Genomic DNA, 57,671 nt, shown 5'->3' with positions numbered 1-57,671 from the left:
AAGAAGTGTTACGCAGCGGGCCATTTTGACCTCGGATTCCCGGCTCATGGGTGTTCTGCGAAAGGGTTTCACCATGTCGTTACTGAAGCAGATGGCAGCGGCATTGAGAAAAGAGTCCGCTGAAGACATTATAATGGCAATAACAGCTGCAATTACAATGCCTTGCAGCAAAGGCGGCAGTGCCTGCTGCACCACGTAAGGCATGGCCAGATTGGGGTTAAGTTCGGGATTCAGCACCAAGGCCACCATCCCTATCAGCCCGGTGACAGCAAAAAAAGGAATGGAAAAAAGTCCGCTGTAAAGGGTGCCTCTGACAACCTGGCTCGCATTGCGGCCGATGAGCAGTCTTTGAAGGTATGGCGGAACAAGGGTCTCTCCGACTACAAAAGCCAGAAAAAGGGAAAAAAGGGCGATAACTGCTGCAGGTTCAAGGGAAATGCTTAAATGTCCCTGCGGTACAGTGCTGATAATGTGCTCCACTCCACCTGCACTTTGAATTCCCATGAAAAGAGTCATTGGCAGGCCCACTGCCAGGATTATGAACTGTACAATATCAGTCCAGACCACAGCCTTCATGCCTCCTGCAGTGGCGTAAGCGATGACAATACTACACCCTAGCAGTATACCCCAAAAACGTTCAAACCCGAGAAATACATTGGTAATGTATCCGATGGCACCGATTTGCGCGCCCAGGATTCCGGCACAAAGAATGAATCCGAACAGACCTGAAAATACCTTGGCGGTCTTGCCGTAATGAACCTCCATTATATCGCCCACTGAGATGGCGTCCCGGTATCTGTCCATCCTGGGGGCTATATATCCTGCCACAAGGATTTCCTTGAGGCTGAAGCCCCACAGGGCAACTATATTGACAATGCCGAACAGAAAAACCTTTTCAGCATTGCCCATGGAAAAACCGCCTCCAATAAAGGATGCGGACAGGGTGGCAAAAATTACCATCGAGCCGTAGGCTTTGCCTGCCACAGCGAACTGGGAAAGATTTTTGATGCCCCGGCCGGCCAGTATGCCGATAATGAGTACGCCGGCCAGGTAAACCAGAATAATAAAGTTGGTCATGAAAAAGTCCCTTACAGGCTGCAGGTTTAAAGGCAAGGAAAAAAGCTTCTGGGTCCAGAGAAAAGCCACTTTTTAGACCGGATGACTGGTTTTCCGGGTTTGCATTCGTCCACCACTGTCGGCCTGGGGGAGTTTGCGCCATGCTTGAATTAAATCCCCCCTGTCTACTTCAAAACATGGGCCTGCTGCGCCTTTCTGTTGGTGGCGCTGCCGGCCCGGATTTCTTTTTTATCCAGCCTGAGTTTCACATAATCGCTCAAAAGGTAGATGATGCGCTCCACCTTGTGCGTGGACTGCAATACAGCCTTGAGATGGGCATCATCATGCTCCTTTTGCCTGCCCCGGTATTTGTCCCGAAGATGGTCGAAGCGCTGCCGGTATTGCGATGTAAGTCCTTCCAGCATGGTAAAATCCATTACATCCCCGGTCTCAACAGCCATGGCTGTGGTATCGATCATGGTCCTCAGGCTTTCATGCATGAGCTGCTGCAGTTCTGATCCATCCACTGAAGGCTGCATACCCTTGCCGGGTTTTTGCTCCAGAAAGGCGTAGAGGTTGTTTTCCAGTGAAATGGCTATTTCCAGGCGGGCATTGCACTGGCGGTAGTTGTTTATGGTTTTTTCGTTCAATGGTTCTGCAGCTACCTGGTCCAGAGATTCTTTGAGCTCCCCGGTGAGGTAGAGAAACCTGTTGTGCATTTCTTCCAGCCTGGACCGGTGGACAGGGGCCGCCCTGGACTCGTCGTCTTCGGTATAATAGCCGGAGACAACCTTCCACAGATGGGGTTCTTTTTCCCTGAACTGCTGCAGGCGGGTATCGGGATGTGTGTAAATATCCCCGAACTGGAAGGGATTCATATAACCTTTCCAGAGGATAAAAAAACGCAAAGCGAAAAGAAGAAGCACCATGAACATGGTCAAGTAGAAAATAAGCCCCAGGCTTATTTCATAGGGGGTGTACATCAGGGCGCAGGTGTAAATGATGCCGCCCAGAATGGAAATTTCTGCATAGGTGTCCTGCTTGAGCATTTCGATGTTGAAGTCCGCCCTGACAATGTCCCGCAGGATCACGCCTCCGGAAGAAGTAAGAACCGCCATGGCCGGACCCCAGAGCCAAAGCGGTTCGGCCCTCATCTCCAGGGCCACGCCCACTCCGATGACGGTGAAACTGGCTACGGCCCAGGCATCGAAAAACTTGAACAGGCGGTCAAAAACGCTGCCAAGCCTATTTTCAATAAAAGCGTCTATTTTTTTGGCCAGGGTGCCGGAACGGTCGTGAATAAAATCGTAATACCTGATGATTGCGAATCCGGCCAGGACTATAGCAATGGCCACCAGGAAATAAGCCGGGGTTTCCAGGACAAAGACCTGGTCCACCCCGAGAAAAAGATCGCGCAGAACCCCGCCGCCGATGGCCGGCAGTGTAGCCAGAACCAGTGCCCCGAATAAATTGTAGCGCTCTTTGCGGGCCAGAAGCACCCCCGAGGTACAAAATGCCGCTATGCCCAGGAGATTTAGCACGGCGAACCAGGTCTGGCCGGTGGTGATGGACAGGTAAGCCGGAAGGACAAAGTCGCGGTGCAGGGTGCTTATACGTCCCTGCTCCTGCATGTCCTGCAGGATGGAGTTGAATTCTTCCAGCTGACCCCTTGATATGCTTTTTTTGCTAAAGAGAATATGAACCGGGATTTCCTGGCTTTTGATACCCAGTTTCTGCACCAGGCCGGATGCCTGAGACCTGGCAGTGAGGCGGTCCATGATTATGGGGTTGGCCACAAAAAGGTCCACCCTGCCCTCAACTACCAGGTGCAGGTTTTCCTCATAACCCTGGGAGGTGATGAGTTCCAGGTTAGGCGGAGGATCCTGCATAAGCTTCCTGAACTCTTCTGAACCGTAGGCATGGCCTTCAATCACGGCAATCCTCAGTTCCTCGCTTTGCAGGAACTGGAGTAACTCCTGCACCGAGTTCAAAGAGCTCAGCTTATCAATGCTTTTGTGGTAGTAGATTTCGTTTCTTTCTGTGCGGTAAGGCTTTGAAAAGTAAGCGAACTCCTCGCGGGCTTCTTCATAATAGGCCCCCATGAGAAAGTCTGTTTCACCGGTTTTGAGGCCTTCCAGGATTTCAGCCCAGGACATGGGCTCGAAAGTTACCCTGTGCCCGGTCTGCTCAAAGAGCTCCCTGGCTATCTGTATATCCAGTCCGGTGACTTCGGCCGCTGTTCCTGTGCCTGCCTGCATTTGATATGGTTCATCCGGGTACCAGCCGCTTCGCAGTTCATGGGCCTGGTTTTGGGCAAAGGCAGGATACAAAATGCCTGACAAAACCACAAAAAGACAGATGAGAAAGCACAGCCTGCAGGATTGCAGAGCCCTGTATGCAGAATTTATGGTCAAAGCAGGCATGGCTTGAAACATTGTCTTTTTATCTTGCTGGTAAACAGGAAATTATCCAAAGGCCGGGTTTGTATAGTTGATGTTTTGTCCAGGAACTTATTCTTTTCAGATATCCTGCCTTTTTATTTTTCCACAGTTACCGGCTTGTCGGATGTGCCGGCGTAAAATACAATTATCTCTGCCGGTTCGTCCGCCTCGTTTACCCCGTAATGCCATTTATCCACCACCTCCACTATGGCTTCTCCAGACTGAAGGATGAGGGTCTCGTCTTCTTCCGTGACCACCTTCAACTCTCCCTTTAGCAGAACACCGACGTTGATTACAGGGTGCTTGTGCAGGGGCAGTGTTGTCCCCGGAGGCACAGTTATTCTAAGCACCTTTATTTCAGGAGTACCCTCTGGATAATCGGGAAGCATTTCCCCGTCCCAGCTCTTGCTGGTCTGAATGAGTACCTGCGATTCAACCCCGGTCTCTTCACCAGCCCATGCGTTTGTCCACAAGAGCAGGGTCAGCAGCATAAATGAAGCGATACATTTTTTCGTATTCAAGATGTTCTCCTTAAAGATGTGACTGAAGGAAAATATTGCAGATTTATTGATCATGACCGGTTCTGAGGATCTTGAACTGGAAGTATCTGTTTAGCGCTTTTAAGGAAAGCAGGGGACAGGCACTCCGGGACCCACTTGAGCATCATTTTGTGCTTAAAATATCTCATTTTTTGGGACAAGTGGGTCCCGGAAGAGCCAGTCCCCATGCCACATGCAAAGCGCTAAACAGATACAACTGGAAATACCCAGGATTGAAGATCTACCTCAAACAGCTGATTTCAAATAATGTTCCTGCTGGATGCCAATGTTGTCTCCGAGTTGAGAAAAATCCGCCGAGGCAAGGCTGATCCGGGTGTTATGCCATGGGCCGAAGGAGCCGTCAGCAGTGCTTTCTACCTCTGTGTAATAACAGCTCAAGAGCTGGAAATCCGGATTCTGCTGGCTGATATACGTGATCCGGAAAAGGGAAAAATTTTGCGTTTTTGGTTGAAAGGCAGAACCCTAAAGGCCTTGGATGTGTAACCAGTCAGGGGGACAGGTACCGGCCAAAGGGACAGTCCCCGCGACACTTGTCCTGCACAAATTCACAAAGTACAGACGCAAAATTTTGTGAAGCTGCATAATCATTACTTAGCGGGGGACAGTCCCCTGGCCTTGTGCCATTAGTCACCACCGAGGACCCCCCTGAATGCTTACTTGGATGGGATGTTTCAGGTTCAGGCCGGTAAATGAGAACTGTTCAATTTTTTTGGCAGTCTGGGGTTGCTGAACAATAATTCAGCAACCCCAATAAGTTACAGGCTTTCAAGGTGTTTCAGCAAAGACTGACGTTCAGCATCGCTTAGAGGCTCTCCGAAATTTCCCTTGCCCTCCATTCTACTGACCGTGTCTTTCCAGCCGTCCATGTCATGGCCGGCTCTTTCAATTCTTCCAGCCCCATGACATGTTGTGCAGCGGTTTTCCATAATGACCTGTCCGTCGTCAGCCTGTAGGCTCTTGCCCTGCAGGCCGAAAACAAGAAACCCGCTTAGAATCGCCATGCATAAAGGTGCCACTATAAACTTTTTCATTTTCTGCTCCCCTTGTTGTTTCTCTTGTTAACATGTTACTGAAAAGCTTACTTCAAGAATCAAATTTAAATTCAGCATAAGACAGGGGGTTGTAAGTTGTCAATCAGCAAGGAATTCCAAGTCCAAACAAACAGGATTCCAGAGTTTATCGAGTATATTCAATGGGTTATGTTGGAAAGTGTGGCAATATTTGCTGCGCTGCATATGCCGGATTTGAAAAAGGCTTTTGTCCTGGTCAAATTCATACTCAGGTTTTCCTGCTTTTCGGGATGCTCTGGATCAGAACTAAAGGACGGGGAAAACCAGCAAGTCTTATTCAGTCAGATGTAAATAATTCAGGACAGGACCTCTCTATACAGGACCTCTCTATCTCCGGAAAATTTTTTTTAGATCTTGATATCCGGCAGCCAAAGTAAAAATAAGGATTAAAACAAGAATGTAAAAAGCCGGACTTCCGGCGGGCAGCATTTGCAGGAAATAAAGAAAAGGAAAGGCTATAAGTAAAAGCAGCCCAATCAAGAAGAGATAATATCCAAGAGATCTGTTGCTCATAACTGTTGACCTCCTTTGTCATTGTTCACGAGTCAATAGTTCCACGGCCAAAAAATCTGGATGACATGATGTGTCAGCAAAAAGTTTTTTTGGCTCCACACTGCTAAGGATCTGTCACGATATAAGTGTTAAATTTGTCTTATTGTTCCCACGCTCTGCGTGGGAACATTCCCTGGACGCTCCGCGTCCACAATGACCGCAGGAGCGGTCGGGCTACGCTCCCACGCAGAGCGTGGGAGCGATAAACCCCCAGATTATGCAAGCATTATGTAACACTTATTTTATGACAAACACTAACTGATAATATATGTCAGCGATTAAAATTGACAACCGGAAATGAAATTGAGGCTAATCGCTTCAGGCTGTTTGCATTCACGATTGATATATCTTAATTCTTCCCTTGGCTGTGGTTTAGAGCAGCCTGGCGGATAAGCAGGGACTTATGAAGAGAAGCTTTGAAACACGAAAATGGCTGTAGAGGATGCGGGGCATCCTGCTGGCCGGGCACGGAGGTGGTAATGAGATCCAATGTTTTTTTCAGGCCGGGCAAAGTAATCACCTTGCTGGTTGCGGTTTCCGTGGTATGTATGCTGTGCGCATCTTCTTGGGCTCTGGCCGGCAGTAATGGTTCCCAGCCAGCAGACGTTACAGGGGAGTCTGTAGACGAATTTGAAGGCGGGGAGCGGTATCAGGCCGGTGAGATCAATATCCTTCATCTTTCCGGATCATACCGGGAAATGGGGCGTCAATACGGCAGGTTGCTGTCCAAACCCATGCAAGATCTTTATCAGTCAGCCATTGTAGAATATTTTAAAAAAGAGAAGGGGCTTTCTTCTGAGGACATGCTTCTGGCCGCCAGAGGTCTCTACGAATTTTATCCCCGGCGATTCAAGGATATCATGGAAGGAATGGCCGAGACGTCCGGTCTTTCCCTTGAGGAGCACATCCTGCTCAATGCCCTGGAACTTTACGGCACCATGAGCGGATGCTCCGCCATATTTGCCTGGGATGATTATACGCCCGGCGGACAGCTGATTGCCGGAAGAAACTACGACTGGTTCGACAGCTACACGGATTTTGCCGAAAGCCTCACCGTTACCGTCTTCAATCCGGATTCCGGAGTTCCAGCTACTATTGTCACCTTTGCCGGGGTAATCTATGCCACAACCGGAATGAATGCCAAGGGGCTTTTTCTGGAGCTGAACAATGCATTACCTTCCGGTGGTGGACTCACCTATACCAACCGGGTACATGCCATAAGCAATCTCATGGCTTTTCTTTTCGACTACGAAAGCATGGAACAACTGGACGCGGCCATGAACACCACCCGTTCCAATTTTTCCTATATTATTAATACAGCCGACTCCAGGGGGGCTTATTCCTATGAATGGCCACCTTTTGATCTCCTCCGCCGCTCAGGGGATGAGCCCGGGCTTCTGGTGTCCACCAACCATTTTGTTGATCCCTCATGGGGACTGATGCAACAGGAGGGTACCGGGTTTCGATCCGTTGAGCGCCGCGACAACCTGCTGGAGCAGGCCCGCAAATACAAGGGAAATATTGATCTGGGGAAAATGAAGGACATGTTGGACACGCCCCTGGAAAAGGGCGGACCCACCTGGCCGGATCAAGGTGATATCCGGACCGTTTATCAGGTAGTCGCAGTGCCGGAGTCGCTCGCTTTGTGGGTCAAGGTGCCCGGCTTTCAGGACTGGATCGGTATTGACCTCAAATCACTTTTTCATGAACAGGGATCAGAAGTCAGAGGTTCGGGGTAAGTTCAAATAAATGTAGCCATTCAGTATCCGACTTTTTGCGGTCGTCGATTGATATGTCTTGCGTAAATTTTTTCCCTGCAACTACACTTAGCAAATGGATTACTTGTTAAAGTATGGATGGATAAATATCGTTTTAGAGTTAATTGCAGACCTGTTTTCCAGTCAAAATAACAGATGTTGAATCAGAATAAGTATCCTTAACCATGTATATCGCAGAAATGCTGCATGCAGAATAATAAAAGTTCGACTTTCAAAGACATGAAGAAACGGTCCAGGGCTCCGGGCCATCTTTTGTATGCCGTTGACGAGCATCCTCCATGGTGGATGAGTGCATTGCTGGGCCTGCAGCTGGTACTGCTCATCGTTGGTCCCATAACCATTACTCCGGTGGTGGTGGCCAGGGTGGCTGAAATCGACCCCGGGCAGTTCTCTTGGATCATTTTCGCCTCGCTTGTGGCCAGCGGCATCGGTACCTTTGTCCAGGTCCGGCGGGTGGGCAAAATCGGGGCAGGGTATCTGCTGTTTATCGGTTCCTCAGGGGCGTTTATCGCCTGTTCTCTGGCAGCGGCCGAGGTAGGGGGCATGTCCCTGGTGGCCACCATGGCTGTTCTTTCGGCTCCGCTGCAGATTCTTTTCGGGCTGTTTTTAGGTCCTTTGCGCAGGATCATCACTCCCCTGGTGGGAGGCGTGATCATAATGCTCATTGTAGTCAGTGTGCTGGGAATCGCCCTGGATCTCATGAGCGGACAGCAGGAGGATGTTCCGCAAAGTTACTACCTCCTGGTATCAGTGGGCACTCTGGTGTTCATCCTCCTCCTGGCGGTGTTCGGAAACAGGGTGGTGCGTTTGTGGAGCCTGGTGCTGGGTATTTTTGCCGGCACACTCATGGCATCATTTCTGGGCATGACCGACTTTTCCGGGCTGGCCGGGGAAAGCTGGGCCGGACTGCCTTCGGGCAGCTGGCCTGGATTCTCCCTGGTCCCTGCACCTGAGTTTTTGTCCATATACCTGGCCTTTGCCCTGGTGACCATTGTGGGGGGCGTGGAAACCCTGGGCGACAGCATGGCCATCCAGAAGATCTCACAGCGAAATTTCCGCAAAATCGACTATGAAAGGGTCCAGGGGGCCATATATGCCGATGGTACAGCCAACGCAATAGCCGGAGCCCTGGGAACAATCCCCAACACCACCTATTCCAATGCCATTCCGGCGGTGGAGCTTACCGGTGTTTCCGCCCGCAGGGTCGGCTACTGCGCTGCCCTTATCCTGGTGCTTCTGGCCTTTTCCCCCAAAATGGCCGCACTCATTGCCGCAATTCCTTCCCCTGTAATCGGGGCTTTTTTGTTTGTCCTGCTGTCCATGCTTTTTGTAACCGGGATAAAGCTGGCGGCTTCCCATGGGCTTAATTATGAAAGCGGGATTATAATCGGGGTTTCCTTCTGGACAGGCTATGCCTTTGAAAACCAGTTCTTTTTCCCTGATATGATTCCGGAAGCTGCCGAGCCTTTCATGGCCAATGGCATGGCCATGGGCGGACTTGCCGCTATTTTGCTAAGCCTTCTCTTTCACTTGAGACCCGCAGGCCAGGCCAGCTTTGTCGTGGAGCGCAACGTGCGGGATTTTACCCGGCTGCAGAATTTTATCAATGAATACGCCTCAGCCAGGAAGATTGCCCCTTATCAGTTACAGAAGCTGCACCTCACCGCAGAGGAACTTTTCGCTTATCTCTGCGCTTCAGAAGAGTTCAAGGCTCCGCGCATGCAGGTGAACCTGCGCAGGGAAAACAGAAAAATTTACGTGGAATTCATCGACTCTTCCTCTGCCCGGGACCTGGACTTTGCCCTTGAGGCACTAGAGGAAAAAGACGGAGAGGTGGATCCCGCAGAACTCGGGCTTCTTCTTCTGGGAAAATATGCCGAAAACATAAGGCATATCAAGATCGGAGGTATCAACTATATTTCCTTTGAGCTGCCTGATGAAGAGTAGGAACAAGTCTGGAAGACAGCAGCAAAGAGAGGCAGGAGGCCCCCATGCAGGCTGTAATTTTTCATGAGACACTGCGCTATGTGCAGGATCATCCAGTGCCCGGTCCGGAAAAGGGTCAGGCCAGGATAAGAGTGAATCTGGCCGGGATCTGCAGGACCGACCTGGAGATCATGAAGGGCTACAAGGGCTACAAGGGCATCCTGGGCCATGAGTTCACCGGGGTGGTGGAAAGCTGTAATGATGCTTCCTGGGTCGGCAAGCGTGTCGTGGGGGAGATAAATGCGGCTTGCGGCCTCTGCGAGTGGTGCATGGCAGGACTTGGCCGGCACTGTCCCAACCGCGAAACTCTGGGGATTTCAGGCCTGGACGGATGTATGGCCGAGTACTGTGTACTGCCGGTGACAAATTTGTTCAGCGCCGATGGCCTTTCTGAGGAAAGGGCTGTTTTGACCGAGCCCCTGGCCGCGGCCTGTGAGATCCTGGAGCAGGTTCCCCTGCAGGGCAATGAAAGGGTGGTGGTTCTGGGAGACGGCCGCCTGGGTATTCTCTGCGCCTGGGTCCTGGCCACGGTTGCAGGCCGGGTGACCCTGAGGGGGCATCACCGGGACAAGCTGGAGCTGGCCCGGTGGCGTAGTCTTGAGACCTCCCTGCGGGGAGAAGGAATAGAGCCGGGAGCAGATGTCGTGGTGGACGCCACAGGCTCGGGCAGGGGAATTGAGCAGGCCATGGACCTGTGCCGGCCCCGGGGGACCATAGTGCTCAAGTCCACAGTGGCCCTGCAGGGCGAGGTAAACCTGGCCCCGCTGGTGGTAAACGAGATCACCCTGGTGGGGTCACGCTGCGGGCAGTTCAGCCACGCCCTGGACATGATGCACAGATTCCCGGACATGCCCCTGGAGCGCCTGATCACCCACCGCTATCCCCTGCACCAGGCCCTGGAGGCCTTTGAAACGGCCCAAAGCGGTGAAGCACTGAAGGTAATCCTGGAAGTTCACAAGGGATGACCAGCCGGCACTTGTAAACATTCAGGCATTCATGATGGCATTACTCACCACTAAGGACTGCCTGAATGATGTGGCTGCAAAAGTGACTTTTTGCAGTCACATCTATTATGAGGAGATGTGGGAAAAATGCATAAAAAATCAGTATCTGTTTAGCGCTTTTAAGGAAAGCAGGGGACAGGCACTCCGGGACCCACTTGAGCATCATTTTGTGCTCAAAAAGACTCAATTTTTGGGACAAGTGGGTCCCGGAAGAGCCAGTCCCCGTGCCACATGCAAAGCGCTAAACAAATACAAAAATCAAGATGTTGCAATGTATCTGCAACATGGCGAGACTGTTATTTTACTATTTTTTGCAGATAAGATGTTGATTTGAGCAGTATAACATGCCGTATTATTTAAAAAAAGCAGCATTCATGCTCAAGTAGTTGAAATTGTTGGTTGATTTTTTTTGGGTTGGAAGGGGTTGCGTTATGCTAAAAAAAATGCAATAGGGGTATGCACTTGACTCCGGTTCCTGCTGACGCTTAATATTCCTCCCCATGGAGGACTACCCGACAACTATTCTTGAACTGGAAGATCGGTTCAGCTTTGAAAAAGATTGCCGTGAGTACCTTTTTAAACTTCGCTGGCCCGAGGGGTTCCGGTGTTCGCGGTGCAGCCATGAACAATATTGGCAGAGAACCAACGGCCTCTTTGAATGCAAAGGATGCGGGTTTCAGGTTTCTGTAACTGCCGGTACGATTTTTCAAGACACCAAGAAGCCTCTTCGTCTCTGGTTTAGAGCTGTTTGGCACGTGACCAGTCAGAAGTATGGGGCCAATGCGTTGGGTCTTCAACGTGTCCTCGGACTTGGGAGCTATCGTACTGCTTGGTCTTGGTTGCATAAACTTCGTCGAGCAATGGTTAGACCTGGAAGGGATAAGCTATCCGGAATCGTCCAGGTCGATGAAAGCATGTTTGGTGGCAAAAGGCCTGGCAAAAGAGGCCGTGGAGCCAGTGGAAAGGCTTTGGTATGCATAGTTGCACAAGTTGATGGTCAGCGGATTGGCAGGATCAGGCTTCAAGTTATCCCAGATGCTTCTGCTGAGAGCCTGGAAGCTGCAATTATGAATACCATTGAGCCAGGAACCGTTGTTCAAACTGATGGCTGGCGAGGATACAACCAACTTCAAAAAAAGGGCTATGCTCATGAAATCGTTCGCAGTGATTACGTTATTGGCGATGATCTGCTGCCCTTTTGTCATCGCGTAGCAAGTCTTCTAAAAAGATGGCTTACAGGGACACATCAAGGTTCGGTAAGCCACAAACACCTTGGTTATTACTTGGACGAGTTTACATTCCGTTTTAATCGAAGGACTTCTCGATCACGAGGAAAACTCTTCTATAGGTTAATACAACAGGCTCTGATGATTGATCCGGTCACAAACAAATCTTTGGTTAAAAAACAAGAAGTTGAGAAATGAACCGGAGTCAAGTGCATACCCCTAAAATGCAATTTTAAAATTCTTTTTTTTTAATATGATGGCAAGGAAAAGGTCAATAGTTGAGCTGTACTTTGAAACCCTGGTAACCTGGACTTTGTACGCATTCGTGCATTTTAAAAAACCGGCCTGAAAAGCCCTGCGCTCATGGCCGGGTGTTTTATGCGCAAACGATACCCATGCCTGCCAGTTGAGCACATGCCGGGCATGGTCGGTTCAGGATGGTGCTCCAAGGCGTGAATGTCATATGACATCTACATATAATCTTTATAGTTTATGCTTAAGCGGCGATGCATGTTATTTTTTATTAACCAAGGAGGTTTTTTATGGCTATTCAGGATGAGATTCCCAAGTCGCGGCTGACTCTGCGGTACCGCACAGAAATAAACGGTCAGCCTCAGGATGTACAGCTGCCATTGAGGCTGCTTGTAACCGGTGACTATTCACTGGGAAGTTCCAAGGACAGAAAACTGGATCTGGATGAGCGCAAGATGCGCAACATGGATGGCAGAAATACAGATGCCGTTATGAAGGATATGGGCATTAACCTGAAATTTTCTGTCCCCAACAAGATCGATCCAGACAAAGAAGAAGACATGGAAGTGGAGTTGCCCATTGAAAGCATGAAAGGTTTTTCCCCGGATCAGGTGGCTCAAAACGTGCCCAAGCTCAAGGGGCTGCTTGCTCTAAAGAGGCTGGTGCAGGAAGTAAATTCCAATATCGACAATCGCAAGGAATTTCGCAAGCTTTTAAGCGATCTCATCAGCAATCCTGATGCATTGTCCAAAATGCAGGAAGAGCTTAAGGCATTTGAAAATTTTAAGCTCCCTAAAGGCAAAGCCCAACAAGAATAAGGCGCAGGTCTGGCACAGTCAGTTTACAACAATTTTAAATCAGCGAGGATTTGCATATGGCGGAAGAAAAACAGCAGGCAGAAAAGACTGAAGAGCAAACCCAGGAAGCCATTGATTTAAAAAGGTTCCTGTCCAGTATGCGTCTGAGTACTGAAGTGAGTGAACCGGTGCCCATGGTTCAGGACGGCCTGTCCAGTGTGCAGGAAAATATAAGCGATGAAGACCGCTTTATATCCGGCCTGGCGGCTTTGCTGATGAACGTTGATCCATCAACAGGACGTTTTGACAAGGCCCTGATCCAGGACATTGTGGCCCAGATTGATGAAATGGTAAACAGTCAGCTCAATGAAATCATTCATCACGATAACTTCAAGCAGGTGGAGTCCAACTGGCGTTCCTTGAATGATCTTATCCAGAATACCAATTTTAAAGCCAATGTCATGATTGACATCCTGGATGTTTCCAAGGACGAGCTCTTTGAAGACTTTGAGAGTAACGCCGTGGACATCACTGGAAGCGCACTTTTTAAAAAGGTCTACGTATCCGAATATGACCAGTTTGGAGGCAAACCTTTTGGCGGCATAATCGGTCTTTACGAATTTACTCACACCCCTCAGGACGAATTCTGGCTTAAAACCATGGGCAAGGTTGCAGCGGCCAGCCATGCGCCCTTTTTAAGCTCTGTTTCCCCCAGTTTTTTTGGTTGCGACAGCATAGAAGAGCTTGCCGGGATCAAGGATCTGGAAGGTCTGATGAATCATCCCAAGTACGGTTCCTGGAACCAATTGCGTGACTCCGAGGAAGCGGCCTACCTGGGACTGACTCTGCCCAGGTATATTGTTCGTCTGCCGTATGATCCGGCTAAAAACCCCACAGGGGATCTCAATTTTTATGAAGACGTCAAAGGAGATAATAACGAGGACTATCTGTGGGGCAGTTCGGCCATCCTGTTTGCTCAGAACATGGTACGTTCATTTGTCCAGTCCGGGTGGTGCCAGTATCTCAGAGGGCCTAAAGGCGGGGGGCTGGTGACCGGACTTCCGGTGCACGCCTTCAACATCCGGGGTGAAGAAGAAATCAAGGTCCCTGTGGAAATGGTTGTTCCGGATTACCGCGAACTGGAATTTGCCAATGCCGGTTTTATTCCCCTGGTTTACCGCAAAGGTTCGGCAGAGGCCGCTTTTTTCAGTGCTCAGTCACTGAAAAAGGCCAAAAAATTCAAGGATCCCAAAGATACGGAAAACTCGCAACTGGTAACAAACCTGTCATATACTTTTTCCGTCACCAGGGTAGCTCATTACGTCAAAAGCATCATGCGGGACAACATCGGCACCAGTGCTGATGCTGCCTATATCAAGCAGGCTCTTGAAAAATGGATATTCAAGTATGTCACTACTGTTGTCAATCCCGACGACCTGACACTGCGCAATTATCCGTTCAAAGCTGCTACAGTTGACGTTGTCCCCAGAGAGGGAATGATTGGCTGGTATGACTGCTCCATAAGCATTCTGCCCCATATTCAGTTTGAAGGCATGGATGTGGAACTCAAACTCGATGCCCGGCTTTAGACAAGGAAGCCGCACATAGAATATCCTGTGTTTTACTTATAGATTGTTCGTTTTTGACACGGAAAAATCCGAAAAAAATCAATTAATAAATTATAAGGAGAGTTTGTCATGGCAGTTACAGATTTAATGTGCAGTGTATATCAGGGTTTTAATTTTCAAAAGGATCAGCAGGACAGGGTTGGGCATATTACCTCACTCACAATCGGTGATGACGAAATTTCAGCAGATCTCAAGGTCACAGACCCTGAAGACCTGAGTGCTACTGTTGATGCTGTAGGTGTGATTTCCCGGATAGCCTGGGACGGAGGTTTTGCAGAACCTATTATAGCCAGCTTTCGGGTAAGCAGATCCAACAAAAACGTTCTTGCAACCAAGCAACATCAGAGCCTGGCTAAAACGGGTGTAAAAATAGCTTTCAATGTCTATGAATACGATCAGGGCAATTCAGCTTATTTTAAGTGCTTTCATACTGATGAAACAGACTTAAACGGTGTCATCTACAAAAGAGGAGGAGAGCTACAGTTCAATGTCGAACTTGAAGAGGCTCAGGATGTCATGAAGCCCTCCAACTACGAAATGTTCCTCGGTGTTGCTCCCACAGACGAAGCTCAGGAGATTCAGATGGCAATTTCTGTCTCTGATAAGTTTACCAAGGGGTGGGGCGTAGAGGTGTCCTAAAAAGGTATCTGTTTTAAGGTTTGCAGCTCTCAAGGGGACTGGCTGTCCCCGCACTGATTGACAAATAAATAAAACATGGACTGTTTACAATAAAAAGTGCGGGGATGCTGTCCCCTTGCCTTCCTTAAAAGGCCTGAACAGATACAAAAGGAAAGATATGAACCAGAAGCTGGCGCGAGTTAGATGGGAAATGGGACAAACCCTGCTTCCCGGCCATCTGGAGGCGCAGGAAGAATCCCTGGCGACTGAAGTGGATGCACGCCTGCGCAACATGGGATTGCCATATTATGGTCTGGTACGCCTGCAATGGAACGAGACCATGCTGCCTGAGGGTGTGCTGGCCGTACAGAGCCTGACAGCCATAATGCCTTCCGGGCTTTTTCTTGATATTCCCGGCAATACCCGGGCTGAGCCTATGAATTTGAACAACATAGGATCTGTGCAGGTGCCGGTATATATGCACCTGGTTATACCAGGTCATGAGCAGCAGGCATCATCTCCGCATCTGGATGAACCTGGAGATATCCCCCGCAAGCAGCACTTTATAATCTTTTCTTCAGACCAGGCCCAGTCTGATGCTCTGGAGAGTCTGCGCCTGGGGCTTTTTTACAAAGATCCTCAGGGAACATGGCAGCTGTCCAGTGGTTCCATTCCTCCTTTTCTGCAAGTGGGACGTTGTCCATTTCTTCAGCAGGAACTCAAAGAGCTTGAGCAGTTGCTGGAGGTGTTTCAGCAGAAGCTTTCCCAGGAAATAGCTGCCAGTTACCTGAGCGGCGACAGTATGTTCAGTGCCAGGGAATGCCTTAAAAGCTCCATTCGGACAGGGCGGATGCTGGCCAATATTTCTGCCCAGTATCAGCCTCATCCCTTTTATCTGTATGAGGCCCTCAAGGAATTTTTGACGGATGTAGCTCTTTATCGCGATATGCAGCCAGAGCACGTGCTGGCCCCATACGATCACGAGGCACTGGGCAAGTGTTTTCAAAACATCCTGGAACCTTTGAAGGAACATATGCGTCAGTTTCAGCGAAGAGCCACCTTTTTGCCCTTTGAATTCAAAGACGGATTACACCAGGTGGACCTTCCAGGGCAGGTCAAGGAGGCTAAGGAGTTTTATCTTCTGGTGCAGAAAAGCCATGTCCACGCTGCCGTTTCCCTGCAGAACCTCAAGCTTGGAGGGCGCAGTCGCTTATCTACCATCCACAGGCTGGCCCTGCAGGGGATACCCCTGAAAAAAATTGAGCGACCGCCATTCCAGCACAAGTTTGGCCCGGAAGTGGATTTTTACCAGCTTCAGCCAGGCGAAGAATGGGATCAGGCCCTGCGGGATCTGTCCTTAGCTTTTTATGATATGCCTGCTTTCAGTGGAGTCAGGTTTTTTGTTTACTGGAGGGGTGCATAAAAAATATGGGACTCTTTGACAAGTTTGCCGTGGGCAGTAATGAGAAAAAGTCTGAAGAGCTGCAGGATATCCTGCAAAACCTCAACAGTATCCTGAATACCAAGAAACACTACGGTGCTCCCTTGGGAGATCTGGGTATGGACGATATGAACTATCACAGTTCAAGAGGACTGCTGGCCAGCAAAATGGCTGAACAAATCAAGGAGAATGTTGAGAGGTATGAACCGCGACTTCGTATAGTTTCTGTAGAACCTACAGAAAGTGAAAATCCCCTGCACCTATCCTTTGTGCTGGTTTGCGAACTGAGAGACAAATCCCAGAAACTGAAGGTTGTTTTTGATTCATTTTCAAGCGTTTATTCCATGGAACATGCCCTGTAGGCATGCACAAACCTATAAAGGCGGGATATGTTCACCGATGCCATAGAACTGAACCTGAAGCTGACCATATCTCAAAAGAGTGTTGATATTGCAGCAGGCAATGTCAAGCTCTGGGAGCTGGATCTGCACAACTGGGGTTTTACAGGGCGTGCTGAATTTGCAGTTTCACTGGTGCATGAAGATGATTCCCTGTTTGAGCTGTTTACCGGCAGCGAGACAGTTCAGGTCGAGCTCAAGTTCAAACCTTATTACATCCCCGAGGGAACCAGTGTGGAGTATGTTGAACTCAAAGGACTGGTTACCCATAAGGCCATAACTGCAGAACAGACCATTGAAAGGGGGCCTTTGAAAGGCAATCCCGTAGTGTACCGCATGTATGAAATCTTTTTTGTCGATCCTGCACAGGCAGTATGGAAATGTCATCGGCCACTGGAGCTGATGACGGATAAAAGTGTCAAGGACTTGCTGCAGGCCCATAAAACAAGCCGGATAAACCTGAATTTTCAGTGGAAGGTTCTCAATGAAAAGCTTCCCATGCTGGCCCTGTACCTTGGCTCCGAGGCTGGAAAAGCAGACTTTTACGATTTTGTGATGTGGTATGTGGATACCAGGAACGGAATCTGGAGCTTTGACGCTTCAAAAAACAGCTACACCCTTAGCGAAACCAAGGATACTGAGGGTGAACCCGATAATCTAAACAAAGATGCAGTGCAGTCCCTGAGAATGGATTTTCCTGAGCCTCCCAGGGAGAGACTTCGATTACTCAATTCCTTTGCCGAAAACCCTCAGACCAAAAAGATTGAAAACAAACTGGCCATGGAGGGGATAACCAGAGATATTCTTGTCAATTACCCGGTGACTTCCGATCTGAACAACCGTGAGGCTCTGGAGAAAAAGCGACAAAAGATTCGGGAACATGAACTGCTGCTGTATTTCAGTAGCTATCCTATGCTTTGTCTCATCCCGGGAAAGTTTTTAAAACTGGAAAAAGGATTGTGGAGTGAAAACCTGTATACCACAGGAAAAACCTATCGCATAAGAAGCCTGCATATTAAAGCCGGCGCAACAGACGCCAACCCTGATTCTGACCGGGATATGCCCTTTAATCGTTATGAGATGGAAATGTGTTCCAGGCTGGAGACTAAGGACGAGACCTGGCAGGAACTGCCTGAATATGTGCCGCCTGCTTATCCCGTTTACCTCGAAGGGCTGGTGGTCAGCGAGCATGGAGACAAAGATGAAGAGACCTATCAGATACATGAAGATTCCAAAACCTCTCAGCGTTACTACAAGGTCAAAATTCCCCTTCTAAATAATCAGGAACTGCTGATGCCGTTCATGCCCCTAATTCAGTCAGGACATTTTTATTTTCCAGTTTATAAAGGGGCCCGGGTACTGGTTGCCTTAGAATTTGACCATGCCACCATGGCCGGATGTCTGGACTGGCGCGGTGAAGCCCAGGTGCCGGCGGATACTCAGGGCAACAGGATTATGATGGGCAAGACACCCACAAGCCGCACCGCCATCAGTCATGTTTACCAGGACAATCTCCCGGTGTTCGCCATGGAGAGGCAGGAAGAAAAGGATACCGAGTCAATCACTTTTTCCCAGGGCAGGCTGGTAATTCAAACCAGTGAGAAAAAGGGGTAACTTTACGGTTATCTGTTATCAGTTATTTGTTATCAGTAAGACAAGACATCTGGTAACACTACAGCTAACGCGGACGTAACCATTCAGGCGGTCCTCGGTGTTGATTGCTGTCCCCAGGCCGGTTCCGGTGCCCCCCCCTGAAGGGTTACGAATACAAGGGCTGGGGTGCCTGTCCCCTGCTTTCCTTAAAAAGGGCTAAACTGTTACAAACAAGGGTAAGTTTATATGGCTGCTTTAGCCTGTCGCATCGAGCTGGATAAAGAAAAAGGTGTAACCGTCACAGTAGAAAACGAGGATGGTAAAATCACCCAGACACTGGTCATGGACGGCACATCCATTATTCTTACCTGTAAGGGGCAGGATGATACCAGCAGTATTACCCAGAAGCAGGACAGCATAGATATCAAATGTAAAAACTTTAACCTGGACGCAGAAAGCATAACCTGTCAATCAGAAAAGGATACTGTTCATAAAAGCCAGCAGAAGTATGAAATCCAAAGCACCAAGGATATGCTGCTTAAATCAGAATCGAATTTCAGTGCCAAATCCGACTCCAAGGCGGAAGTCTCTGGAAAGAGCCTGGAACTCTCGGCCGATAATAAGGCAGCACTCTCTGGAGCCGACGTATCAGTCAAGGCCAAAAACAAAACCGATGTATCTGGAAACAAGCTGGGTCTTTCGGGGAAGATGCAGGCTGATATGGATGCCATGAGCGTCAAGGTGGCCGCCAAGGGCAAAATGGATGTACAAGGAAAGCTGACAACAATAAAAGGCTCAATAACCAACGTTCAAGGCAAAATGGTCAAGTTGGGCTGATAGGGTTTTAAGGTAGTTATGCGTATAGATGAAAAGATCCACAAAGCTTTCCTGGAGGAGATAAGCGCTCTGGAGAACTTTCGAGTCAACTACGCTTCAATCCATCCATCAGCCCCACTGGATCGTGACGATCCAGATGTGAGGCGGCTTATGGAGACCATGGCTTTCTTCAACGCCAGATCCCGCCTGGCAGCTGAAAAACATATACTGGCTCTTCGAAGACGACTTTTCAGGCAGTATTTTGACTATCTTTTATCACCCATGCCTGTAGCAGGTCTTATGCAGGCCCAGCCTACAGCTCAGCTTGCTGATACTCTGAGCCTGCCCAGAGGAACCCAGTTTCTGGCGGTTCCACCCGACGGACGTCAGGCATTCTTTTCTACCCTTACAGACCTGAGCCTGATGCCTGTATCCCTTTCCGGCTTAACAACCCTGTATCGTCCTGACCGCGGGACCCGAGTTCTGCTGCGTTTGGGAGTGCCGTACCCCCGTAGTGACAGCATAGGAACTTTGCGCATTCATATCAATTACTTAAATGATTTCAAGGACTCCCTGAGAGTCCTGCATGCTCTGAGCAAACATCTGGTCCACTCAAGCGTGGTTTACGATGAGGCTGTTAATGAGACAACTTCCGGCCGGCCCTGCTCTGTTACTTTCGGACTGGAGCAGCAAAACCCTGGTGAGGACCAGGCGGATCATTTCTCCCACCCTATTGAAAAAGAACGTCTGTTGATACATTTTCCCCAGCAGCAGCTTTTTATGAACATCAAGGTGGCTCCGTCCCCAAGGCCATGGAGCACTGCAACCCTTTGCCTGGATCTTGATGAAAACTGGCCCGCCAACCTGAACCTGAACCGGGGTATGTTTCAACTGCATGTAGTACCAGTGGTCAACCTCAAAAGGGATCTTGCACAACCCATAATATGTCAGGGAACAAAAGAGCAGCACGGCATTTTTCATCACATGCCCGAAGCTGGATTCTGTCTGCACTCGGTGCGTGGAGTGTATGAATCAGGGCCTAATGGATTCATACCGCTTCGTTCAGGTACCTTTATGGGAGGAAGTGGTTCTTACGAAGTTGACTTTTCTTCTCAGAACGACACCCAGGGGGTCTGGCTGCTTCTCAACTACCCTGAAGCCTTTGAAGATAAAAAACAGATCAGTGTGGACGCCTTGTGGCATCAGCCCTGGTTGAGCGAGGTTATCGACCACAGGCTGCGCATTTTTCCTTTCAGTAGAATGACCACCGGGGTTAAATGGGAATGGGCGGCTTTTCCTGTACCACATAGAGAAAACCCCTATCTGAAGCATTATGACGACTTTTCCCAGTTGATTACCTTGAAAAACAAAACCATGTATAACATGGAGGATGTTAAACTACTTCTCAATGCTGCAGGAGTCTCAGGCTCAGAGGCTTACCATGAAGCCGCCCAACAGTTGAAAGAAGTGTTCTGCCTGCCCTCACCTGGCAAGGCAAGCCACAAGAACGGTATGGTCAAGCAGATCTACCAGTTCTCCTTTACCGATGATGCCCAATTGCATGAAGCACTTATTCAGAATTTTGCCGGACTTGCCCAGAAAATACTGGATGTCTGGATTGCAGATACTGCAGTTGAAGTTGAAACCACAACAGGCATCTCTTAAGAATATCAGGACACAAAAGGGTTATAACAGATGAAGAACAATCACTGGAAAGACATTCACACCCTTTTGGTGCAAAGGGATCAGCTTTTTATGCCTTTTCTGAGTTCGGGGGAAGAAAACCGGGAAGGCTTTGAATTTTCAGACCTGCATCAGGACAGTCAGCACAATGGCTGGACTCTGCCTGGCTCTTCTTCTCAGGAACCAGGCATTGAAGACCTGGTCCAGGTCAGAGCTTCAATCCGGGATGAGCTGGACAGGCTGCGCATAGCCCTGGAAACAGATCTCAATGAAAGAGATGTCTATTACATTCTATTTCCGCTGGTGGCACACATAGACGAGCAGGTGCAGTTTCGTTTTTTAAATCCTGCTCAGTCAAATGGATGGCCGCCCCTGCAGCGGGAGCTGTTTGATACTGACTCAGCAGGTGAACTGTTTTATGAAACCCTGGATGACCTGCTTATAAAACCACAGACTCTACCATTGATTCTTGAAGTATACTATTATTGTCTGAATGAAGGTTTTGGGGGCCGTCTGGCCAATAATCCCAGCAAACGACAGGAATACATGGAAAGACTGCGGAACCGTATCCCCACTCCTTCTCAGCAGGATGAAACAGTGCCGTTTCCTGTCGAAGAGGTCCAAAGCTCTTCCATGCTCAGTACCATATCTCCTTTCTGGTTTTATTGCAGTGCAGCGGTAGCAACCGGGCTTGTCTATGCTGGGCTGAAACTGCTGGGACATTACTGGACACCTTTTTAACTCCGACACAAGATTATAGTTAAGCTATGCAGCAAGATTTTCAGGATAAAGAGCAAAAAAATAAAGGCTGGTCCGGCGAGGATAAAAAACAGGAATTATTCTCTATAGACAAGCTCAGGAAGCGATGGTCCCGCAATTCCATCGGATCAGATTGTCTGGATACCGCCCCTGCATGCCTCGGGAACCACTGCGGATTTCTTCTGACTTTGCTGGAGGATCTGCGTATCATGGTGCGCCGTGAGTTAGTCGGTTCTGATTCCTTAGAGATCCTTGAAGAGAGAATTGACGCAATGTCAGCCATGATTCAGCTGCCTCAGGAGGAGATACAGGAGCCGGAAGCCAGTATCCATGAATCAAACCTGGATTACCAGGCTCTTGGCAAAATGGCTGCTGAACTGGAAGATCTGCTTGAGGCTGTTCTTTTTGACCAGCAGGTATAGACCTGTAGTCTCTGTTGAGATTTTTTAGTAAAGCAGGCTCCCGTGCTGCATGCAAAGCGTTAAACAGATACGATATGTAGCATTTTAAGCTAAAAAAGAGAGGACCTTTTGCAGGATGCTGCACTACAAAGAAAGCTCAAGCAAAGAATACACGAGTTTGATCCTTTATCGCTGTTGCTCCTTTTGAAGCACTGGGGATACAACCTGGATCAGATTATTTTTTACAGTCATGCTGATATTGTATCCCAGGACTCTCTTTTCAGGAGCATAGATTTTTACAGGCACCCAAGACATTATGTAAAAATCGAGGTCAACATGGGCCTTCTTGGTTCTCAAAGCACTCTGCCCAGCTACTTTTTCAAGAGAATGAATCAGGATAATACAGATGTCGGCAAGTTTACTGATTTTATGCACTTTCTGGATCACCCCATGCTGTTGACCCTGTTTCGGAGTATATATCCTGAGATTGATACCCGGATATTTCCGGATTATGAGGAGTCCAAGGCCTTACAGCTTCAATTGCTGAATATCCGTTCACCAGCATCACTTCACCAGTTTTTTCAGATAGCCTTTCCAGAGCTTGTGGTGAAGGTGGACAAAACAGTTTTGAAGCGGGAGATTAAGAGCCGTCCCTTCATTGTGGGCCGGAACAGCATCGGTTCCAATCACTTTCTTGGCAGCACTTTTAAAGCTCATGTACAGGGTATCAGGGTGGATCTATTCAGTGAAGAGGAGTTCTGTAATAATGGTGATGCATGGGTAAATGTCATAAATAGACGTCTGGAACAGTTTATTTTTCCCATTTTAAAAAAAGCAGGTGCCGAATTAGAGGTATACCTGGTTCTTCTGGGTGAAAAACAATGGGCCAGACTGCATGCCGGGCAACTTGGATACGATGTCTTCAAGGGAGGACAGACCCGGGCGCGACGAATGCGTGTTTTTTCGGGCAATGTGCTGAATTGATCTTAGACTTATTCCTGAAACCATGTCATAATAAACAAGAAACTGATATCAGTTAATTGTTAATTGTTAATTGTTAAAGAACAAAAGCCTGAATTCACTGCCTTACACTGATAACAATTAACAAATAACAGATAACAGATAACTGGGTTGCGGGCATAGCCAGCCTTAGATAAGCAATGCTGAGCAAACAATATTAGGAGTTCACATGCAGATTGAACTGATTCAAAAGAACCTGGAGGAGGTTGAAAATCCAGGGCTGGAAACTACTGATCCCCGTCTCATGGAAATATCAGGCCTGGCCCAGAGTGGTGACTACCATGGTGCTGCAGCTTCTGCCGAAGCCCTGTTGCAGGAGGATATTTATGATGTCCGGCTCCTGGGGTTTTTTATTTACGGGTTACTGTTTGAAAAGGGTCCGGCTGGATTTGGGGATGTTTTTGCCTCTCTGGCCTGGTTTCTTGAAAATAACTGGTCTGCCACGGGTCCGGTAAAAAAGCGCAACAAACATGCCATGACCAGTTTCCGGTGGTTGTTTAACCAGAGTCTGAAAAAGCTGCAGTATGAAGAGTCATTCAAGGGCGATACATGGCAGCAGTGGCTGGCAGTCACTGACAGTGATGACGTAGAGCAGGCTCTGGATACCGCCAGGGAACTCCAGAAAGCCATGTCAGAATGCCTGGAAGATGAAGCTGAACCGCTTCTGGATTTGCTGAGCAAAATAGTTCAATGGCTGCGCTCTTTCCAACCCATGGTGTACAGGGAGCAAGAATCAGATCCGGAAGAGATGCAGGCCGAGGAGCAGGAGCCGGGTGCAGGTGAAGGGCAGCCGGAGTCTTCGCAGGTTAGCGCCTCTAAGCCGGCATCTGCCCCCCGAACACCGGAATCAACCACAGGCGGGGTGTGGGTGGAAGGTTCTTATCATCTCCTGGTGCTCATGAAAAAACTGGAGATTTTTCAAAGCCTCTGCCAGTCCCAGGATTATGCCAAGGCAGCTGTTGTTGCGGATGATATTATGGACAGCATCTCCCAGTTTGATCCCAAGCTCTATCTTCCCAAGCTCTTCAGCGGTTTTTTTATGTGTCTTTCGGCCAACAGCCAGGATATACTCGGGTATCAGGAGATGAAGGACAGTCCGGAGTGGCAGATCATGCGGGAATACCTCAATGTGGATCCGGATGGTTTTGTTGAATCCTGATAATTCTTACTTGCTGATCAGGCACCTGGGATTGTGTCTTTACCCATGACTTGCGTTTATAAAAAAACCGGAGGATGAAATGGACAGAGAGTGTAAAGGGTGCGGCCGCAAACCAGAACCCCATGAAGAAATGACCATGGTGGCCCAGTGGCCTTTTTGCCCCGAGTGTTTTGCAAAGCTGATGCAGAAATCAGAAAAGACCGATACGTCTAAAACATCCCCGCGGCATGAAGGAGAGCCTGCTGAAGTTTCTGATGCCTCAACTGAAGCCGGGAACCAGGCGCAAAACTGTGAAATCTGCGGTATCGCTCTGCAAGGTGATACTTTCAGTGTAGGCATCTGGAACTTCTGCCGGGACTGTATGCAGGACCTGGTGGCTTCGCCTGCCTTGGGCAACTTGCAGGTACCGGACCAGCCTGGTCAGGAGCAGGATGGATCTGAGCAGGAGGACCGGGAAGAGGACGAAGAAGCACTTTTGCATCAGCAGATGCTTCAAAGCATCCCCTGCGCAGGCTGTGGAAGACATATCCCCCTGAGAGGAGCCAAGGATGCAGGCGGGCGTCTGTTTTGCCCCGACTGTTTTGTCAGCCTCGAAAGCAGTGAAGCAGAGCAGTCTTTAGGCGATGTCTCCCCTGCCAGCACCAGCGCAGAGGCGTATTCAGATCATGAGGCCAAGTCCGGCAGCAATTCATGTGAGTCCTGCGGGCGGGAGGTCTACAGCAACAGGCTGCAGATGGAACAGGGGTTTGCCATCTGCAGTGCATGCCTGGCAACAGATCCTGCCCTGGCGGTAGAAATAGCCCGCAGTCGCCATCACAGGTTGATGTTACATTTGCGCGGGGAGAAATACTAACCCGGATGCGGTACACTTGAGGTAATCATGGCTTTTCTGGTGACAAGCGGTGCATTAATGCTTTGTACTTTCGGCACCATTCCATCGTCTATGCTGGTACTTCCAGTAAACAGGGTTTTTGCCTCAATGCCCGCGGCAACTATTATGGATTACGTGCCATTTATAAACATACCCCCCTTTGGACTATGTACGACGCCTTCTAATCCAGCTGTGGCATCGGCTACGGCTGCAGCCCTGGGGGTTTTGACCCCCATGCCGTGCATCCCGGTGACTGTTGCTCCCTGGATCACCGGCAAACCAACGGTGCTTATAGGCTCAATGCCCGCCCTGACGGACTCCAGCACTTTGATTTGTTCCTGGGGCGGGGTGATTTCAATCAAGTATGCAGGACAGGTCAAGGTGCAACTATAAAAATGCATCTGAGTTACACAACCTTCATCCCAGAGGTGACCCTATGCTTATTGACAAGTTCAATCTCAAATCCCAGGAACTGATAGAAAGTTCCAGCCGTCTGGCGGTAAAAAAAGAACATCAGCATGTTACTCCATGGCACCTGATGTCCAGTCTGCTGAACATCGGCAAGAATCCAACCCTGACAGCCCTGCAGGAATCCGGGGCTGATCTGGATAAACTCGGAGGTAGAGTATCAACCAGCCTGCTCGCCCAGCCCAAGGCCCTGGCCAGTGCCCAGCAGACCCCCATAAGCCGTGATCTGGAAAGACTTTTCATCAATGCCCAGGAAATCGCCGAGAAGGCAGAGGAAAAGTATATCGGAATCAACCATATTCTTCTGGCTGCCCTGGAGATACAGGAGCTGGCCGGGGCCCTGGAAGAGGCCGGCGCAGACAGAGAAAAGCTTACTCTGGCTCTGCAACAGGTACGAAGCGTTGACGGGCCGGGTCAGGGCAAGGCTCCGGGAGATGATTTTGAATACTTGGCTCAGTATACCAAGGATCTGACTGAATCGGCCCGTCAAGGCGAGCTGGATCCAGTCATCGGCAGGGAAGAGGAGATTCGTATGGCCAGCCAGATTCTTAGCCGTAGACTGAAAAACAACCCCATTATCATCGGCGAGCCCGGAGTGGGCAAAACCGCTGTAGTGGAGGGCCTGGCCCAGCGTATTGTCAATGGAGATGTTCCTGAAAGCCTGCAGGATGTTTCCATTCTGGCCCTGGATCTGGGCCAGCTTATTGCCGGGGCCAAGTATCGCGGAGAGTTTGAAGAGCGCTTCAAGAGGGTCTTGCAGGAGATCACCGATGCAGGAAATATCATTACCTTTATTGACGAGATTCATATGCTGGTTGGGGCCGGAGGCTCCGAGGGGACCATGGATGCGGCCAATCTCATCAAGCCGGCCCTATCCCGGGGTGATATACGCTGCGTCGGTGCCACCACTTCAGAGGAATACCGCAAGCACATAGAAAAAGACTCTGCTTTGATGCGCCGGTTTCAGACCGTGACCGTGGAGGAGCCGGACCATGATAAAACTCTGGCTATCCTGCGCGGGATCAAGGGAAAATATGAGACCCATCACGGGATACATATTTCCGACAGCTCACTGGGTGCCTCGGCAAAACTTTCCCAGCGCTATATAAGCGATCGTTTCCTCCCGGACAAGGCCATTGATCTCATGGACCAGGCCGGAGCGGCCCTGCGTATCTCCCTGGCCTCCAAGCCGGAAGACATTGACAAAATAGATCAGCAGATAGTGGAACTGGAGATCGAGGCCGGCGCTCTGCAGGGCGAAACCGACAGGCTGAGCATGCAGCGCCTGGAGGTTGTCCAGAACACCCTGGCTGATCTTAAAGAACAGAGCCGGACCATGACAGAAGCCTGGGAGCAGCAGAAGGAGGCTGCCGAGACTCTGGCAAAGGCCCGCAAGACTCTGGACGACGCCAAAAAAGAGCTGGAACAGAAAGTACGCCAGGAAGACTTTTCCAGGGTGGCCGAACTGCAGTACAAGATAATCCCCGAGGCTGAACAGGTGCTGGCCGAATATGAAAACTTTGATGCTGACCAGGAGCCTGAAAACGGCAGTCCCAGGGCGCTGTTGCCTCAGGATATCGCGGCCTGCGTTTCCCGCTGGACGGGTATCCCGGTCTCCAAGCTCATGGAGGAGGAAAAGGAGCGTTGGCTGCAGCTTGAGGACTACCTGCGCAAAAGGGTTGTGGGCCAGGATCAGGTCCTGGAGACCATCTCCAAGGCGGTGCGCCGTTCCAGGGCAGGAGTTCAGGATCCCAATCGTCCACTGGGGTCTTTTCTTATGCTTGGTCCAACTGGTGTGGGAAAAACAGAGATGGCCAAGGCCCTGGCGGAGTTTCTGTTTGATGACGAACGTTCTCTGGTGCGCATAGACATGAGTGAATTCATGGAAAAACATTCAGTGGCCCGTCTTACTGGGGCTCCTCCAGGCTATGTGGGATACGAAGAAGGCGGGGTGCTGACCAACAAGATCCGGCGCAGACCTTACAGCGTGGTGCTTTTCGACGAAGTGGAAAAGGCTCATCCCGATGCCTTCAACCTTTTTCTGCAGGTCCTGGATGACGGTCGTCTTACCGATGGCCAGGGCAGAACCACCCACTTCTACAACACTGTCATTCTTATGACTTCCAACCTTGGGGCAGAGACCATTGAGCCTGCAGAGACAGAAGAAGAAGTACAAAAGATGCGCAGCACCCTCATGGATGTGGTCCGGGGGTTTTTCAGGCCGGAATTTTTGAACCGCTTAGATGATATCCTGATCTGCAACCCCCTGACTCCTGAGGTCATGCCTCCCATTGTTGATATTCAGCTCAAAAGACTCAATAAGTTACTTGCTGACAGGGGCATAGAGATGGATATAAGTGACGAGGCCAAGCACCTTCTGGCTCAGGATGGTTTCAACCCTCTATACGGAGCCAGGCCGCTCAAGCGGGCCATTCAGACCAGCCTGCAGGACCCCCTGGCTGAAATGCTGATTAAAGAGGGCATGGATGAAGGTGGAAGTATAAATGTAGACGTTGAAGACGGTCGACTTACAATTCGCAAAGAAGAGAGTCAGCATGAAGAACCTGACAGTGCAGAGCTTGAGAGTTGAAAGTTATCGGTTAATTGTTAATGGTTGAAGAACAAAAGACTTAATTCACTGCTTTACCCTGATAACAATTAACAAATAACAGATAACTGGGATGCAGGCACAGCCTGCCTTAAGGTAATTTATGGATATAAACTTCATTGGCATCATAACCCAGGTATTTACCAGGATCTTAAGGAGTTTTCGGGAGTTTATCCCTGGCCCCCCCTGGGTATCAACACTGGTGCTGGCCCTGATAGCGGCCCTGATAATCGGGCTGGTCATGTACATTGTCAACCGCCGCAAAAAAGGCGGCAAGGCCAAAAAGTCCGGACCAGCCCAACCCCCTCCCATTCCGAGAAAAAGCCTGGTCCGGATCTGGAAGGCCTTTGTGCGCCGCATGCCCTGGGATATCCGCCGCTACCTGGGTGATTTTCAGCCCTTTTTTGTCATGGGAGAAGCCGGCAGCGGCAAGAGCAGTCTTATCTCGGCCTGCACCGACTGGGAGGGCAAGGCCCTGCAGTTTCAGCCAAGCCACGTGGATTCACCTTTGATGCAGTGTTATATGGGGGCAAGGGCTGTGGTACTGGAGATGCCTTCTATTATTCTGACGGATGTCAGTTCCGGTGCTCACAGGGCCTTGAAAAACCTCCTGAAGCAAATGCCCTGTAAAAAAGAGTTCCAGGTTGTTATTACCTTGAACGGAGCCTCCCTGGAAGATGAGGATCCTGAAAATCTCAAGAAACTGGCCAGGTACATGCGCGGCAAAATAAGCCTTATGGAAATCGGAAAAAGGCCGGTTCAGGTCAGGCTGGCCCTGACCCACATGGACCAGGTGCATGGATTTGTGCAGTGGATGGATTTTCTTCAAAAACACAGACTCTCCCCCCAGGTTTCCTGGGATGAAAAGATATATTCACCGGACCTGGCCAGGGTTCAGGACGGCTATGAAAGGCTTTTGCCCCGGGCACTTACTTCCATGTCCAGCAGGGATTATCTGGCCATGGTGGGGTTTCTCAAAGATTTCCGGCAACGCATGCAGATATTGCAGGAGTTTGCTGATGTTCTGCTTGCGCCTGATCCTTTCAGCAAGGCTCCTCAGATTGCTGGACTGACCATGCATGGTTCAGGACAGGAAAACGCTACGGGCAACCCTTTTGAGACCGGCAAGGAGGCCATGGTTTACAGGCAGGCCTGGCCTGCAAACCGCAAACACCAGGTGGCTGCTGCCGGTATTTTTCTGGCGGCCTCCCTGGGCCTGGTCAGTGCTTTCGGTATGGAGTACCGGGACCTGACCAGACTGGATTACTATGTGGAGGCAGCAGAAAGAAGGCCTCCTGCAGACTATGCTGAACTGCATTCACTTTTTCCACTGGCCCAGTATCAGGGGATTTATCACCGGGTGCTGCCCAGGTTTTTTCCTGAGTCCGAAGAGGTTATAGTAAAGCGCCTTACCGACATAATCCGGAAACATTACCTCTACCCGGAACTTTACAGCCTGCGTACCCAGGTGGATAACGCCCAGCCCTTAGTCTATCTGCTTGGCCTGATCTATGCATCCCCGAACAATCCACTGGGGCCCATGATTTTAACCAGATCGCACACCTGGGCCGAAAATCTGGACCTGCCCCGGCAGCTGGTGGAGGATTACGCTTCAAGCAACCAGTACCTGCCGGATGTGATTGCCGAAGTGGATATCATTTCTCATATTCGTCCACAAACCCTGGACCCCTCTGAAGATGCCACTAACTGGACTTTTTTCCTGCGTCGAGTGGAAAAACTTCTGCAGGCCCCATACATGAGTCCAAAGATGCTTGAGGAGGTGCAGGACCTTGCAGAACCTCTGCTGGATTTGATGCAGGAAGTGTACTCCTATCCCATGCTTTATGAAGTTGTGGAGCACCTGCAGCAGGTGGCCGGAGTGGGTCCCGAAATCCAGTGGGTGCAGCGCAGAGATCGCAACATCAGGCAGAAAGAGCTTCTGGAACTTTTGAAACTGGTTTCCCGGTCATCCTTAGAAACCCCTGATGTCCAGGACCGTTCGCTGCATTCGTTATTTGATCTCATGGACTCCTTATCCGAGCGTGCGCCCGATGAGAGGCCTGTATTGAATATATTTATGGATCGCAGGAACTTCAGGATTTCAATGCAGGAATGGGTGGATCTGGAGATGCGCAGCAAAAAGACCCTTATGATGCGTCAGTTTGCCCAGGAGAGGCAGCAAAGCAGGGGGTTGATATTTTTTGAAGAAACCGACGATTTTCCCCATATCCATTTGAACCCTGCCGGCGAAGGAACCCTGTTTTTTGCAGGACGGGCCAGGGTTGACGGCCTGTTCAGTGCAAAGGCCTTTGAAAAAAGAGTCCGACCGGGGGTTATTTCTCTGGATGAAAAGCTGGAAGAAACTGGTGTCTCACAGGAGGAACAGGACAGGTTTGCCGAATTTGTGGAAAGGCAGCTGGAGAGTTATGCTGAAAGATACGTGGAAAGTTATGTGAATTATTATCACCAGTTTCACATCCGGGCTCACTCCGAGGGCACCCTGCGTTTTGTCCTCAATGAGATTCCCACCCGTCATTCCCCGTTTCTGCGTTTTCTGCTGACACTTCATGAAAACACCAGTCTGGACACCAGTGGCAGTCCTTTGTTCCGTTCATTTGCCAACCAACTGGAGAAGTTTGGATTTGTGCGCAACCTGATGCATGAAGAAGACGGGGTTATTCCTGAATGGCGGAACTATACGGCTTTTATAAACCAGATGCGTGAAGAACTCGATGGAAGAGCACCCTGGATGTCTCAGGATGATGGTGCAGAAACATTTAAAGAGCGCTTAAGCCCCCTGGGGCGGATAAGTTTCACCGCACTGCAGGATGATCCCGATGCCTATGTGAATCTGGTGCGCAAATGGCTTTCCGGCCTAGGTGTAGATCCTGAGTGGCGGGGACCCTTCCTGGAGCCTTTTCTGCTGGCCTTCAACCTGGGCCGAAGCGATATTGAAAATACTATGGCCAAGGTCTGGCAGGATATCAGGGGAGAACATATAAGTCATCTGCAGCGCCGGTTTCCTCTGGACCCGACAGCTGAAGCCAGGATTGATCCGGCTGCTCTGGAAGACGTTATCCATCCTGAGGACGGTGATTTCTGGGAAGACTTTGAAGAATTTCTGGGGCCGTTTTTTCGTGAAAGCCGCGATGGCTGGGTGCAGCGGGACGCTTCCAGGGACAGGATCAATCTGCCCCGGGGAATGCTGACTACAGTCAACGAGCTGCACCGTATTGCAGGCAATCTGTGGGACCGGGAGGGAGAGCCCAGGCCCCTGGTGTTCAATGTACTGCCCACAAGGCTGCCGGCTGCCAGAGACCGGGCCAATGTCCCGGTGGTGGCCTATCTGCGCTCTGGAGAATCATCTGTCTTTGCATTCAATCAGCAGCCCGACTGGCAGGAGGTCCGGGTAAAATGGTGGAAAAGCGATGCAGCTGTGGCGGGTATGGGTTTTCAGTCCCCGTCAACCAACAGGCGGGTGCATCGTGAGTTGCGCCTGGACGAACAGCACTGGGGTCTTTTCAGCCTGCTGAAAAAGGCCCGCCCGCTGCATGAGGACACCTTTGCCTGGTCCCTGGAAAGCCCATGGGGAGGAAGCATTACCGTAGAGTTCACCTTTGAAGCCGATCCCTGGGAAGCAGTCAGTCTACAGGAACGCAGGCCGCGGGATTTTACCCCGGTGACCCCGGAAGCAGCAGATGAGCGCTCTGTTTTGTCTGTAGGTATAGATACCGGAACTATCCTGGAGGACAGGCCATGAAAGACTTGATCATATCCCTGAGCATATATCTGTCTGGTGCTGTAAAACCGGGGGCGCGAACATTTTCGCGGCAGTCTGTATCCATGCTGGCGGTGTTTCTGTGCCTGAGCATAGTGGGTGCCGGGCTGACAGGGTGCGGATTAAGGAGAGGGGACCCTCCGCCTGCGGAGATGACTCTCAGGATAGAGCCGGATGCAAGCGCCAACAGCGGGCGGATTTTCTACCTGATGGTGCGCTCCACGGACGAAAAGCAGTACCTTGAACATACATATTCCCACGTGGCGTCCAAAGTGTTCGGTGATCCGGCGGATCCGGACATCCTGGGTGTTTTCCCCATTCTTCCCGGCAGGGATGAAAAGATTGATGTGGTCCAGCCCCGTCAGAACCCGGTGGCCTTTTACTTTCTGTTTTCAGAACAATCGGATGACTGGCGTCACCTCATGCCCCAGCCCCTGGACGACACCTATAGAATAAGCATCCAGGATCAATCAGTCGTCATCGAAGGCCGCAGGAGCATATTCCGCAGATTTCAACGTTACTGATTTATCCGGTCCTGCTCAGGACATAAAAGGGTAGACCATGCTTGAAGACCAAAATCCCCTGGACCTTGCGGCTATAGAGAACAGCCTGTGCTGCCCCGGGATACAGGGGCCGGACAACATCGCCTGGCTGGAATCCTCCTGGGAAAATCCTGGTTCTTTCTGGCACGGACTTGTGCAGGCCCACCAGCGCCAGGTGCCGGGCCGGGTCAAAAGCGAGCTGTTCAGGCATTATGACTTTTTTTATGATCTGGCAGGCCGGTTCAAAGACAGACCGCTTCAGGCCATGCAGGTGCTGGATAGCAAGGGCCGGGCCCAGTCCCTTTCTTATGCGGAACTGGGTCGTCAGGCTGCCCTTCTAAGCCGGGCCTGGGCTGGTGCCGGGGCAAAGAACGGTCAGCTGGTGGCCTTAGTGCTTCATCCCGGTCCTGAACTGGCTGCTGCACTGCTGGCTGCTTTAAAACTGGGCCTGGTGTTTTCCTTTGTGCCTCCGCAGGGACGCTGGCTGGTGCAGAGGCGTCTAAAGGCCTTAGATCCGGATCACCTGGTTATGGACAGCCTGCACGCCGCCCAGTTGCGCGCTTATGCCTCCAGGGTACTGCCCTGGACTGTCTCGTCCTCCTCATCAGATAACTACCCGGAAACCATATCCAGCGTCTATCCCTCTGGAAGCACTGCCGCACTTCTCTTTGACCCTAGCTCCATGGAGCCGGATATGCCCCGGGCTGTCAGCTCGGATACCCTGTATCTCGGGGCCATGCGTGACGGTCTGATAGCCCTGGGGCTTCGTCCGGGGGAGTTTTTTGCTGCTCCTGGATTTAATCCCCTGACAACCTGGCCTTCCATGCTGCTGGCAAGCCTGCTGAACGCCGGAACTATTGTGCACATGACCCTGGAGCAGATTCGCGAAGATCCCCGGCGGATATTATCTGTGCCCTGCAAGGTCCTGGGAATAAGCCGCGGGCTTAGAGATATCCTGCTGAAGGAGCCCTTGAGTCTGCGCAAGAGCTGTGAGCACTGGTTCCGCCATCCCGGGGAGACTGTGGATATCACACCCTGGATGGACTGGATAGAGGCCATGGATCTCAAAAAAAGCTATGCATCCAACCTGGCCTGGACCCCGGTTCTGGGAGGGTGCTGCCTGATTTCGCCCAGACGAATGGGTATTGCGCACAACCATGTCCTGCCGGCCCCTGGCAGCCTCTGGCACCTAAGGGACATTACAGACCCATCCACCCCGTCCATGGGCGACTGGGGGGTCCTGGTTCAAAGTATTGCCCGCAATCTAGCTGGTCATGATGAGACACAACTCGAAACCACGTTGCCTGCACCAGCAGTTATAGCCCCTCAGGGGCAGGTGTGGAACTATATTCGACCTCCTCATGTGGACCAGGATGGACTGCATTTTCCGGAAAACATGGTCCAGGAAGTAGCAGCCAGTGCTCTGCCCCGGGGAGTGCTTTGCCTGCTCATTACCCTGCCGGGTTATGCCGCCAGGGATGATTCCCGCCGGGTACTGGTGGTCTTTACCGCAGCCTGCATCAGAAATGACGGCACTATGAATCCCGGCCAGGCCCAGATCCGGGACCACCTGCGCCGGACAATTTCCAGGGAGCTTGGAGCATACTACCTGCCACACAAAATAGAATTTCTGCCGCTCTTTCCCCGGATGATCCAGGCAGGGGAGATGGATCAGGAATGGTCCAGGGATCAGTACCTGAGTGGCAAACTGCACAAAAAGGCCAAAAATCAACTGTTCCGTCAGATTGGCAGGTTTCAGGCTGTGGTGGGGTGAAGTGATCGTAGCCATCAAAAGGGTTCTCAATGGTGGGTAATGGCAAAAGTCCAGGGGACTCTCCGAAGACCAGTATCCAAATTCTTCTGCATGGCTACCCAAGCCGGTATCATGCATTACTCTGAATGGCTACAAGTGTTTGACTTTATCGTATTGATTGAATGCATTTTCACCCAAGGAGGCACGACCAATGCATAAGCCATTTGTCTTTACAGTATTCAACCATGGAACAGACTATCACCCTGATAAAAATTATCATGTCAGTGACTTTTTTGCATAATCTCATGCCCAAAGGGCAGGAAGCCAGAATGACCATGGACAGTGACGGAGAGTATAAGATTGAAAATGCTCAGGAGGTCACATACATGATCAATATGGGGCCTGGATCAGAAAATCTTGAAAAAACAAGCAGGGGTTATCAATATAGCACGCCAGGTTTTCTGAACCCATTGACCGGAGAAAAAAAAACAGAGCGAGATCCATCACGACCTAATCTTTTTTCTGTCTTGGGACGATCTCCGCGCTCCAGTGCTACTGGACATAGATCGTTTGCAGAAGAAGCCAAAGGAGATACATACCGGACAGATGGGTTTGCTGGCCGTGTTTGGGGAATAGGCTGGGATGACAACGTGACTAAGGTAATGAATATAATTTTGCAGCTTACCTTAGAAAGGCGTCCTCCAGAAATTGTAAACCTTGTAGGATGGAGCAGGGGCGCTGTCACCTGTCTTCGTATAGCCAACCGGATTTTTGATGACCTTAAGTATCAGGTCAAAATCAATATTCTGGCGGTTGATCCTGTACCTGGGGGAACAACAGAAGTTACATACGATATGAAGATGATTCCTCCCAATGTGCAGTATTATCTTGCCATCATTGCCTTGGACGATGACCGTAAAAACTTTCAACCCATTGACAGAACAGAAATAATCTGTCCGGAGCCAGGCGCTGTAATTAACTTAAAAAAGTATCGAGGCGGAGAAGACAAACATAAAATCCATAACCCGCCATCTAATCCCCCACTACCACCTTCAATACATTTTCTTCCTTTCCCGGGCAATCATTCTACAGTAGTTGGAGCTTTTAAAAAATTGAGTGAAGTCGATCCAGGCTCGCTTGCAGTGTCTGATATGGTACGCCATATATCAAAAAATTTTTTATCTTATCATGGAACAGTTTTTAGTCAAAGCTATATGGATGATCCTATTCAAAATGTTGAAGATATCCTGCATTACTATAAAATTATCAATTCCTCCAAAGAGTTAATTCGTGAACGTAGTGCATCAAGCTTTTATGGTGGTAAAATAGTCGGAGGTGGTTACCAGGAAAGAAAAGTGAGAAAGATGAATCGAATTTTACATACAAGCATGCCAGATCTCTTTTTAAATGATCATGAGCATTACTGTTATGATATTTTAAAGAAATTTGGTAGATATAAGTCATGCAGGTCTCAAAATGATTTTGATATTGATGTTAAAAATTCTAGTTATGTTATTTTAAAAGAAAAAATGCCGGGATGGAGTGATAAATATGTTAAAAAATATTTTGACATCCCACCACAAGCACATCCTCAAAGCATGGGTCTGGTAAATCAAGCCTCAGATACTCAGAGTGTCAAAAGTTATGGTGTAAATATAAAAAATGGTCAGCATTGGGTTAAACGCGTCGGTGGCACAGGAACATATGTATCGCTAAAAAACTTGAACACTATAAAGATGTTTATCCAAGGAAATAGTTCGAATACAGAAACATTATTGCCTGAAAAATACACAAAGGATTCAAAGATAATCAGCCAGGATGAATGGGTAAAGTTTTCCAGATCTGGTTTTTTTGCAAAGCGAAAACGTATAATACATGTAGACGAAGCATTAAATGTTTATCGCAATTCATTTGAATATATGGACAGTGTAAGTTCTAAAGAGAAATCATTACACTTACGTCAGACAGTCCAAAAGGCATTTAATGTAGTATCTGCATGCAACTATTATCTTGCTCATGGTGGTGACAGAGAAGTAGCTGTTAAATGTCTTTTATGGGTGGTTGTTAAAGATGTTGAATTTATACGGTCTATTTTGAATTGATTACATGTAAATTTTTCATCAGAAAAAATAAGTGCTCACTGTCCCCAGACCGGTTCCGGCATCTTCCTGAAAGGTTACTTACGAGCTATCGATGGGCACGGATTGACATCAATACCGCTTGAACGGGATTTGCTGCAATTCCAGCCTGGTTCTTGACTTACCACTATAATGTCAGCGTAACTATTCAGGGGATGGCGGCGATGACTAATGGCATAAGGCCAGGGGGCTGTCCTCAGACCGGTTTCGGCATCCCCCTGAATGTGGTTCGCTGAATGTTCCCAGAAATCAATGAATTATTGCATATGCTGAATCCGTAGTTACTGAAACAGGAGGAAACATGCGTATATATGAAAGTGAAGCAGAAGTTTTGATCTGGCCTTATCACGGTATGAAGAGCCCTGGACATGCCGCTCTGAAAATCCGCACCAACAAAGATGGTGAGGTTTACCAGGCATATGTAAGCTGGTGGCCTGCTGGAGGTGAAGGCAAAAATACTCCCTTTTCCTATAGACCGGCAGAAGCCCAGCCTGGGTATTATAAAGACAAGTTTTTGGAAATGAGTGCTAGTACCAGGAATAGGCTGAATGATGGAGAAATCAATAGAGATCCGAGACGGTTCCAGAAAGTATCACAAAACCCTAATACCGCTTTAGAGTTTGTAACTTCAGCCAATAAGAAATTCAATCTGCCAGGGCTGTTTTCCAGGGTTGGCAGAACCCGGAAAAGTGGGGCTGGGATAGACGGCTTCGACAACGTGGCTGGAAGATCAAGCCTTGCAGACTGTTAGCGCCGGCTTGAAGATGCCATAAAACGCCGGTTTAAAAATGTTGTTTTGGAGCAACCGCCAGCTCCAGACATAAAGGTTGATGCCGGCGGTTGCCTATGCGGAGCTATTGTTCCTGAACCTGGTCTTTCATCCGATAGCTTTTGCCTTCAATGAGGATAGTTTCGGCATGGTGCAGAAGTCTGTCCAACATGGCTGAGGTCAGGGTGCTGTCGTTGTTGAACACCTCGGGCCATTTCTTGAAGGCTCTGTTGGTGGTCAGGATGGTTGATTTTTGTTCGTAGCGCTGGCTTATGACCTGGAAGAGCAGGTCTGCACCTTGCTTGTCTATGGGCAGGTAGCCAAGCTCATCCAGAATGAGCAGTTCAGGACTTACATATTTCTTGAGCTCTGTTTTGAGCTTGTGTGCAGCCTGTGCGGCCGAGAGGGTGTTTATGACATCTATGGTGGTGGCAAACAGCACAGAATGCTTTTCCAGGCATGCACTGTAACCCAGGGCTGTGGCTATGTGTGATTTGCCCAGGCCTACTCCTCCGAGGATTATTATGTTGGCCTTGTCCTTCATAAATCCAAGGCGAAAGAGGTTTTGGATGGCCGGGCGGTTGATCTTGGTCGGCCATGTCCAGTCGAAGTTCTCCATGGTTTTTATGCCTGGGAAACGGGCCATCCTGATACGGCGTTGGATGGAGCGATCATGCCTGGCATCTGCTTCTGCCTGGACCAGCCTGGCCAGATAGCCCAGATGATCCCAGTTCTGCCTGGCAGCCTTGTCAGCCGCCGGCCTGTACTGCTCTTTTATACAGGTTAGCTTGAGCAGCTGGAGATTTTCTTCCAGCCTGTGCACCTCACTTTGGTGTTTGTTGGTCATGGGTTTTTCTCCTTGGGTTTGTCGTAAATGCTTAGATCAGGGTCTTTGACTTCAATATCCAGCAGATCCTCTCGCCTGGTCAGATGCAGGGCTCCTGGTGCGGGCATGGTCCTGGCTCTTTGCTCCAGGATGTTGGCTACATACTCACAGGAGAAGGCACTGTAGGTGAATGCGTCGTCCATGGCCCTGGACACGGCTTCAGAGCCATAGATTTCGCTTAAGGCTACAATCTTCTGGACATGGTGTTTGATGTTCAAGTGCTTTTTCTCCAACTCAAAAAAGTAATCCTTTGCTCTTGGGGACAAAGCCAGGAACCGGGAAAACAATTGCTGATCCCTGGCTGCCCGGCGCTGGGCAATAAGCTCCTGGACATGATCGGGGTCTTCAATGTCCCTTTTTTTATCAAAGCTGCGGACATGCCTGGCCACAAGATTGTTGCCGTCATAGATGCATAAGCGATCAGGATAAGTCTTCAAGGTCAGGCGTTTGCCTGCGTACCTGGCTGGCACGGAATAGCGGTTGGACTCCAGGGTGATCCGGAACTGCGACGAGGCCCGGACCTGGGTTAAGACTCCGATATCATAGGTGTTAACAGGCAGGGGCAAAAGGTGCTCTCTTTCTTCTTCAAGCATGTCCACCGGCTTCTTGCCGGTCTGGGCATGGATACGCACATTGGCTGTTGCCCTGCACCAGTGGCGGGCGTAATGGTTGATGGCCCGGTAATCCGGCAGTTCAAGGCCGGCCAGCAAGTTCTTTTTGACATAACCTATGGCATTCTCCACCCGGCCTTTTTCATGGGGCTTTCTGACTCCGCAGGCACTGATCTCAAAACCCCAGTGCTTTGCAAAGTCAAGATATTTGGGATTTAGAACCGGTTTTTGGCCATAGGGGTGCTTGAGCACTGCACATTTCAGGTTGTCCACCATGATTTTTCTGGGGACCGCCCCGAATGCGTCAAAGGCGTTTTGATGACAGGCCAGGAAGTGCTCCATGCTTTGGGAGACAGTGAACTCAAGATACATCATCCTGCTGTAGCAAAGGACCATGACAAAGAAGCTGAGATTGCGCCTGCTGTCTCCCACCTGGATGGAGCCGTGATTTCCCCAGTCAACCTGGGCGCACTCTCCTGGGGCAAAGGCCAGACTTAAAAAGGCCCTGGACCTTTTGGGCCTGACTTTGCTTATGTATTCCTTGAGAATGGAGGAGCCTCCTGTATAGCCCTGCTCCTTGATGCTGCGCAAAACCTGGACGGCTGTGTAGGGGTGCTCCTCCAGCATCCTGACGATGGTATCCTTGAAGGGATCAAGCTTGCTTGGTCTTGTTACTGACTTTCTTTGATGAAACTGCTTTGCTTCGAGCCATTTGCCCACTGTACGCGGATCCAGCTGCAGTTCTTTTGCTATCTGGGCCGGGGTAAGTCCTTTTTGTTCATGGTAGTGCTTTATTCTGGCATAAAGCTCATAATCAATCATGTGTTACCCCCGGCAAGTTTTTTGAGAACGTCTGAGAAGTGCACAGGCCCGGCCTGTGCTGTCCTGGCCTGATTTACGGGTGGGACCTGGATGGATAGAACCTGATAAAGCGGTTTCTTCCAGGCAATGAGGTCAGCCTGGATCAGATTGAAGCGCGCCTGCTGCAAAGTGACTTCATCCATGCCCAGGCGCTGCATGACAATGGGGTCGGAGTAGTAGCTAAGCCCCTGCTGATCGCCCACGGTCACCAGGAACAGGTACAAGGCTGCTGCAGCATGGCTTAACCTCTCAATATGACCGTCACGAACCAGCCTGTGGTCCACCCAGCTGAACTGTCTGGGAACCTTGCGCAGTCTCTGGGGATGAATCGGATACTTTTGGTACATGAAATCCTCCTTTGGGGTTGTTGATGACGTCACAGCCCAGGGTGTACATCTGCCGGGCGGCCCTGACGATGTCATCTTGTAACGCACTCCCGCATAAGGAGGAGATTAGTCCTATAATAACAGATGGTTGCGTGATCCAGTGATCTTGTAACGTTTCCTCAACACGTTGATTTTCAACGCTTTTTTGGAGGCAGTGATCTTGTAACGTTTTCCTGGGAGCAGTGGTCTTGCGCCTGGCATATCCGGGATTTTGCTTTCTCCAGTTCCGGACCCTGTCCACATGGGCCGGCCCCCGGAAATAATCCCTGTTTTCAGGCTTATCCAGCCAGGCCTTTTGACTGGCTTTCTTACTGGCTGCCCGACAAGGCACTTTGGAGCAGTATTTTTGCTTGCCCCTGTTTCGATAGTCGGGACAAAAGGCTTCGCCACAGTGCAGGCAGACAACTTGTTGGCTTTGTTTACGGCCCAAGAACTTAGCCTCCTTTGCCTCAGACAGGCAAAGAAGGCAGTAACGGCAAGACAGAAGAAGAGGAAGAAAAAGAAGGACAGAAAAGAAGACAAAATAAAAAATATTTTTTCTTTTCTCTTTTAGAAGAAGATACAAGAATAAGATATAAACAATTTCAAACCGGCATAATTAAGACATATTCAGGTTGGCGCTCACATGCAGACGGCGAGTACACCTATTGGGGTTTGAATCTTCCAGGGATGGTCAAGTGGTGGATGGATTTTTCCGACACACCCAAGGGGTACAGCTTTGTGAGCACCAAGTACAACTGTGCTGCTGTTGTGGCCCAGTGTCTGTTAGAGGGCTGCGCAGATGCCTATATCGATATAAAACAGCCCAAAATGTACTATACACCAAATGATATATCTGCTCTGGCAGACAAACTGGTAAATCGATTGGATGATCTGAACATTGAAAGCAGAAGACTTATCAATAATTCCAGGCAATCATTGGACCGCCCTGGTATCTGGACCAGTGAGGAGTTTTATAAAGCCAGCTATGCAGGCAGGTTCGCCAGACGTAAGGGACAGGTTGCATCAATAGATGACCTCCTTAAAGAGTATCATAAGGCTGGTCCATGGGATAAAAACAATTTTCCTCAAAAATTTACAGCCTTGGCCAGGATGATGCAGAATGTCCTTGATCATCGCCAAAAAAAAGCTGGAAGTGATCGCGGGAGCGCTGTTGAGACTCTTGGCCTGCAGATTATTGCAGAGCTGTCCTCAGAGGAACTTCTGATAGCGCAGAACAATAACGCAGGTGGTTCACTCGCGGCTCTTTTGTCACTGTGCGAGGAAGGGAACAACAGAACACTGGATCAATCCTTTAAAAAAGCAAAAAAGTTCTGAATAATTTACCGGGGACTTTGGCTGGACAGGTAATCAGTAGCCATTCAGATGGTTGCCGAAACCGGTCCGGGGACTGTCCCCCTGGCCGGTACCTTCCCCCACTAAGCGGTTACACGAACCATTCAGGGGGTGCCTCAAACGGCCCGGGGACAGTCCCCGCGATACAATTTCTGCACAATGAATATGACAAACGCTTAGTTGTTTAAGACTGCACAGATAGTATTTAGCGGGGACAGTCCCCAGGGCTGGTGCCAGAAACCACAACTGAGCACCCCCTGAATGCTTATGGCTACACAATGTCTCAGGCATATCGGAAGTGCCAGTTCCATGCCACATGCAAGTGGCTAAACTGTTACCAAAGGAGAATGTTATGGCTACCTATAAATACCCATCCCTTAAGTTTACGTCCAAAGAACCTAAAACGTCAGTAGTACCACTATTTTATTATGTAGATGTTCTTGAAGGTGGCAAAAGTGTTGAACGTTACGAATGGATAGCACCAAATGCCCGTAATAGTTTCGATGTATATAACCTTGGCTTCTTCGATAATAACAGCCAACAGCAGCTTGATATCGGTCATTATCAGAATCAGGCATACAAGGTAACCTCCTTGGAGATGCTAAAAAAATTTAAAGAGGTTGCTCCAGAAAGTCACGATCTTATATCTGAACCTATGTTGCCAGGAAAAGATGATCTTGAAGAACAATTTATAAGCAAAGTAACTCAACTGCAATTTGAAAAGGAAAAGATAAAGGGTCAGTGGACACATATAGTTACGGCATTTACAGAAATACTGCGTAATCATTTCCGTAAGGCAGCTGAGGAGGCTTCACTTAATCATAGTCTGAGTAATTTTTTCAAAGGATTGACTATAGGCCGTAGTAATACTACTTATGGCTTCTTCATGAAAGGCATTAAGACTGCCTACGATGGACTTGGATTTTACAAGAAGACTTATAGTGGACTTCGTTTTAAAAACTTTGGAATGAATGAGCTTATTTCTTATATCCGTTCCCATAGAAGTGCTTATCCAAAAAACCGTAGTTTATCCTTTGATTTGGTCCCGGGGCTTACAAAAATCAGCCACAGCAAAACTACCAGAAGAACTCCCACAGGGCCATTCACCATTACTAGTATCACAGATAAAGGTTACAAGGGGCTGCCCAGGGAGTATATGGAACATATTGAAAGAAGCATGAAGCATTGGACAACCCACAACCAGAAGTTACCCTTTTTAAAAAAACAGAACGTCCTTAAGCCTGGCCAGGTTTTTCAGGACAGATTTATGAAAGGCCAGACCCAGCGCCCCAGAATTGTTCATGAGTATGGTTTTCGGGGCGACGGACGATCACCTCTGGTAATATACTTAAGCGGTGGGCTTCATCCCAATGCAGTTCGACATTATGACAAAGAGGATGCGCGTCAAAAATTTGAAAAGTATCGCTCTGAACTGAACCAACGCGCAAGAGATAAATATAGTGGGCATCTAACACCTCATTTCGACCCCTATCTGCATCAACATAACTACGATGCAATCAGCGTATTCCTGTCGGTGAGTCGTAGTCCTGAAGTAGCGCTGAGTTTCGTAAACATGGGCGGCGGTAATGGAAATATATATGTAGTACGTGCTACCGGGGCTATAGATCAGGAAGGTACCTTCAAGCGGGTTCAGTACCCGGGCGAGGCGGAAATATCTGTTGCAGGGGGGGTAGACTGGGAGGATATTGTAGCTGTACGTCCGGTATATAATGGTGTACCTGCCAACTACTACTATATGAATACCCGTAACAAGTGGCACCAAAAAGACAAACAGGTTCAGAGCGATGTCCTGGCAGCACTGATGAATATAAGCTATGATCCTGACCTGGACATGCTAATATGAGGTACCGGAAAAGTCGTCATTCAGGATGTCCTCGGTAGGTAGTTCCTGGGTAAGTATTCAGGGGGTACTCAGTTGCAGTCTTTCTGGCACCAGGCCTGGGGACTGTCCCCAGTCGCGCCAGAGGCGTGATTCCGGCAACCCCTGAATGGGGTTATACATACTGAATCCGTAGTTACTGAAACAGGAGGAAACATGCGTATATATGAAAGTGAAGCAGAAGTTTTGATCTGGCCTTATCACGGTATGAAGAGCCCTGGACATGCCGCTCTGAAAATCCGCACCAACAAAGATGGTGAGGTTTACCAGACATATGTAAGCTGGTGGCCTGCTGGAGGTGAAGGCAAAAATACTCCCTTTTCCTATAGACCGGCAGAAGCCCAGCCTGGGTATTATAAAGACAAGTTTTTGGAAATGAGTGCTAGTACCAGGAATAGGCTGAATGATGGAGAAATCAATAGAGATCCGAGACGGTTCCAGAAAGTATCACAAAACCCTAATACCGCTTTAGAGTTTGTAACTTCAGCCAATAAGAAATTCAATCTGCCAGGGCTGTTTTCCAGGGTTGGCAGAACCCGGAAAAGTGGGGCTGGGATAGACGGCTTCGACAACGTGGCTGGAAGATCAAGCCTTGCAGACGGCGAGTACACCTATTGGGGTTTGAATCTTCCAGGGATGGTCAAGTGGTGGATGGATTTTTCCGACACACCCAAGGGATACAGCTTTGTGAGCACCAAGTACAACTGTGCTGCTGTTGTGGCCCAGTGTCTGTTAGAGGGCTGCGCAGATGCCTATATCGATATAAAACAGCCCAAAATGTACTATACACCAAATGATATATCTGCTCTGGCAGACAAACTGGTAAATCGATTGGATGATCTGAACATTGAAAGCAGAAGACTTATCAATAATTCCAGGCAATCATTGGACCGCCCTGGTATCTGGACTAGTGAGGAGTTTTATAAAGCCAGCTATGCAGGCAGGTTCGCCAGACGTAAGGGACAGGTTGCATCAATAGATGACCTCCTTAAAGAGTATCACAAGGCTGGCCCATGGGATGAAAATAATTTTCCGCAAAAATTTAAAGCCTTGGGCAGGATGATGCGAAATGTCCTTGATCATCGCCAAAAAAAAGCTGGAAGTGATCGCGGGGGCGCTGTTGAGACTCTTGGCCTGCAGATTCTTGCAGAGCTGTCCTCAGAGGAACTTCTGATAGCGCAGAACAATAACGCAGGTGGTTCACTCGCGGCTCTTTTGTCACTGTGCGAGGAAGGGAACAACAGAACACTGGATCAATCTTTTAAAAAAGCAAAAAAGTTTTAAATAATTTACGTAAGCATTCAGGGGGTGCTCAGTTTTAGTCTCTGGCACCAGGCCTGGGGGACTGTCCCCTGGCCGGTTTCGGCACCCCTTGAATGGTTACGCTGCAGCTAACTTCCCTTCACCCACATCTCGGCTTTTATCTTCCAGGGGTGTTCTTTTGCAGCATCTTCCTGCCGGGCGAAGAAGAAAACTTTGGTTCCCACGTCCTGCAAGATTGCTGATCGATACTCCTGGTGATATATGACCATCACCGTTTCCGGGTCCAGCGGGTCAAGCATGAATACCGGCCTGTTCACCTCCAGCTCAATAAAGCCGCTGCGGTGGAAGATATTCTGCTGCCGCAGGTGGGCTTCTTCCCTGAAAACGACGTCAGGTTCCGGTTGATCCAGGTAATGCCTGGTTATGACACCGGCATAGTGTTCAAACATGTCATCTGCACTCATGTCCTGCCACACGGACAGAAACTCCTCGAAGACCGGCTTGACTTCCCCGGCCTTGTCCAGGTGTAGGTCATTTATGTTGTATTCGCTTTGTACAGCCAGTACAGGCACGGCATTGCCCGGCACCAGATGATCAACATGCTTAAAGAAAGGCGACTTTTTCCTGAAAGGGCTCTCCCCCATAATACCAGAATAGTTATACAGGTACTCTCCCTGATCCGGGTCCTTTCCCATGAGAAAGATTCCCTGCCCGTAAGGCCAGTCTATCTCCATGGAATATGACAAAGTATGTCCTTCCTGGTCCTTCTTCCATACCTGCAAATGGCCGACATCAGTAAGCACTCTTACATAACTGCTGCCCGGGGAAGCTGAAAAGACCTCTTGAGGGGGATTTTGCAGGGTATCGGATTCATCTTTTGCGGCCTTATCCGTTTCCAGAGACTTCCAGAAAGCAGAAGTATCTCTGTGCAGAGCCGCCAGATTTATTTCAGGGTCATCGGCCCCGGCCGGGGCTGGTTCTCTTGTCTTTTCCACCTGCGTTTCCTGCTCCGCCCATAGAGAGGACAGGGTTTGCACAATCTCCGGTCTGTGCAGCCACCCGGCAAAAAGCACCACTAACAGCAGCGCTGTAACCAGGGCAGCGGACGGCTTCCTGGACCTCAGGAAAAATTTAATACCGTACTCATCCTGACGTCCACTGATGCTGGTCATAGCCTTTTTCACATCGCCCACGTAAATGGTTTTGCGTCCCACGACGTAGGCGGACATAAGACTTCTTTCGCAGAGGATGTTGACAACCCTGGGTATTCCCCGGCTGAATCTGTAAATAGCCCGCAGAGCTCTGGCATCAAACTGCACCTGAACAGCACGTTGATCCATGGCGGCTATGCGCAGGCGGTGATGGATGTAGGCCTGGACTTCCTGGCGACCTAAGCGCCTGATGCGGTAACGAATGGTTATGCGCTGATGCAGATTTCTGACCTCAGGCTGGTCGAGCCTCTGCTCCAGCTCCCTTTGACCCACCAGCATAATCTGCAGCAGCTTTTCCTTGTCCCTCTCTAAGTTGGAAAGAAGCCGCAACTCTTCTAAGGTGTCTAAAGGCAGGTTCTGGGCCTCGTCAATGATGACCAGAACCCGTTTGTCCTGACTGGCCTGCTCCAGCAGAAAGGCCTTGAGCCGGCGCAGCATGGTCTCTCTTGTAAGTTCCTCCAGCATGGCCGGATCATGGCCCAGGTCCTCAAGAAGCGCTCTCAACAAATCCTGAGGAGAAAGCCTTGGATTGAATACCAGGGCCACACACATATCCTCGCCCAGTTCCCTGAGGATGGTACGGATGAGCATAGTCTTGCCCGTACCAGGATCTCCAGTGACCTGGACAAAACCTTCGCCGGCTCTGATACTGTACACAAGGAGCTGCAACGCTTCCCTGTGGGTTTCACTGGAAAAGTAGTAAGCCGGATCAGGGCTTTGATGGAATGGAGCTTCCTTGAAGCCGAAAAATTTCTGGTAATTCATAACTGCCGCTGGGTTGCTATGTTCTGGCCTTTTGCAGTTTTTTTAGGGATGTTTTGTAGCTTTCAGGAAGGCTTAAAGGTGGTTCCTGGATAGAGACGTGTGAGACTGCCCTTTCAATATTGCCTGTGCAGGTTCCCAAAACTACGTGTTTGTAATTATTTGATTTGTACAGAAGTGTGTTGCGATGGCTTGTCCACCAGACAGCAAAAGTCTGCCCCGAATGGTTGGTTTATTACTGTCTTTTGGTTTCACACAGGCTACATATTCAGCAATGCTGGGTTGATGTGCCTGAGTGCTTCGTCTGTAACACCCTGATGCCTCAAGTCTCTTACATATTCGACAACCTGGGTATAAAGTGCAAAATAAGCCTGAGTGGTTGAAGCCTTTCGACTCCTGCTGGAGGAGTGGTGGGCATCGGTTATGATATCTGCTGCGTCTTTGACTGTTCTTAAGGTCCGATAACTGGTCTTGGTATGTAAATCAAGAACATCAGCCAGACTGGCAACGTGAGACGGGACTTTGATCTTGCGACCCTTGACCATCACGGTTTTTCCACCACCAAAACCCACGTTCCATTTGTGGGAACCTATAAAGTTAATCAGGCCCTCAATCAACTCATTGCTTCTGGCGTGCACTAAGGATTCATAGCTCTCAATGTTTTCATGGGTGACGACTCCGTTTTCGTTGGTCCTGACCCGCAGGTGCTGGTGTTTGCGAAGGTTTATCAGGTACTGTGCACCCAGGGTTGACGCAATATCAAGCTTGGTGCTGTCTACTGGATCAACAGCGTTTCCTTTTTGATAACGATCCGATGTTGTCCTGCCATCTCTTTTTTTTAACATAACGTTCCAGGATGCACGTATTTTTTTCTTGACCTCTGAACCGTAAACGTGGGCAAAACATAGAAAATCAGGGTCCTGCATCAGGTTTTGAATCAAAATTCTGCGGTTCTCCCTGATTTTTTCCTTTACCAGGTTCAATATGGCCTGGACACGCTGAATGGAGGCCTCGGTTGACTTTTCAGCTATGAAAAAGTATGCGGCATCATTAGTAAATGCTAACCTGGCCAGGGCATAGTGTTTTTTCACCTCCATGATGTCATACTTGCCCTTTCCAAAAAGATCTATCAGGCCCAAAAGCCTGTTGTCGTAAAATGGAGATGCTGACGGTTGGTTGGTCAGGTTTAAAATGTAGTCCTTGTCCACACGCCCATCAACGAAATCCAGAACGACACGGTCCATAAACTGGTATGTCAGTTCATACTTTCTTTTTCCATAAAAGACCGGTCCCAGCGATGATCTCTGGCTCTTTTTTCTTAAGTCTTTAGAAGGTCGGGGATTGACGGGAGGGAAGTACTTGATTTCCGCCCGATCCAGATTTTGTTTCTTGAAGTTGAAAGACGAACTTCGTCTTTTTTCTTCAACGATGCGCAAGGTGTTCAAGGACTGGCCATGGTCAATCTTGACAAAGCCTCCGTATCTTCCGTTCTTCTTGGCAAGACCGTAGTTCGCGTCAGAAAGATCGTTTTCTTCGAAAAAGATGGACGAAAAAGCCAGCATTAAAAAGCTTTCAATGTTTTCGCAGAATGCAGTCTGGTAATTATCGTACACATTGGGTTCTTTTTCAATGAGGTCTCTCACGGAAGTGAAGTTTACCCCTTCAGAGGCAACGATGTTTATATCCGCCAGGCGGATCTTGGGCTGTTCAGGTCCTAAGAGGTAGCGGTAAATCTCGCCGATCATGCACTCGATCTGTGCTTCCTGGTCACTGTCCAAATTTTTTATGAACCATTTGTGACCCTGCTTGTCCACTTCGAGTACCGGATGAGCGCTTTCACCTCTTTTCTTGACTAAACGTGAGTCGGAGAAATTCTTGAATCCAAGGGGTCGCCCGTCAAAAGGGTTGCCTATTCGCATAATAATTCCCTTTATGATTTATTCTGTTTGAGCACTGCAGGAGTGTAGAACGTCTTTAGTTAAAAGTCTTAAAGTCACGCATAATCACCTTTTTGCGGCTAAGGGTGCATTTTCATAGACTTTTTATAGTATTGCATTTATTTGTGTGCCTGTCAAGCTGATTGTGCGCTGCTGCTTGTATATAAGGGCTGAGCTAAGCCTTTTATTTGAATCCGAACTACCAGGAACCGGTTATGACCAGTCTATTCCAGGAGCTTATCCATGATTTAAGACCCGGCACTCTCATTCCGGCTTTATGCATTGGATTGATTATAGGGCTTATGGGTATAGTACTGGCGGTATCCTTTGCAGCCATGATTTTTTCCGGGGAAGTAAGTCATCTGGCCGTCAGGGGGGTAGGGCTGACCCTGACGGGAGGTTTGCTGGCCTGCATTGCCGTGGCCCTTACCTCTTCATTCAAATCCAGCATAAGTCTGCCGCAGGATGCTCCGGCAGCGATATTTTCCGGGGGAGCAGCCCTGATGGCTGCACAGACCATCTCCGGGACCGGTGACGTGTTCATGACAATTGTGGCCGGATTAATAATTTCCAGTATTTTTACCGGTTTTTTTCTGTTTATTATCGCCTGCTTCAGCCTGGTCAATTTTTTCAGGTATATTCCCTATCCGGTCATAGGCGGTTTTCTGGCTGGATCGGGCTGGATTCTCAGCTCCAGCAGCCTGGAAGTCATGCTGGGTTCAAGGCCTGATCTGCTTGACCCCTGGTATCTGTTCACTCCCTCTTTTTTAATGCTCTGGCTGCCGGGAACGGCGCTGGCGGTACTTCTCTTCGTGCTCTTGAGGAGATTTTCTCATTTCGCGCTGCTGCCGGCAACACTTGTTCTGGGTGCTGTATTATTCCACGTTATTCTTCTGTTTTCGGGCTTTTCTCTGGACCAGGCCAGAGAAGCAGGTCTTCTTTTTGATACCCTGGAGTCTGGTGCCCTATGGCCTGTATTCACCTGGCAGGAAATGTCCGGCATCAACTGGCAGGCTGTATTTGCCCAGTTGCCTGTCTTGCTGACCATTCCATTTATAGTCCTTATGGGGCTGATTCTAAACGTAAGCGGAGTGGAGCTGGCTTCAAACAGAGAAATTGACATGAACAGGGAAGTCATGTCCAACAGCCTGGGCAATTTTCTTTGCGGCTTAAGCGGTTCTCCTGCCGGATACAGTTCCCTGAGCCTTTCCATGATGGGGTTCAAGACAGGGGCTTACACCCGTCTTGCCGGGCTGACAGCGGCAGCAGTAATGGCCCTGACCCTTGCCTGGGGAGGTTTTTTGATAGCCCTGTTTCCCAAGGCAGTTCTGGGAGGGGCGCTTATGCTCCTGGGTCTGCTTTTTCTGTGGGACTGGGTGATTGAGGCCAGAAAAAAGATGGTCTGGACCGACTACCTTATCGTTCTGGCTATTCTGGTGATGATTGCCTGGCTTGGCTTTTTCCAGGGTGTTGTATTGGGGATTCTCCTGTCTGTTGTTCTTTTTGTAATCAGATTCAGTCAGGTACCGGTACTGAAAAATTCATTTTCAGGCCCGAGTGTTCAGAGCCCCCGGTCCAGACCTCTGCCGCACAAAAGAATACTTATGGATCAGGGGGACAGGATCAAAGTTTTTGAGCTGTCCGGATACCTGTTTTTTGGCTCTGTCAATTCCCTGGTTCAGGATATTGATAGTAAGATTGCACAACAGGATTATTCTGACGACTTGTATGCAATAATTGACTTTTCAGACACAAGCGGTGTGGATATTTCATCTGTAAGCGCCTTTGCAAGGCTTTTGAACAGGCTTGATCGTAGTGGTGTAAGGGTTGTCTTTACAGGGGCCTCTACCTGGTTTTTGTATCAACTCAAAAACCATACAGCTCGAATGCAGGATCAGGAGCATTTTATAAGTTTTAATGATTTTAACCAGGGTCTGCAGTGGTGTGAAGATAGAATTATCAAGCAATACCTTGATGCAGTTAACCAGGGAAGCCAGGACCATATACGATCCAGGCTTTTTGCTGATGTTGCCGATGAAATGCTCAAAAACCTCGAAGAGCTGGAATCCATTGAGAACGTTGTTGAGAATATTAAAGATTACTCAATTGTTATGCACCTGGAAAAAGGCGAAGCCCTGATACAGCCCGGACAAAAACTAAAGGGTGTATATCTGATCCAGTTGGGCGGGGTTGTAAAGACTGATCCGGAAGGGCAGGAAGAGCTTGTGCAGCAGGAATACGGTCCTGGTGACGTGGTAAACCTCAAGGGGCTTTTTGAAGAGGTTGAAAGCAAGCATCTTTACAGGGCATCGTCTGCATCCAGGGTGCATTATTTCAGCTCAGAAGACATTGGCTTGCTGCAGGAAAAAGATCCGGACATGGCAGCCAGGTTCTACAGCATCCTGCTCAGGTCATCTTGCAAATAATTGTCGTCTTAAAATATGCTCCGCAAGCATAACCTGATTTTATTCTGGATAATTAACACTACAGCGAAACTTATGATCGGTGATTGACCTCCGGGGACTGGCTCTTTTGCTGCCGAATTTTCGAAGAATTGCAAATTTGCAACCGGAAAAAGTGCCTGTCCCCAATTGAGATATTATATTTTATAAGTTTCGCTGTAGTCTTAAGCTTGGTGTTTGTAGCCATTTAGAGGGTCCCCGGTTGAAATGGCCCTGAGCTGTAAATCTGTTAAGGTGTAACCCTTCAGGGGGAGATATGCCAATTTGCCTTTCTGCCAGGCGGGCAATGCCCTGTGGGGATCTATGTTCTTCAAAACCGTGTGTGCGGAGCACCTGCCTGCCCGCTAAAATTCCGAAGGACAGCGAAGCGCATTTTAGTCGGGTGTGAAGCCTGAAGGCTTCCCGTGCCAGAGAAGATTTTTTTGGCACGGGCAACTTCGTTGCACATCCCAGTGAAACCAGCTACGCTGAAACTACGTTTGTTTCACGGGACAGGCGGGCGGCTCTGCCGCTCACGGCTGGCGAGTAACGCCTCACGTCAATTCTCGGTGGCGATTGATGGCACCCCCTGAATGGTTACGTTAAGGTTGTCCTGGAGGTGAGCTGAACCTTGAATCGAATTCATCTGTTGTCCGGTTTATTATTCTTGCTTGTTAATGCCGTGGGCTTACCTGAAGGCTTGAGTTCTGCATGGGCGCAGGACTTCAGGGTGGCAATTCTGCACTCCATCAGGCATCCGGCTCTGGATGAAGCAGCATCCGGGGTCATCCAGCACTTTCAAGATAAGGATGTAAACATCGAATTTACCCAGGTATTCATGAACCGGGAGCAGGATGAAGGCAAAAATGAAAAGGATCATATATCAAAGATAAGCGAACTTGACCCCAACCTGGTAATTACCCTGGGTACCCAGGCATCGCAGGAGGCTGTCCGGAAAATGGAATCTGTAGATATTGTCTTTTCAGCGGTCACCGATCCGGTTGGCGCAGGGCTTATAACGGATATGCACAAGCCCGGAGGACGGGTTACCGGACTTACTGATATGAGCCCTGTGCGCGAACAGTTGGATATGATTACCTGGGTGCATCCCGGGATTTCAACACTGGGCATTGTGTTTTCCGAATTCGAGCAAAACGCGGTCTTAATCAAAAAAAGACTGCAGGAAATGGCAGGGGATTCCGGCCTGGAGCTGCTGACGGCCCCTGTCGGCCCCGGGGGCGATGTACAGGATGCAGCCCTGGGAATACTGGACAGGGTGCAGGCCCTGTACATCTCTACAGACAACTATGTTGTTCAGCACGTATCCATGCTGGCTCGACTGTGTGCCTTGCATGACGTTCCCCTGTATGCTGCAGACCCCAGCTCCGTGGCTGAAGGGGCCATGGCCTCCCTGAGCATAGATTACCACAGTATGGGCCTGCAGACCGGGGCCATGGCCAAAAGGATCCTTGAGGGGGAAAAGCCGGGAGATATTTCAGTGGAAAAGCCCAGGGAAGTAAACATTACCATCAACACCAGCTCCGCAGAGAAGATGAATGTGGACCTACCCCTGGACCTGATGCTGGCAGCGGACAGGGTGTATGATCGTTTTCCGGAGATTGTTCAGTAGTAATTTTATAAGAAGGTGGCTCTTGAGAATGAGCAATCCCCCCAGCCCTTCCTTGACCGGGCAGGGGAGAGGATCGCGCTCTGCGTAAAATGACAAGCCGGGCGACACAGTTAAGAAGTCAAAGCGAAATGCCCTGGGCTCTGGCTATCATTTTAATATGCCTTGACATAAATAGTTTTGATGTCTTAGCATCATCAGTATGAGGACAACATTAGCCATAGACAACGATGTCCTGGAAAAAGCAAGGGCTCTTGCCGCCCGGCGTAAAATCCCATTTAAGACTGTGATCAATGAAGCCCTCAGAGCTGGTCTAAGAGAAGTGGAAAAGCCAGCTTTGCAGCAGGATTACACAACCATGCCTCAACCCATGGGGCTTAAGCAGGGAAGAAACCTGGACAATATCCAGGAACTCCTGGCCCAGGTGGAAGGCGAGGATGCCAGGTGATATCTGATTTCGCCCGCTTTCCTGGGTTAAAATGGCAAAATCCCCTGACATGAGAAACAATGCAGGCCGGCAACGGCCGGACAGTGCATCATGGCGGTGGTTAAAATGTTATCCAGGCACAGAGTTTCAGCCATGGGTATCAAAATTTAAGTACTGGTACAGTATTAAGAAGGCCTTTTTAAATCTAAGTGAAAAGGTCTGTTTCAATAACGCTGATTTGAAGGTTCGAGTACTTCGCGTTCAGATCGTTTAATGCGTTCTGTTCCAGCAGCAGGGCTTGTTGAAGCCGCATCATATAAGGGCGGCGCGTTGTACTCGACTTTTCGTCTTTGACAACAAGCCAACGCTCGATTTTATCCTGGATATTACCAAGGTAAAAAAGTCTTTGCTGAATTATTTCTAACCGTCTTTGGATATCGGCTCGACTGCTGGCTGTAGCCACGGATCCAAACTTTTGCATGTTGCCCATGGTGTGCTGCCTGTATTCTTCCAGGGCCATGTCCACGGCCACAGTCGGTGGTGTGCGCCTGCCGAAAAATGATCCATAGCTGAATTTTTTCCACGCCTCCATGTTAATAAACTGATTGGTCATCTTGAGGTCTTTCAAGCCAGTGGGCATGGATTCTCTGCTGAGAACGGTCGAGTTAAAGTAAGTGGCCTGCAGAATGCGATTGTCGACGGCCTTGAGAGCGGCGTGTACCTCTCGCTGCCTTTTCAAGGGGTCGGTCTCTCTGGTCATAGTCTGTTTGAGCCGGCTCTTTTTGAAGTTGCCGATGGCCGACATATGCCTGGCTTCATGGGAAAATCCCTGTGACGCACGAGTCTTGACTTTTTTGAGGTTTACCCCCTTCCTGATATCGCGATTCAACATATCTTTTTCTGTCAACGGCTTTCCTTTGTTGTAGTTCAATAGTTCGAGACGGGATTCCTCCAGGATTTTGGTTGCCTGCACTTTCATGGGGTCTATGTGGTTTCTCCAAAGAAATTCAATCTCGTATTTCGCTCCGGTAGTGCCGTATTCGGAGACAAGAACGTTAACCAGAGTGCTGGTCTCCGCGTGTTTGACAAAAAAACAGCCAAGCAAAGGATTTTCGTCGAACAATCTGGCAGTGTCGAATTTTTGGTCCCGAATAGATTCGTTCGTGAGCCTCATTTCATTGTAGTCCCTGACTATATAGGAAACCTTGTGCATGAGTCTTGCCAACGCACAGGCCCCGCCAATCACAGGCCCACTGGCTACTCCGGCGTCAAAAAAAGCGGCGTTCCGTGCAGTAAACTCGCCAGTATGTATGGCGGCCTTCTCGATCTCACGCTTAACTATTCGATCCAGAACTATATTTATGGCTTTTGCAGCTTCAGTAGGATCTCCAGGGGCAAAAGCCGAGATGTGCTTAACGGCCGAGTAACTCCGATTTGCCTCTATCGCAGTACTCACAGCCCCATTGATCATTTTGCCTGCGCTGACGACATGACCCACAAATGGGGTAAGTCCCGTTAAAAGTTCCCATGTCAAATTGGTGAATATATGTTCGCCTATCGCCTTGGCAATCTCATCTGTAACCCCCTCGAAAAGGGGAGCAATTGTGTTGAGAGCGTGAATCTCAATGCCGTTGAGTTGTTGGGCATGTTTCCCCATTACAGCTGAGACTTTCCTGGCCTCCTCACTTAAAGGTATGTCCTCTGAAATCAACGACTCCCGGCTAATATGTCTCGACTCCTGGCTAATAAGTGAGGAATTATTCGACTGACTGGTATTTTCCCTATATCCCTGGATATGTTTTGTCCCTTTGTGGACCTCCTGCAGATCTTTCTTCAGGCCATATGCTGTCTGAAGTTTTTCAAGGTTGGACTTGCTTTTAAACCTGAGTTCCGCTTTACCGAAGATGATCTGCGCTGCATCCCGCCACCGGGCTTCAAAAAGAGAATGTATTTCCTGCTCCTCTTTTGTAGGAGAAGATGGCTTGTTCGACACGGCTTTTTCTATTTGCTCCGTGAGACGCTCCACTACCTGTTCTTTGTTACGTTTAGAATTTTTCCAATCTTTTTTAAATGTCTTCCAGTCGTCCAGGGCTTTTTTAAGTTTATCCAGCTTATCTTGACTCGGGTTCATGTGATAAGCATTGAGGGCTTTGTCCACTTCTTTAAGGGGGGCCGAACGCGGGCTACTCAGCCCCACACGAGTCCTTTCAATCCAAAGGCCATATTCCATGATAGTCGACATATCACTACCCTCCAAAGCGATATTTGCACAATTTGTTAACCCATCTTTCCGCGATTGAATGCAGTAAAATTAAAAATTTCGAACGTTTAAGGTGTTTCTGCTTAAATTTATGGGCACTAAAGTGGCCTGGCTCGAAAGGAGCAGTCAACAAATACAAAGGGTTAGCTGACGCAGAAGACCAAAACAGCCTTTAGGCTCGGAAAGATGGGTTGATGTGCACTATTTCTGGCAACATATTTCAAAACTGGATAGTTGAACAGTTTTTTGTGGTGTGCATTATTTTTTTTGAACCTGAAAACAGGTGTTACTTGTTTGAGTTACATAGTCTCCAGGCCGGTTCATCAAGCTTAACCATTCAGGGGGTGCCGGAATCACGCCTCTGGCGTGACTGGTGACAGTCCCCAGGGCCTGGTGCCAGCAATCAATACCGAGGAACCCCTGAATGATTACCATCAAGCACCTTTGTGAGCTATCTGAACGGTTTTCCTGATCACTCCACCAGCCTGTCTTCAGGCAGGGAGATTTCGCGGTAGAGTTCGTCCGTGGCCGCCAGGAGCTCAAAGGGAGGGTTGAAGCCTATTTCGTTGGCTACCTGGATGTTGAAGGATATCTTGGGTGCGCCTCTGTCCACCATGTTCAGGGATCTGGGCTTTTTGCCTTCAAGGATATCAATTATCATTTGGGACAGAAAGTTGCCTCTCCTGCTGAAGTCCACGGTTGAAAAGCCCATAAGAGCGCCGGCCTCCACATCCCGGGAGCCGTTTCTGGCAAAGGTGGGTATTCCCTGCTCCCGCAGAAAGCTAAGAATCTTATCCACATCGCTGCTTTCCCAGTCAAAGGCCAGAAGAGAGGGAATGAAAAAGGCATCCATGCCCTTATCCAGGAGGTGCCTGATCCCTTCTAAGCAGTCCTGGACGGATTCTGTAGTGATTCTGTCGTATTCCAGGAGTTCAAATCCCCTTTCAGCGGCTATCCGCCTGGCGGCACCAAGGTTTGTAAACTGCCTGCCGCTCTCGGTGTCCGGATAGATCACCCCCAGCCGGTCGAATTCCACGATCTGGTGGAAAATATCGAACATGCGCGGATATCTTTCCGGATCCAGGCGTACAGTAAAATTGTCCACACCGGAGTCCTGGGTGCTTTGCACAAAACCCGAATCCACAGGGTCGGAGACTGCCATGGCCACAATGGGTGTTTCATGGTTGTTGGCCGCAAGTATGGCCCGGGTGGCATCAGTGCCTGCTGCCAGGACCAGGTCCAGGTCGTCTCTTTGCATCAGCTCCCGGGCCTCTTGTTCCAGGAGCTCGTCCCTGTCCCAACCCGGGCTGTAGTGAGCATCCCCGGGGAAATCTATTTTTTCCAGCCATCCCCGGGCCTGCAAAGAATCCTTTACAGCCTGCAGCGAGTCTGAAAAAAGCCAGTACGAACCTCCCTCGATATAGCCCACCCGGTAGTTCTTCTCCTGCGCTAATGCCGGAGAGGCCAGAAGAATTCCGGCCAGGATCAGGCAGATAAAAGCCATGTTCTGCAGCCTGAAAAACTTTAGCATAACCTGCTCCAATTATTTTAAAATATGATGTTACAGTTAATTTAAATCGTTTTCCTGACGTATCTGCTCAGCGCTTTTAGGGATTAGAAAAATACTGATATACCGACATAGTGATGCTTTATCCTCAACAATAAAGATAAGAGTTTTTTGACAGGATTAACTGGATTAAGAGATGGATTAAGAGAAAAATATTTTTGTCCTGGCCGGAAGCCAGGCCAAAAGGTAATCACTCCTGTTAATCCTGTCTAACATTCTTGTTTTTTGTAACAGGCTTTCAACGGTTAGGTCTAAACGGCATATTGGTATTTTGAACATCCCTTAAGGAAAGCAGGGGACAGCCACCCCCCGCACTTATTTTTAGCTGATATGAAGATTATTACTGAAAAATCAGTGCGGGGAGAGTCAGTCCCCCTCCGGGCTGTATGCCTACGGGCAGGAAGCCGTGCCACATGCAAAGCGCTAAACAGATACTCCCGGACAAGGTCTAGTCAATTCAGGGCAATGAGTTCTCAACATAGACTGACTATGGTATCCCCGGCCCCATGGACTTTGTAGAAAGGCCGGTGCATGACCAGGATACCCATGAGCCCGGACGGCCCGTAAAATCCGCTGTACTTGGCAGTGGCTGTTGTCTCCTGCAATCCACTGGACCTGTCCAGGTAGGCGATATCTTCTTTGACTGAGTAACTTTTTTGCAGGATCCAGTATCTGTTGTGCTTATAACCTTCAGTGAGCAAAGATTCTATCCGCTCGGCGGTGTTGCCGGTCATGGCCTGCATGGAGTAGACCCCTTTGCTGCCCCAGTTGGCGTCCAGGTCGCATCCGGCATACTTGAGGAAATAATCCCTTCTTTTCCTGGGCAGCTGGAAAAATTCATGAATGTCCATGTGCTCCCCGTCTTCCAGGACAATGTTTTCCGGGTCCACCAAGGTAGTATAAGGGAAGATCTCCCGGATTTCATCGGGGTACATATCCCTGGTTTTTTCCCAGAAAGGGAAGATAAGGGGGATTTTTTCGTCAAAGACGATGCTCGGAGGCAGGTCGTAGTGCAGCCTCTTGTTTTGCCAG

At 49.2% G+C, this 57,671-nt stretch carries 46 protein-coding genes (2 of these 46 running past the window's edge); 33 read left to right on the top strand and 13 right to left on the bottom strand.

What is annotated here, in order from left to right; all coding sequences use genetic code 11:
- From DTHIO_RS09345 to DTHIO_RS09335, 3 genes are all read right to left on the bottom strand, one after another.
- On the bottom strand, nucleotides 1–1,077 hold the 5' portion of the coding sequence (locus tag DTHIO_RS09345) for a sodium:solute symporter family protein (RefSeq protein ID WP_008870060.1). 294 nt of this gene lie to the left of the window's left edge; 1,077 of the gene's 1,371 nt are visible here — the first part of the coding sequence; its start codon is at nucleotides 1,075–1,077; the stop codon falls past the left edge of the window.
- Nucleotides 1,078–1,241: 164 nt separating this feature from the next.
- A complete protein-coding gene (locus tag DTHIO_RS09340) occupies nucleotides 1,242–3,398 on the bottom strand; it encodes a TRIC cation channel family protein (RefSeq protein ID WP_161598657.1) in 2,157 nt (718 codons plus the stop codon).
- Between the two features lie 194 nt (nucleotides 3,399–3,592).
- Nucleotides 3,593–4,018 (bottom strand): cupin domain-containing protein, encoded by a 426-nt coding sequence (locus DTHIO_RS09335; RefSeq protein WP_244156344.1) that lies wholly within the window; start codon nucleotides 4,016–4,018, stop codon nucleotides 3,593–3,595.
- 285 nt (nucleotides 4,019–4,303) lie between these two features.
- On the opposite strand from DTHIO_RS09335, the gene DTHIO_RS09330 reads away from it, so the two are divergent.
- Nucleotides 4,304–4,540 (top strand): PIN domain-containing protein, encoded by a 237-nt coding sequence (locus tag DTHIO_RS09330; RefSeq protein ID WP_008870057.1) that lies wholly within the window; start codon nucleotides 4,304–4,306, stop codon nucleotides 4,538–4,540.
- 272 nt (nucleotides 4,541–4,812) lie between these two features.
- Here DTHIO_RS09330 and DTHIO_RS09325 read toward each other — a convergent pair whose 3' ends face one another.
- Complete coding sequence (locus DTHIO_RS09325; protein WP_008870056.1) at nucleotides 4,813–5,088, bottom strand: hypothetical protein; 276 nt, start codon at nucleotides 5,086–5,088, stop codon at nucleotides 4,813–4,815.
- Nucleotides 5,089–6,158: 1,070 nt separating this feature from the next.
- Between DTHIO_RS09325 and DTHIO_RS09315 the strand changes: the two genes are divergently transcribed.
- From DTHIO_RS09315 to DTHIO_RS20470, 5 genes are all read left to right on the top strand, one after another.
- Nucleotides 6,159–7,418, top strand: a complete 1,260-nt coding sequence (locus DTHIO_RS09315; RefSeq protein ID WP_008870054.1) for a C45 family autoproteolytic acyltransferase/hydrolase — start codon at nucleotides 6,159–6,161, stop codon at nucleotides 7,416–7,418.
- A gap of 225 nt (nucleotides 7,419–7,643) precedes the next feature.
- A complete protein-coding gene (locus DTHIO_RS09310; RefSeq protein ID WP_008870053.1) occupies nucleotides 7,644–9,404 on the top strand; it encodes a uracil-xanthine permease family protein in 1,761 nt (586 codons plus the stop codon).
- A 44-nt stretch (nucleotides 9,405–9,448) separates the two neighbouring features.
- Entirely contained in the window at nucleotides 9,449–10,408 is a 960-nt protein-coding gene (locus DTHIO_RS09305; RefSeq protein ID WP_008870052.1) for an MDR/zinc-dependent alcohol dehydrogenase-like family protein, read from the top strand.
- A 31-nt stretch (nucleotides 10,409–10,439) separates the two neighbouring features.
- Nucleotides 10,440–10,781, top strand: coding sequence for a hypothetical protein (locus tag DTHIO_RS09300; RefSeq protein WP_008870051.1), 342 nt, complete (start codon nucleotides 10,440–10,442; stop codon nucleotides 10,779–10,781).
- 166 nt (nucleotides 10,782–10,947) lie between these two features.
- Nucleotides 10,948–11,871, top strand: a complete 924-nt coding sequence (locus DTHIO_RS20470) for an IS1595-like element ISDth3 family transposase (protein ID WP_008870050.1) — start codon at nucleotides 10,948–10,950, stop codon at nucleotides 11,869–11,871.
- 134 nt (nucleotides 11,872–12,005) lie between these two features.
- Here the strand turns inward: DTHIO_RS20470 and DTHIO_RS21415 are convergent, their stop codons facing one another.
- On the bottom strand, nucleotides 12,006–12,143 hold the full coding sequence (locus DTHIO_RS21415) for a hypothetical protein (protein ID WP_153305067.1): 138 nt from the start codon (nucleotides 12,141–12,143) through the stop codon (nucleotides 12,006–12,008).
- A gap of 72 nt (nucleotides 12,144–12,215) precedes the next feature.
- On the opposite strand from DTHIO_RS21415, the gene tssB reads away from it, so the two are divergent.
- The 20 genes from tssB to DTHIO_RS09190 all read left to right on the top strand — a co-directional run bounded on the left by tssB (nucleotide 12,216) and on the right by DTHIO_RS09190 (nucleotide 37,147).
- Nucleotides 12,216–12,743: a type VI secretion system contractile sheath small subunit gene (gene tssB / locus DTHIO_RS09285; RefSeq protein WP_008870049.1), complete on the top strand. Its 528-nt coding sequence runs from the start codon at nucleotides 12,216–12,218 to the stop codon at nucleotides 12,741–12,743.
- Between the two features lie 56 nt (nucleotides 12,744–12,799).
- Nucleotides 12,800–14,311 (top strand): type VI secretion system contractile sheath large subunit, encoded by a 1,512-nt coding sequence (gene tssC, locus DTHIO_RS09280; RefSeq protein WP_008870048.1) that lies wholly within the window; start codon nucleotides 12,800–12,802, stop codon nucleotides 14,309–14,311.
- 108 nt (nucleotides 14,312–14,419) lie between these two features.
- Nucleotides 14,420–14,989, top strand: a complete 570-nt coding sequence (locus tag DTHIO_RS09275) for a hypothetical protein (RefSeq protein WP_008870047.1) — start codon at nucleotides 14,420–14,422, stop codon at nucleotides 14,987–14,989.
- 157 nt (nucleotides 14,990–15,146) lie between these two features.
- On the top strand, nucleotides 15,147–16,391 hold the full coding sequence (gene tssK, locus DTHIO_RS09270) for a type VI secretion system baseplate subunit TssK (RefSeq protein ID WP_008870046.1): 1,245 nt from the start codon (nucleotides 15,147–15,149) through the stop codon (nucleotides 16,389–16,391).
- 5 nt (nucleotides 16,392–16,396) lie between these two features.
- Nucleotides 16,397–16,771 carry a type VI secretion system baseplate subunit TssE gene (gene tssE, locus DTHIO_RS09265; RefSeq protein ID WP_008870045.1) on the top strand — a complete coding sequence of 125 codons (375 nt, stop codon included), beginning with the start codon at nucleotides 16,397–16,399 and terminating at the stop codon, nucleotides 16,769–16,771.
- A gap of 27 nt (nucleotides 16,772–16,798) precedes the next feature.
- The gene (locus DTHIO_RS09260) at nucleotides 16,799–18,421 is read left to right on the top strand and encodes a hypothetical protein (protein WP_008870044.1); all 1,623 of its coding nucleotides are present in this window, start codon (nucleotides 16,799–16,801) and stop codon (nucleotides 18,419–18,421) included.
- 225 nt (nucleotides 18,422–18,646) lie between these two features.
- Nucleotides 18,647–19,237, top strand: a complete 591-nt coding sequence (locus tag DTHIO_RS09255; protein WP_008870043.1) for a hypothetical protein — start codon at nucleotides 18,647–18,649, stop codon at nucleotides 19,235–19,237.
- A gap of 18 nt (nucleotides 19,238–19,255) precedes the next feature.
- Nucleotides 19,256–20,881, top strand: a complete 1,626-nt coding sequence (locus DTHIO_RS09250; RefSeq protein ID WP_008870042.1) for a type VI secretion system baseplate subunit TssF — start codon at nucleotides 19,256–19,258, stop codon at nucleotides 20,879–20,881.
- A gap of 30 nt (nucleotides 20,882–20,911) precedes the next feature.
- On the top strand, nucleotides 20,912–21,640 hold the full coding sequence (locus DTHIO_RS19775) for a DotU family type IV/VI secretion system protein (protein ID WP_008870041.1): 729 nt from the start codon (nucleotides 20,912–20,914) through the stop codon (nucleotides 21,638–21,640).
- Between the two features lie 26 nt (nucleotides 21,641–21,666).
- The gene (locus DTHIO_RS09240; RefSeq protein ID WP_008870040.1) at nucleotides 21,667–22,080 is read left to right on the top strand and encodes a hypothetical protein; all 414 of its coding nucleotides are present in this window, start codon (nucleotides 21,667–21,669) and stop codon (nucleotides 22,078–22,080) included.
- Nucleotides 22,081–22,188: 108 nt separating this feature from the next.
- On the top strand, nucleotides 22,189–23,043 hold the full coding sequence (locus tag DTHIO_RS09235) for a hypothetical protein (RefSeq protein WP_008870039.1): 855 nt from the start codon (nucleotides 22,189–22,191) through the stop codon (nucleotides 23,041–23,043).
- Between the two features lie 205 nt (nucleotides 23,044–23,248).
- Nucleotides 23,249–24,238, top strand: a complete 990-nt coding sequence (locus DTHIO_RS09230) for a type VI secretion system protein IglI family protein (protein ID WP_008870038.1) — start codon at nucleotides 23,249–23,251, stop codon at nucleotides 24,236–24,238.
- A gap of 79 nt (nucleotides 24,239–24,317) precedes the next feature.
- Nucleotides 24,318–25,091, top strand: a complete 774-nt coding sequence (locus tag DTHIO_RS09225) for a hypothetical protein (RefSeq protein WP_008870037.1) — start codon at nucleotides 24,318–24,320, stop codon at nucleotides 25,089–25,091.
- Nucleotides 25,092–25,118: 27 nt separating this feature from the next.
- Nucleotides 25,119–25,502, top strand: coding sequence for a DUF4280 domain-containing protein (locus DTHIO_RS22960; RefSeq protein ID WP_008870036.1), 384 nt, complete (start codon nucleotides 25,119–25,121; stop codon nucleotides 25,500–25,502).
- A 43-nt stretch (nucleotides 25,503–25,545) separates the two neighbouring features.
- A complete protein-coding gene (locus DTHIO_RS09215) occupies nucleotides 25,546–28,167 on the top strand; it encodes an ATP-dependent Clp protease ATP-binding subunit (RefSeq protein ID WP_008870035.1) in 2,622 nt (873 codons plus the stop codon).
- Between the two features lie 121 nt (nucleotides 28,168–28,288).
- Nucleotides 28,289–31,945 carry a type VI secretion protein IcmF/TssM N-terminal domain-containing protein gene (locus DTHIO_RS09210; protein ID WP_008870034.1) on the top strand — a complete coding sequence of 1,219 codons (3,657 nt, stop codon included), beginning with the start codon at nucleotides 28,289–28,291 and terminating at the stop codon, nucleotides 31,943–31,945.
- Nucleotides 31,942–32,487, top strand: coding sequence for a hypothetical protein (locus DTHIO_RS09205; protein WP_008870033.1), 546 nt, complete (start codon nucleotides 31,942–31,944; stop codon nucleotides 32,485–32,487). Before DTHIO_RS09210 ends, DTHIO_RS09205 begins: the two co-directional genes overlap by 4 nt.
- A gap of 37 nt (nucleotides 32,488–32,524) precedes the next feature.
- On the top strand, nucleotides 32,525–34,279 hold the full coding sequence (locus DTHIO_RS09200; RefSeq protein ID WP_008870032.1) for an AMP-binding protein: 1,755 nt from the start codon (nucleotides 32,525–32,527) through the stop codon (nucleotides 34,277–34,279).
- Nucleotides 34,280–34,503: 224 nt separating this feature from the next.
- Nucleotides 34,504–36,360, top strand: a complete 1,857-nt coding sequence (locus DTHIO_RS09195) for a hypothetical protein (RefSeq protein ID WP_144311497.1) — start codon at nucleotides 34,504–34,506, stop codon at nucleotides 36,358–36,360.
- Nucleotides 36,361–36,697: 337 nt separating this feature from the next.
- The gene (locus tag DTHIO_RS09190; RefSeq protein WP_008870030.1) at nucleotides 36,698–37,147 is read left to right on the top strand and encodes a hypothetical protein; all 450 of its coding nucleotides are present in this window, start codon (nucleotides 36,698–36,700) and stop codon (nucleotides 37,145–37,147) included.
- Between the two features lie 103 nt (nucleotides 37,148–37,250).
- Here DTHIO_RS09190 and istB read toward each other — a convergent pair whose 3' ends face one another.
- From istB to DTHIO_RS09175, 3 genes are read right to left on the bottom strand one after another with little or no spacing between them, the layout of a single operon-like run.
- Nucleotides 37,251–38,012, bottom strand: coding sequence for an IS21-like element helper ATPase IstB (gene istB / locus DTHIO_RS09185; RefSeq protein ID WP_008869835.1), 762 nt, complete (start codon nucleotides 38,010–38,012; stop codon nucleotides 37,251–37,253).
- Nucleotides 38,009–39,484, bottom strand: coding sequence for an IS21 family transposase (istA, locus tag DTHIO_RS09180; protein WP_008870029.1), 1,476 nt, complete (start codon nucleotides 39,482–39,484; stop codon nucleotides 38,009–38,011). The genes istB and istA overlap by 4 nt, the downstream gene beginning before the upstream one ends.
- Entirely contained in the window at nucleotides 39,481–39,870 is a 390-nt protein-coding gene (locus DTHIO_RS09175; protein WP_008868686.1) for a helix-turn-helix domain-containing protein, read from the bottom strand. Before DTHIO_RS09175 ends, istA begins: the two co-directional genes overlap by 4 nt.
- A 250-nt stretch (nucleotides 39,871–40,120) precedes the next feature.
- On the opposite strand from DTHIO_RS09175, the gene DTHIO_RS22375 reads away from it, so the two are divergent.
- The 4 genes from DTHIO_RS22375 (at nucleotide 40,121) to DTHIO_RS22025 (ending at nucleotide 44,428) form a co-directional block, all read left to right on the top strand.
- On the top strand, nucleotides 40,121–40,462 hold the full coding sequence (locus tag DTHIO_RS22375) for a hypothetical protein (RefSeq protein ID WP_153305065.1): 342 nt from the start codon (nucleotides 40,121–40,123) through the stop codon (nucleotides 40,460–40,462).
- On the top strand, nucleotides 40,354–41,226 hold the full coding sequence (locus DTHIO_RS09165; RefSeq protein ID WP_008870028.1) for a hypothetical protein: 873 nt from the start codon (nucleotides 40,354–40,356) through the stop codon (nucleotides 41,224–41,226). The genes DTHIO_RS22375 and DTHIO_RS09165 overlap by 109 nt, the downstream gene beginning before the upstream one ends.
- Nucleotides 41,227–41,596: 370 nt before the next feature.
- Nucleotides 41,597–43,108, top strand: coding sequence for a hypothetical protein (locus DTHIO_RS09160; RefSeq protein WP_008870027.1), 1,512 nt, complete (start codon nucleotides 41,597–41,599; stop codon nucleotides 43,106–43,108).
- A 192-nt stretch (nucleotides 43,109–43,300) separates the two neighbouring features.
- Complete coding sequence (locus DTHIO_RS22025; RefSeq protein ID WP_008870026.1) at nucleotides 43,301–44,428, top strand: hypothetical protein; 1,128 nt, start codon at nucleotides 43,301–43,303, stop codon at nucleotides 44,426–44,428.
- A gap of 107 nt (nucleotides 44,429–44,535) precedes the next feature.
- Here the strand turns inward: DTHIO_RS22025 and DTHIO_RS19770 are convergent, their stop codons facing one another.
- Together DTHIO_RS19770 and DTHIO_RS09145 are read right to left on the bottom strand one after the other, a co-directional pair.
- The gene (locus DTHIO_RS19770; RefSeq protein WP_008870025.1) at nucleotides 44,536–46,383 is read right to left on the bottom strand and encodes an ExeA family protein; all 1,848 of its coding nucleotides are present in this window, start codon (nucleotides 46,381–46,383) and stop codon (nucleotides 44,536–44,538) included.
- 257 nt (nucleotides 46,384–46,640) lie between these two features.
- Nucleotides 46,641–48,299, bottom strand: coding sequence for a hypothetical protein (locus DTHIO_RS09145; protein WP_008870024.1), 1,659 nt, complete (start codon nucleotides 48,297–48,299; stop codon nucleotides 46,641–46,643).
- 233 nt (nucleotides 48,300–48,532) lie between these two features.
- On the opposite strand from DTHIO_RS09145, the gene DTHIO_RS09140 reads away from it, so the two are divergent.
- The 3 genes from DTHIO_RS09140 (at nucleotide 48,533) to DTHIO_RS09130 (ending at nucleotide 52,833) form a co-directional block, all read left to right on the top strand.
- The gene (locus tag DTHIO_RS09140; RefSeq protein WP_008870023.1) at nucleotides 48,533–50,743 is read left to right on the top strand and encodes a SulP family inorganic anion transporter; all 2,211 of its coding nucleotides are present in this window, start codon (nucleotides 48,533–48,535) and stop codon (nucleotides 50,741–50,743) included.
- Between the two features lie 745 nt (nucleotides 50,744–51,488).
- On the top strand, nucleotides 51,489–52,388 hold the full coding sequence (locus DTHIO_RS09135; RefSeq protein ID WP_040418229.1) for an ABC transporter substrate-binding protein: 900 nt from the start codon (nucleotides 51,489–51,491) through the stop codon (nucleotides 52,386–52,388).
- A 199-nt stretch (nucleotides 52,389–52,587) separates the two neighbouring features.
- Complete coding sequence (locus tag DTHIO_RS09130) at nucleotides 52,588–52,833, top strand: hypothetical protein (protein WP_008870021.1); 246 nt, start codon at nucleotides 52,588–52,590, stop codon at nucleotides 52,831–52,833.
- 184 nt (nucleotides 52,834–53,017) lie between these two features.
- On the opposite strand, the gene DTHIO_RS09125 is transcribed toward DTHIO_RS09130, so the two are convergent.
- The 3 genes from DTHIO_RS09125 to DTHIO_RS09110 form a co-directional block, all read right to left on the bottom strand.
- Entirely contained in the window at nucleotides 53,018–55,054 is a 2,037-nt protein-coding gene (locus DTHIO_RS09125; protein ID WP_008870020.1) for a hypothetical protein, read from the bottom strand.
- 490 nt (nucleotides 55,055–55,544) lie between these two features.
- Nucleotides 55,545–56,603 carry an ABC transporter substrate binding protein gene (locus DTHIO_RS09115; protein WP_008870019.1) on the bottom strand — a complete coding sequence of 353 codons (1,059 nt, stop codon included), beginning with the start codon at nucleotides 56,601–56,603 and terminating at the stop codon, nucleotides 55,545–55,547.
- Nucleotides 56,604–57,112: 509 nt separating this feature from the next.
- Nucleotides 57,113–57,671, bottom strand: partial view of a hypothetical protein gene (locus tag DTHIO_RS09110; protein ID WP_008870018.1) — the 3' portion only. The gene runs 701 nt beyond the window's last position; the window shows 559 of its 1,260 coding nt (coding positions 702–1,260); its start codon lies off the right edge, out of view; it ends in the stop codon at nucleotides 57,113–57,115.

This window comes from Desulfonatronospira thiodismutans ASO3-1, assembly GCF_000174435.1.
GTDB classification, from domain to species: Bacteria; Desulfobacterota; Desulfovibrionia; order Desulfovibrionales; family Desulfonatronovibrionaceae; genus Desulfonatronospira; species Desulfonatronospira thiodismutans.
This window is presented reverse-complemented; position numbering and strand designations above follow the sequence as displayed.

Excerpts from the sequence above, each read along its gene's own strand:
- tssE (WP_008870045.1), top strand. The coding sequence starts at position 16,397 with ATGGGACTCTTTGACAAGTTTGCCGTGGGCAGTAATGAGAAAAAGTCT.
- DTHIO_RS09325 (WP_008870056.1), bottom strand. The coding sequence starts at position 5,088 with ATGAAAAAGTTTATAGTGGCACCTTTATGCATGGCGATTCTAAGCGGG.
- DTHIO_RS09225 (WP_008870037.1), top strand. The coding sequence starts at position 24,318 with ATGGACAGAGAGTGTAAAGGGTGCGGCCGCAAACCAGAACCCCATGAA.
- DTHIO_RS09305 (WP_008870052.1), top strand. The coding sequence starts at position 9,449 with ATGCAGGCTGTAATTTTTCATGAGACACTGCGCTATGTGCAGGATCAT.
- istA (WP_008870029.1), bottom strand. The coding sequence starts at position 39,484 with ATGATTGATTATGAGCTTTATGCCAGAATAAAGCACTACCATGAACAA.
- DTHIO_RS09190 (WP_008870030.1), top strand. The coding sequence starts at position 36,698 with ATGCGTATATATGAAAGTGAAGCAGAAGTTTTGATCTGGCCTTATCAC.
- tssK (WP_008870046.1), top strand. The coding sequence starts at position 15,147 with ATGAACCAGAAGCTGGCGCGAGTTAGATGGGAAATGGGACAAACCCTG.
- DTHIO_RS09200 (WP_008870032.1), top strand. The coding sequence starts at position 32,525 with ATGCTTGAAGACCAAAATCCCCTGGACCTTGCGGCTATAGAGAACAGC.
- tssB (WP_008870049.1), top strand. The coding sequence starts at position 12,216 with ATGGCTATTCAGGATGAGATTCCCAAGTCGCGGCTGACTCTGCGGTAC.
- DTHIO_RS20470 (WP_008870050.1), top strand. The coding sequence starts at position 10,948 with ATGGAGGACTACCCGACAACTATTCTTGAACTGGAAGATCGGTTCAGC.
- DTHIO_RS09160 (WP_008870027.1), top strand. The coding sequence starts at position 41,597 with ATGGCTACCTATAAATACCCATCCCTTAAGTTTACGTCCAAAGAACCT.
- DTHIO_RS09140 (WP_008870023.1), top strand. The coding sequence starts at position 48,533 with ATGACCAGTCTATTCCAGGAGCTTATCCATGATTTAAGACCCGGCACT.
- DTHIO_RS22025 (WP_008870026.1), top strand. The coding sequence starts at position 43,301 with ATGCGTATATATGAAAGTGAAGCAGAAGTTTTGATCTGGCCTTATCAC.
- DTHIO_RS09115 (WP_008870019.1), bottom strand. The coding sequence starts at position 56,603 with ATGCTAAAGTTTTTCAGGCTGCAGAACATGGCTTTTATCTGCCTGATC.
- DTHIO_RS09130 (WP_008870021.1), top strand. The coding sequence starts at position 52,588 with ATGAGGACAACATTAGCCATAGACAACGATGTCCTGGAAAAAGCAAGG.
- DTHIO_RS09210 (WP_008870034.1), top strand. The coding sequence starts at position 28,289 with ATGGATATAAACTTCATTGGCATCATAACCCAGGTATTTACCAGGATC.
- DTHIO_RS09275 (WP_008870047.1), top strand. The coding sequence starts at position 14,420 with ATGGCAGTTACAGATTTAATGTGCAGTGTATATCAGGGTTTTAATTTT.
- tssC (WP_008870048.1), top strand. The coding sequence starts at position 12,800 with ATGGCGGAAGAAAAACAGCAGGCAGAAAAGACTGAAGAGCAAACCCAG.
- DTHIO_RS09175 (WP_008868686.1), bottom strand. The coding sequence starts at position 39,870 with ATGTACCAAAAGTATCCGATTCATCCCCAGAGACTGCGCAAGGTTCCC.
- DTHIO_RS22960 (WP_008870036.1), top strand. The coding sequence starts at position 25,119 with ATGGCTTTTCTGGTGACAAGCGGTGCATTAATGCTTTGTACTTTCGGC.
- DTHIO_RS09330 (WP_008870057.1), top strand. The coding sequence starts at position 4,304 with ATGTTCCTGCTGGATGCCAATGTTGTCTCCGAGTTGAGAAAAATCCGC.
- DTHIO_RS09250 (WP_008870042.1), top strand. The coding sequence starts at position 19,256 with ATGCGTATAGATGAAAAGATCCACAAAGCTTTCCTGGAGGAGATAAGC.
- DTHIO_RS09315 (WP_008870054.1), top strand. The coding sequence starts at position 6,159 with ATGAGATCCAATGTTTTTTTCAGGCCGGGCAAAGTAATCACCTTGCTG.
- DTHIO_RS19775 (WP_008870041.1), top strand. The coding sequence starts at position 20,912 with ATGAAGAACAATCACTGGAAAGACATTCACACCCTTTTGGTGCAAAGG.
- DTHIO_RS09205 (WP_008870033.1), top strand. The coding sequence starts at position 31,942 with ATGAAAGACTTGATCATATCCCTGAGCATATATCTGTCTGGTGCTGTA.
- DTHIO_RS09255 (WP_008870043.1), top strand. The coding sequence starts at position 18,647 with ATGGCTGCTTTAGCCTGTCGCATCGAGCTGGATAAAGAAAAAGGTGTA.
- DTHIO_RS09300 (WP_008870051.1), top strand. The coding sequence starts at position 10,440 with ATGATGGCATTACTCACCACTAAGGACTGCCTGAATGATGTGGCTGCA.
- DTHIO_RS09215 (WP_008870035.1), top strand. The coding sequence starts at position 25,546 with ATGCTTATTGACAAGTTCAATCTCAAATCCCAGGAACTGATAGAAAGT.
- DTHIO_RS09125 (WP_008870020.1), bottom strand. The coding sequence starts at position 55,054 with ATGTCGACTATCATGGAATATGGCCTTTGGATTGAAAGGACTCGTGTG.
- DTHIO_RS09145 (WP_008870024.1), bottom strand. The coding sequence starts at position 48,299 with ATGCGAATAGGCAACCCTTTTGACGGGCGACCCCTTGGATTCAAGAAT.
- DTHIO_RS09195 (WP_144311497.1), top strand. The coding sequence starts at position 34,504 with ATGGAACAGACTATCACCCTGATAAAAATTATCATGTCAGTGACTTTT.
- DTHIO_RS09260 (WP_008870044.1), top strand. The coding sequence starts at position 16,799 with ATGTTCACCGATGCCATAGAACTGAACCTGAAGCTGACCATATCTCAA.
- DTHIO_RS19770 (WP_008870025.1), bottom strand. The coding sequence starts at position 46,383 with ATGAATTACCAGAAATTTTTCGGCTTCAAGGAAGCTCCATTCCATCAA.
- DTHIO_RS09310 (WP_008870053.1), top strand. The coding sequence starts at position 7,644 with ATGCAGAATAATAAAAGTTCGACTTTCAAAGACATGAAGAAACGGTCC.
- DTHIO_RS09240 (WP_008870040.1), top strand. The coding sequence starts at position 21,667 with ATGCAGCAAGATTTTCAGGATAAAGAGCAAAAAAATAAAGGCTGGTCC.
- DTHIO_RS09230 (WP_008870038.1), top strand. The coding sequence starts at position 23,249 with ATGCAGATTGAACTGATTCAAAAGAACCTGGAGGAGGTTGAAAATCCA.
- DTHIO_RS21415 (WP_153305067.1), bottom strand. The coding sequence starts at position 12,143 with ATGTCATATGACATTCACGCCTTGGAGCACCATCCTGAACCGACCATG.
- istB (WP_008869835.1), bottom strand. The coding sequence starts at position 38,012 with ATGACCAACAAACACCAAAGTGAGGTGCACAGGCTGGAAGAAAATCTC.